The 48,988-nt window shown below is 37.5% G+C and carries 46 protein-coding genes and 2 pseudogenes; 23 read left to right on the forward strand and 25 right to left on the reverse strand.

Annotation, left to right across the window (positions count from 1 at the left end):
* The 9 genes from FJR37_RS00580 to FJR37_RS00620 form a co-directional block, all read right to left on the reverse strand.
* Nucleotides 1-1,484: IS1634 family transposase (locus FJR37_RS00580; RefSeq protein ID WP_254434476.1), on the reverse strand; the 1,484-nt coding region annotated here is incomplete at its 3' end.
* A gap of 208 nt (nucleotides 1,485-1,692) precedes the next feature.
* A complete protein-coding gene (locus FJR37_RS00585) occupies nucleotides 1,693-2,154 on the reverse strand; it encodes a DUF29 domain-containing protein (RefSeq protein ID WP_168465008.1) in 462 nt (153 codons plus the stop codon).
* Between the two features lie 32 nt (nucleotides 2,155-2,186).
* Complete coding sequence (locus tag FJR37_RS00590; protein WP_039205262.1) at nucleotides 2,187-2,366, reverse strand: hypothetical protein; 180 nt, start codon at nucleotides 2,364-2,366, stop codon at nucleotides 2,187-2,189.
* Between the two features lie 580 nt (nucleotides 2,367-2,946).
* Nucleotides 2,947-4,422: a hypothetical protein gene (locus FJR37_RS00595; protein ID WP_039205259.1), complete on the reverse strand. Its 1,476-nt coding sequence runs from the start codon at nucleotides 4,420-4,422 to the stop codon at nucleotides 2,947-2,949.
* 15 nt (nucleotides 4,423-4,437) lie between these two features.
* Nucleotides 4,438-5,151, reverse strand: a complete 714-nt coding sequence (locus FJR37_RS00600; RefSeq protein WP_052150111.1) for a hypothetical protein — start codon at nucleotides 5,149-5,151, stop codon at nucleotides 4,438-4,440.
* 18 nt (nucleotides 5,152-5,169) lie between these two features.
* Nucleotides 5,170-5,733 carry a hypothetical protein gene (locus FJR37_RS00605; protein WP_039205256.1) on the reverse strand — a complete coding sequence of 188 codons (564 nt, stop codon included), beginning with the start codon at nucleotides 5,731-5,733 and terminating at the stop codon, nucleotides 5,170-5,172.
* A 322-nt stretch (nucleotides 5,734-6,055) separates the two neighbouring features.
* Nucleotides 6,056-7,084: a serine hydrolase gene (locus tag FJR37_RS00610; protein WP_168465009.1), complete on the reverse strand. Its 1,029-nt coding sequence runs from the start codon at nucleotides 7,082-7,084 to the stop codon at nucleotides 6,056-6,058.
* Nucleotides 7,085-7,446: 362 nt separating this feature from the next.
* The gene (locus tag FJR37_RS00615; protein WP_168465010.1) at nucleotides 7,447-7,854 is read right to left on the reverse strand and encodes a DUF1636 family protein; all 408 of its coding nucleotides are present in this window, start codon (nucleotides 7,852-7,854) and stop codon (nucleotides 7,447-7,449) included.
* 398 nt (nucleotides 7,855-8,252) lie between these two features.
* On the reverse strand, nucleotides 8,253-8,438 hold the full coding sequence (locus FJR37_RS00620) for a hypothetical protein (protein ID WP_152608994.1): 186 nt from the start codon (nucleotides 8,436-8,438) through the stop codon (nucleotides 8,253-8,255).
* A gap of 397 nt (nucleotides 8,439-8,835) precedes the next feature.
* On the opposite strand from FJR37_RS00620, the gene FJR37_RS00625 reads away from it, so the two are divergent.
* Nucleotides 8,836-9,615, forward strand: a complete 780-nt coding sequence (locus FJR37_RS00625) for a hypothetical protein (RefSeq protein ID WP_039205252.1) — start codon at nucleotides 8,836-8,838, stop codon at nucleotides 9,613-9,615.
* Between the two features lie 646 nt (nucleotides 9,616-10,261).
* Here the strand turns inward: FJR37_RS00625 and FJR37_RS00630 are convergent.
* Nucleotides 10,262-10,669 (reverse strand): universal stress protein, encoded by a 408-nt coding sequence (locus tag FJR37_RS00630; protein WP_027404639.1) that lies wholly within the window; start codon nucleotides 10,667-10,669, stop codon nucleotides 10,262-10,264.
* An 88-nt stretch (nucleotides 10,670-10,757) separates the two neighbouring features.
* Here FJR37_RS00630 and pgk point away from each other — a divergent pair, with 88 nt between their 5' ends.
* Both pgk and FJR37_RS00640 read left to right on the forward strand, forming a co-directional pair.
* The gene (gene pgk, locus FJR37_RS00635) at nucleotides 10,758-11,960 is read left to right on the forward strand and encodes a phosphoglycerate kinase (protein ID WP_168465011.1); all 1,203 of its coding nucleotides are present in this window, start codon (nucleotides 10,758-10,760) and stop codon (nucleotides 11,958-11,960) included.
* Nucleotides 11,961-12,033: 73 nt separating this feature from the next.
* A complete protein-coding gene (locus FJR37_RS00640; protein WP_039205248.1) occupies nucleotides 12,034-12,618 on the forward strand; it encodes a Uma2 family endonuclease in 585 nt (194 codons plus the stop codon).
* Here FJR37_RS00640 and FJR37_RS27580 read toward each other — a convergent pair.
* The 3 genes and pseudogenes from FJR37_RS27580 to FJR37_RS00650 all read right to left on the reverse strand — a co-directional run.
* A complete protein-coding gene (locus FJR37_RS27580) occupies nucleotides 12,569-13,249 on the reverse strand; it encodes a nuclease-related domain-containing protein (RefSeq protein WP_200889032.1) in 681 nt (226 codons plus the stop codon). The genes FJR37_RS00640 and FJR37_RS27580 overlap by 50 nt on opposite strands.
* Nucleotides 13,174-13,356: a hypothetical protein gene (locus FJR37_RS26290; protein ID WP_039205246.1), complete on the reverse strand. Its 183-nt coding sequence runs from the start codon at nucleotides 13,354-13,356 to the stop codon at nucleotides 13,174-13,176. The genes FJR37_RS27580 and FJR37_RS26290 overlap by 76 nt, the downstream gene beginning before the upstream one ends.
* Nucleotides 13,357-13,584: 228 nt before the next feature.
* A pseudogene (locus FJR37_RS00650) lies at nucleotides 13,585-13,887 on the reverse strand (IS4 family transposase); the annotation flags it as partial.
* Between the two features lie 416 nt (nucleotides 13,888-14,303).
* Between FJR37_RS00650 and FJR37_RS00655 the strand changes: the two are divergent.
* The gene (locus tag FJR37_RS00655; protein WP_371416080.1) at nucleotides 14,304-15,305 is read left to right on the forward strand and encodes an RNA-guided endonuclease InsQ/TnpB family protein; all 1,002 of its coding nucleotides are present in this window, start codon (nucleotides 14,304-14,306) and stop codon (nucleotides 15,303-15,305) included.
* Between the two features lie 156 nt (nucleotides 15,306-15,461).
* The gene (locus tag FJR37_RS00660) at nucleotides 15,462-16,055 is read left to right on the forward strand and encodes a thylakoid membrane photosystem I accumulation factor (RefSeq protein WP_168465012.1); all 594 of its coding nucleotides are present in this window, start codon (nucleotides 15,462-15,464) and stop codon (nucleotides 16,053-16,055) included.
* A gap of 160 nt (nucleotides 16,056-16,215) precedes the next feature.
* Here FJR37_RS00660 and FJR37_RS00665 read toward each other — a convergent pair whose 3' ends face one another.
* Nucleotides 16,216-16,383, reverse strand: a complete 168-nt coding sequence (locus FJR37_RS00665) for a 3'-5' exonuclease (protein WP_371416081.1) — start codon at nucleotides 16,381-16,383, stop codon at nucleotides 16,216-16,218.
* A 140-nt stretch (nucleotides 16,384-16,523) separates the two neighbouring features.
* On the reverse strand, nucleotides 16,524-18,803 hold the full coding sequence (locus FJR37_RS00670) for an ATP-dependent helicase (protein WP_168465014.1): 2,280 nt from the start codon (nucleotides 18,801-18,803) through the stop codon (nucleotides 16,524-16,526).
* Nucleotides 18,804-18,951: 148 nt separating this feature from the next.
* Between FJR37_RS00670 and FJR37_RS00675 the strand changes: the two genes are divergently transcribed.
* On the forward strand, nucleotides 18,952-19,674 hold the full coding sequence (locus tag FJR37_RS00675) for a Uma2 family endonuclease (protein WP_168465015.1): 723 nt from the start codon (nucleotides 18,952-18,954) through the stop codon (nucleotides 19,672-19,674).
* A 38-nt stretch (nucleotides 19,675-19,712) separates the two neighbouring features.
* On the opposite strand, the gene FJR37_RS00680 is transcribed toward FJR37_RS00675, so the two are convergent.
* The 3 genes from FJR37_RS00680 to FJR37_RS00690 all read right to left on the reverse strand — a co-directional run bounded on the left by FJR37_RS00680 (nucleotide 19,713) and on the right by FJR37_RS00690 (nucleotide 23,767).
* A complete protein-coding gene (locus FJR37_RS00680) occupies nucleotides 19,713-21,020 on the reverse strand; it encodes a serine/threonine-protein kinase (protein WP_168465016.1) in 1,308 nt (435 codons plus the stop codon).
* A gap of 60 nt (nucleotides 21,021-21,080) precedes the next feature.
* Complete coding sequence (locus tag FJR37_RS00685; protein WP_371416082.1) at nucleotides 21,081-22,151, reverse strand: serine/threonine protein kinase; 1,071 nt, start codon at nucleotides 22,149-22,151, stop codon at nucleotides 21,081-21,083.
* 539 nt (nucleotides 22,152-22,690) lie between these two features.
* On the reverse strand, nucleotides 22,691-23,767 hold the full coding sequence (locus FJR37_RS00690; RefSeq protein WP_168465018.1) for a RuBisCO accumulation factor 1: 1,077 nt from the start codon (nucleotides 23,765-23,767) through the stop codon (nucleotides 22,691-22,693).
* A gap of 348 nt (nucleotides 23,768-24,115) precedes the next feature.
* Between FJR37_RS00690 and ubiE the strand changes: the two genes are divergently transcribed.
* Complete coding sequence (gene ubiE, locus FJR37_RS00695) at nucleotides 24,116-24,805, forward strand: bifunctional demethylmenaquinone methyltransferase/2-methoxy-6-polyprenyl-1,4-benzoquinol methylase UbiE (protein WP_168465019.1); 690 nt, start codon at nucleotides 24,116-24,118, stop codon at nucleotides 24,803-24,805.
* Between the two features lie 409 nt (nucleotides 24,806-25,214).
* On the forward strand, nucleotides 25,215-26,453 hold the full coding sequence (locus FJR37_RS00700) for a DUF445 domain-containing protein (RefSeq protein WP_053541068.1): 1,239 nt from the start codon (nucleotides 25,215-25,217) through the stop codon (nucleotides 26,451-26,453).
* A 184-nt stretch (nucleotides 26,454-26,637) separates the two neighbouring features.
* Here FJR37_RS00700 and FJR37_RS00705 read toward each other — a convergent pair whose 3' ends face one another.
* A complete protein-coding gene (locus tag FJR37_RS00705; RefSeq protein ID WP_174763370.1) occupies nucleotides 26,638-26,817 on the reverse strand; it encodes a hypothetical protein in 180 nt (59 codons plus the stop codon).
* 513 nt (nucleotides 26,818-27,330) lie between these two features.
* Here FJR37_RS00705 and FJR37_RS00710 point away from each other — a divergent pair.
* Complete coding sequence (locus tag FJR37_RS00710; RefSeq protein ID WP_168465020.1) at nucleotides 27,331-28,272, forward strand: DUF1186 domain-containing protein; 942 nt, start codon at nucleotides 27,331-27,333, stop codon at nucleotides 28,270-28,272.
* Between the two features lie 98 nt (nucleotides 28,273-28,370).
* Here the strand turns inward: FJR37_RS00710 and FJR37_RS00715 are convergent, their stop codons facing one another.
* Nucleotides 28,371-30,083: a diflavin flavoprotein gene (locus FJR37_RS00715; RefSeq protein WP_039202843.1), complete on the reverse strand. Its 1,713-nt coding sequence runs from the start codon at nucleotides 30,081-30,083 to the stop codon at nucleotides 28,371-28,373.
* Between the two features lie 264 nt (nucleotides 30,084-30,347).
* Nucleotides 30,348-32,066 carry a diflavin flavoprotein gene (locus FJR37_RS00720; RefSeq protein WP_168465021.1) on the reverse strand — a complete coding sequence of 573 codons (1,719 nt, stop codon included), beginning with the start codon at nucleotides 32,064-32,066 and terminating at the stop codon, nucleotides 30,348-30,350.
* Nucleotides 32,067-32,481: 415 nt separating this feature from the next.
* Between FJR37_RS00720 and FJR37_RS00725 the strand changes: the two genes are divergently transcribed.
* The 9 genes from FJR37_RS00725 (at nucleotide 32,482) to FJR37_RS00765 (ending at nucleotide 40,337) form a co-directional block, all read left to right on the forward strand.
* The gene (locus FJR37_RS00725) at nucleotides 32,482-32,706 is read left to right on the forward strand and encodes a hypothetical protein (protein WP_168465022.1); all 225 of its coding nucleotides are present in this window, start codon (nucleotides 32,482-32,484) and stop codon (nucleotides 32,704-32,706) included.
* 219 nt (nucleotides 32,707-32,925) lie between these two features.
* Nucleotides 32,926-34,107 carry an acyltransferase gene (locus FJR37_RS00730; protein ID WP_168465023.1) on the forward strand — a complete coding sequence of 394 codons (1,182 nt, stop codon included), beginning with the start codon at nucleotides 32,926-32,928 and terminating at the stop codon, nucleotides 34,105-34,107.
* 409 nt (nucleotides 34,108-34,516) lie between these two features.
* The gene (locus tag FJR37_RS00735; protein WP_039202830.1) at nucleotides 34,517-35,158 is read left to right on the forward strand and encodes a hypothetical protein; all 642 of its coding nucleotides are present in this window, start codon (nucleotides 34,517-34,519) and stop codon (nucleotides 35,156-35,158) included.
* A gap of 308 nt (nucleotides 35,159-35,466) precedes the next feature.
* Nucleotides 35,467-36,276 (forward strand): pentapeptide repeat-containing protein, encoded by an 810-nt coding sequence (locus FJR37_RS00740; RefSeq protein WP_168465024.1) that lies wholly within the window; start codon nucleotides 35,467-35,469, stop codon nucleotides 36,274-36,276.
* A 56-nt stretch (nucleotides 36,277-36,332) separates the two neighbouring features.
* On the forward strand, nucleotides 36,333-36,560 hold the full coding sequence (locus FJR37_RS00745) for a hypothetical protein (protein WP_096668903.1): 228 nt from the start codon (nucleotides 36,333-36,335) through the stop codon (nucleotides 36,558-36,560).
* Between the two features lie 25 nt (nucleotides 36,561-36,585).
* A complete protein-coding gene (locus tag FJR37_RS00750; RefSeq protein ID WP_168465025.1) occupies nucleotides 36,586-37,893 on the forward strand; it encodes an AAA family ATPase in 1,308 nt (435 codons plus the stop codon).
* Nucleotides 37,890-38,636, forward strand: a complete 747-nt coding sequence (locus tag FJR37_RS00755; protein WP_039202836.1) for a retron system putative HNH endonuclease — start codon at nucleotides 37,890-37,892, stop codon at nucleotides 38,634-38,636. Before FJR37_RS00750 ends, FJR37_RS00755 begins: the two co-directional genes overlap by 4 nt.
* A 430-nt stretch (nucleotides 38,637-39,066) precedes the next feature.
* Entirely contained in the window at nucleotides 39,067-39,585 is a 519-nt protein-coding gene (locus tag FJR37_RS00760; RefSeq protein ID WP_039202837.1) for a hypothetical protein, read from the forward strand.
* Between the two features lie 128 nt (nucleotides 39,586-39,713).
* Nucleotides 39,714-40,337, forward strand: a complete 624-nt coding sequence (locus tag FJR37_RS00765; protein ID WP_168465026.1) for a 4Fe-4S single cluster domain-containing protein — start codon at nucleotides 39,714-39,716, stop codon at nucleotides 40,335-40,337.
* A 128-nt stretch (nucleotides 40,338-40,465) separates the two neighbouring features.
* On the opposite strand, the gene FJR37_RS00770 is transcribed toward FJR37_RS00765, so the two are convergent.
* Both FJR37_RS00770 and FJR37_RS00775 read right to left on the reverse strand, forming a co-directional pair.
* Nucleotides 40,466-41,161: a DUF305 domain-containing protein gene (locus tag FJR37_RS00770; RefSeq protein WP_168465027.1), complete on the reverse strand. Its 696-nt coding sequence runs from the start codon at nucleotides 41,159-41,161 to the stop codon at nucleotides 40,466-40,468.
* A gap of 181 nt (nucleotides 41,162-41,342) precedes the next feature.
* On the reverse strand, nucleotides 41,343-42,194 hold the full coding sequence (locus FJR37_RS00775) for a hypothetical protein (RefSeq protein ID WP_168465028.1): 852 nt from the start codon (nucleotides 42,192-42,194) through the stop codon (nucleotides 41,343-41,345).
* An 82-nt stretch (nucleotides 42,195-42,276) separates the two neighbouring features.
* Here FJR37_RS00775 and FJR37_RS00780 point away from each other — a divergent pair, with 82 nt between their 5' ends.
* Nucleotides 42,277-43,176: a metallophosphoesterase gene (locus FJR37_RS00780; RefSeq protein ID WP_168465029.1), complete on the forward strand. Its 900-nt coding sequence runs from the start codon at nucleotides 42,277-42,279 to the stop codon at nucleotides 43,174-43,176.
* Between the two features lie 115 nt (nucleotides 43,177-43,291).
* Here the strand turns inward: FJR37_RS00780 and rpmB are convergent, their stop codons facing one another.
* The gene (gene rpmB / locus FJR37_RS00785) at nucleotides 43,292-43,528 is read right to left on the reverse strand and encodes a 50S ribosomal protein L28 (RefSeq protein WP_027402820.1); all 237 of its coding nucleotides are present in this window, start codon (nucleotides 43,526-43,528) and stop codon (nucleotides 43,292-43,294) included.
* 512 nt (nucleotides 43,529-44,040) lie between these two features.
* Between rpmB and FJR37_RS00790 the strand changes: the two genes are divergently transcribed.
* Both FJR37_RS00790 and FJR37_RS00795 read left to right on the forward strand, forming a co-directional pair.
* The gene (locus tag FJR37_RS00790) at nucleotides 44,041-44,298 is read left to right on the forward strand and encodes a BrnT family toxin (RefSeq protein ID WP_168465030.1); all 258 of its coding nucleotides are present in this window, start codon (nucleotides 44,041-44,043) and stop codon (nucleotides 44,296-44,298) included.
* Nucleotides 44,273-44,524 (forward strand): BrnA antitoxin family protein, encoded by a 252-nt coding sequence (locus FJR37_RS00795; protein ID WP_053541079.1) that lies wholly within the window; start codon nucleotides 44,273-44,275, stop codon nucleotides 44,522-44,524. The genes FJR37_RS00790 and FJR37_RS00795 overlap by 26 nt, the downstream gene beginning before the upstream one ends.
* 51 nt (nucleotides 44,525-44,575) lie before the next feature.
* Here FJR37_RS00795 and htpG read toward each other — a convergent pair whose 3' ends face one another.
* Nucleotides 44,576-46,543: a molecular chaperone HtpG gene (gene htpG, locus FJR37_RS00800; RefSeq protein ID WP_168465031.1), complete on the reverse strand. Its 1,968-nt coding sequence runs from the start codon at nucleotides 46,541-46,543 to the stop codon at nucleotides 44,576-44,578.
* A gap of 322 nt (nucleotides 46,544-46,865) precedes the next feature.
* Between htpG and FJR37_RS00805 the strand changes: the two genes are divergently transcribed.
* On the forward strand, nucleotides 46,866-48,164 hold the full coding sequence (locus FJR37_RS00805) for a P-loop NTPase fold protein (protein ID WP_168465032.1): 1,299 nt from the start codon (nucleotides 46,866-46,868) through the stop codon (nucleotides 48,162-48,164).
* Nucleotides 48,164-48,988: pseudogene (locus FJR37_RS00810) on the forward strand (tetratricopeptide repeat protein); the annotation flags it as partial. The gene FJR37_RS00805 and the pseudogene FJR37_RS00810, both read left to right, overlap by 1 nt.

Here is a 48,988-nt window from a genome sequence, read left to right on the forward strand (position 1 = left end):
AGAGCATTTCTAATATGACGTTGAGCCAAAGTATAAACCAGTAGACATAAACCCATAATCATTCCCAAAGACTCTATTCTCTCGGGACTTTTGAGGAAAATACTGTCTGCAAAAAATAATGGGTCTTTGAGAAAACCAAACCCCCTCTCACATGACTGCTGGGCTTTATATTCACTTAGCATAGAATCATTGCTTAGTTCCTGTGAATCTAAAACATTTGTCGCAATAATAAAACGTCCCGCACTCAGCAATTCTGTATTAATTTTACTTTCATCCTGGGAGACTGTAGCTGATATTTGGTAAGATATTTCTTCTGGAGAATCTTTTGTCTTAGATTTGATTTGAGTAACAATACTTACGTTAATTTGGTGATATTTGAATTGTTTTGATAATTTTGATAATGCCTTGATAGCATCTGCTTCACAAGCAAATTCTTCTTGTGATAATTTTTTCAAATCTTGCACAGCTTTTGATTCTGCTTTGATAACTTTGTGTGTGAGTTTACGCAAGTCTGATTCTCTTCTCTCTTGACTTTGTACTACTAGCCATCTCTGTTCTATTCCGGCATAATTTTCGGTTTTTGATGCTAATTTATATCCTGGTATTGCACTATCAATCAATTCTGATTCTGGTATTGTTGATATTAATGATTTTGCTGTTTTTATGCTTAATGGTACTCGACATAACCACTGTAAATCTGACATCATTTTCAGGTTTGATTCTGTATATAAGGCGCAGTCAGCTACTATGAGACTATTAACTTCTAATTGTTTGTGATATTCTACTGCTATTTTACCAAAACATGATGAGTCAGCTTGGTTTCCCGATGCTAGTTTTAAAAATATTGGGATGTCTCCATCTCCTGAACATATCATTTCTATGATAAACTGTTTTAAGTCTGGACGATGGTCACGAGAATAACCGTAGGTGATGGTTATTTCTTTTGGTGATTTTACTGCTAATTCTTCTAATTCTTGGTTATCTCCTACTTTTTGACTCTCAAATATTACTTCTGGTAAGCTAGTGTTATACTGCCCATGCACGTGCATTGATGATGAGTCTAGATGTGATGTTGATAGTGATACTCCAAATTTTTGAGCAGCTTTTAAGGCTATGATAAAAAAGATTGTATCTAAGCCTTTTATAAACAGTTTATCCATGACTCTCCCCAATTTATCGTCGTTGAGATATTCTGGTTTTACTCCTGCTCCTATTAAATGCTCACAGGCTATTGTTTCAAAATATTTGGGAAACATATATAACGGTTTGGAGACAAATCCTAACCCGTTTATTATCATGGCTTTTACCACTTGACCTGCATTTACTTTTTCGTCTTTTTCGACTCCTATTAATTCATTTATTATTTCTACTATTCCGATTGAATCTATGATTCCTGCTACTATCCCTAGATGGTCTATGTTCTCAATTTCTATTTCTTGAGGTTTTAATTTCACAACAGTTTCCTCTAATACTTCTGTTGTCATCAATTATTTCTTATTTGGTTATCAATTCATTTTTTTCTTTTGTTACCAAGTTTCACTTTATCACACCACGTCCCTTTTAATGCTACTCATTCTCATTAAGCATCTTAATTTTTGAATTGACTTTAGTTATTATGTACTACTTTAAGGGCTTTTTTGATCTGTGACAGTTTGGGGTGCGGAATGTGGGTTCAAACAACCTCTAAAAAAATTAGGGGAAATATTCATTATTAAGAATATCTTCAAGACTAAAAAGACATTGCTTTGGAAAAATCTCACCAGGTAAACCTGTCTTTTGAATTGCTTGTCTTCTAGCTTTAGTATAAACCTGTTCTAAACAACTCAGGAAATAGTTGTAAAGTGTTTTGGAGCGAAAAGAAAATTCCAATTCGTCACGGAAGTTAGAGATTTCAATTTGCCAACCTCGTTGACAGGTTTCTTTTTCAGTTTCCCAATAACAACAAAGCAGAAGATGGATTAATAACTGCTTCAAATAACTTTCTACTTTGCGTCTTTGTTCTATTCCCAATGCTTCAATCTCTTCTGCTAAATGCTGCCAATCTAAATTATTAATATCTCTGTTTTCTAGCTGTTTGAGTGTGTTTTCTATCCACAGATAATGATCTGTTTCATATAGTGTTGATTGTAGATGTGTGGAAATTGTTGTGGTCATACTTTATCCTTTGGATAACAGACACAATTATTTTAACATAATAAGTTAAATTTAGTTCCTAACAAAGTATTATTCTCAATAATTATAACAATAGAAAGGTGATTTCTACAGAGTGCTATTTCTATTCCTTCGGTCTTATCAGGGATATGAAACCCGATGTCTGCGGCGATCGCTCCCCTCGCCATAATACTGGGAAATTTTTGCTTATACATATTAATTAAAATATATTCTAATGCAATCTAATTTAAGATTATATTTTCTTGCTTATACTAAACGGAGATGATGAAAATTTTTAAGAAGATGTATTGGAAAATTTTTTTATACTTTACAAGGTCACAATTTGAGCTTTTGCCTAAAGGGGATATATGGACGTAAAAACGCAAGTTATGACCTTCTCAAGTATAGTAGGGGCAATTCATGAATTGTCCCTATTTTTTTGATTTAGTTCCAAGTTTAATCTTCTTATAATCTTATCTAAACCATTCCTAAACCAAAACGATTCATTGTATCTAATACATCATATAGATTTTTATCTATACTTTGAGATTGTTTGTAAAAAAACACTTCTGGAGATGTCTAATACTTAGGCAAAGGAAAATTTTATGGCTTTCAATAATGTTGATTGATCTATCTAACGCTTACTAAAGGCAACGCCCAAACTGTAAAACTAGGTACGACCATTGGTAATATTGGGATTGAAGGTATTTCCTACGATCCTAAACAGTTTGTTCTTGCTTAGAATTTAATTAGCTCATCTGGGTTTAGCGCAATGCGTTAAGCCCATGATGGTTATTAATTAACAGATTTCCAACCTCTGACTATATTTTCTGTAATTAGCTGCTCGGCTAGTTCTTGGGCGCGGGTGGAGGATAAAGCATAGGAAACAGATACTTTTAACGGTTCTTTGCGCTTAGAAGAAAAATCTGTCCAGTAGACTAGATAGGGTATGGTTTGCTCACCACTGTTTTCTACTACCACTAATTTACGAACCATGTCTGTACCTTTGGTGTAAACTTCCCGCCGCAGAATTTTGGTTTCGGTTGGCGCGATAGCTTGTAATTGGGGTAACTGGGGACTGTTGATAATCTGCTCTAATCTAGCACCACCATTTTGTACTTGTTTATCAAGGCGCAGTTGGGTGAAGGTAGCAAAGGTAGGACGGGGACAGGGGTATAATCCTAAAAATTGATAATCACTGCCATCCCATGCCATTAGTTGAGTGAGATTGGGGCGATTGCTTCCAGGTACAATGGTTAGCAAATCTTCACCACTCAGTTCGACAACATATTCAGGTTTGACAAATTGGATTGTTCTGCCATCACTGTCGGTCATGGTCAGGGGATTTTCCACATGGATGGCACTAAACAGATTCAGAAATTGTAACCTCTGCTCATCGCTGAGGCCAGAACCAATGCGAACTAGGGTTTGCCAGTAGGTTTTGCTGTCGTCGGTTTTGGGATAGTTCATTGCCACCAGCAAGGAAGTCACACCATACATTCCTTCAAATTCTCCGGCTACATAGCCAATTACCACCGCATCTAAGGACAGACGGGGCTTAATTTTATAGGTTTCTGCCCGTTGCAATCGCCGTATCACCATGCCCTCTTCCCCAGCAGCGATCTTTTCGGCAAATAGGCGCAAAAGTTGATCTTCCGGCACAATTGCCCCTGATGGGCGATGATATGGGGCTGTGGGGTCACTACCAAATAGTTCTCCCAATAAATTCCAAGTCTGCTCAAATTGTGATTGATTGGCGCGTAGGTCTTTGCCATCGAGCATGATCACATCTAACATAGCTAGTTTGAGTTTATCTATCGCCCCAGCATCTTCACTAAAGGAAATCCTTAACACATCCCCAATGGTGGCACGGCGGTCATGGATTTGTTCCTGTAAATACAGTTCGGCTCTAAACAATCCTTTTTGGACAGTGGATTGGCGTAAAACTCCTTCTAAGGCATCAAGGGCAGGGAAATTAATCCGCACCCGTCCAGAGGGAGCATTAAAGCAAAAGCAGACATTTTTAGAGCGTTCAAAATAAATAAAAACCCCTTCACCATCAAATTTGGTAGTTTGCAATACTAGTTCGGTGGTGCCAAATCGTTTACCCAGTTTGTTTTGAGTCAATGCGATCATTTTGCGACTAACTTGGGTTTCGTATTGACTAGCGATTTCCAGCAGAGTTAAGTCCCTAACTGCACTACCAGTAGCAATCTGATAATTACCAGTTTTGGGAACTAATTTAGAAATATCAATATAGGTGTCGAGCATAGATGCCTCCCTAGTTTATTCGTCCACGATTTTTAGTTCACGATCGCTCAACAGTAGCAATAATTTATACTTACCTTCGTTTTCACCCTGACCAATTTCACCATACAAAAATCCGCGATAGGGACTACCCTTTTCCCGAATCACCAGTGGTTGATTACCTTTAGTACCAGCCCCCACCACAGCTACTTCCTGGTTTTGATGAAGTTCTTGGGCGATATTAAATAAAAATTCCATTGTCACGCCGTCTTCATGGACGATTTGATAGGTATACCGGAACACAAAGTCCGTAAATGCTTGGGTAATAGGGAGACGTTTACCTGTTTTAATAGGAAGGTGATCGTTGAGATTGGATTTACGAATCAGATGGGGGCGGCGTTCTTTTTCTTGTCCTTGCTGATCGTAAATAATATCAACAAATTTAAAGTCAGTGACGGGTTTGAGTCCATCCAGGCGATTACTAGAATTGTAATAAGCGGTGGAAATCATCTCTGTTTCCAATATTTGTCCTGCTCCCTCCAATTTTAATTCTGGGTCAAGAGTGATAAAATCTGACGGTTGAGCCTGAAACGGATCGATCATCGCATTAATGCCATTGATCAGTTTATAAGGCGTAATTGCCCCTACCTGAGTTTTTTGCTGAATTACTGGTTTGGGACGGCGGCGTGGCAACGATTGCAAGGATAGGCGGGCGGTTTTACCTTGATGTTCTAAGTGTAGAATAGTATCCATAATTTATACTCCTGATCATTAAAACATAGAAAAATTTAGTTCATCGTCTTCTTCTTCCTCAACTTCAGCATCAAAAAAATCATAGGCGATCGTCAACCCCACAAATGCCGTCTTTTTCATTTCCCCAATTAATAAAAACGCCTGTTCAGCTTTAACTAACAGATAAGCCTCTTTGGGAATATAGGTTTTGCGGTAATTAAATTGGGTAGAATATAGTCCCGCAGGTATATTTATTTCTGCTACCGGATAGACGTCAACCACATTAAACTCTGCCAGGGTAGATAAGGGTACTGGTTCTAAGGGATTTTCAATCTCAAAAGAACTGGGTTGTAGGATGGCCATTTCCCCTTCTATTAAAGCGATCTCCTCTGTGGCTGGTGTACCTTCAGGATCAAGGCGGGCATAGGATATTTGTTGGCGTGTTAGTAATCTTCCATCCGCTAGGAGATAACCACGAGTGAGGGGTTGATGATCACATTCAGCCACAGTTTTAGAAAAACCATATAAATCTTTTTTCTCCACCCGCGAGCCAAGTTTAGCGCTGACAACTTCTCCATTTAATGCAAAAGATATATCTTTCATTGGTAAGCTGAACTTATATCAACTTTACTATTTTACAGCAATTCCCAATTATTACATAAGATTAGCTTAGGCATTACCGGCATTACCTCATCTACACTCAAGTTAAATCAAGTTGGTGGAGATACTGCGATTGTCTTCAATAATCAAACTTTAGCGACTCTCACTGGGATTCAAGCTAGTAGTTTGAATTTGACAGATCCTAAACAGTTTGTCTTTGCTTAGAATATAATTCACTCCTAGTATACACTGGGGCGTAAGTTAATGATCATCATCTTTTTAGTGATTGAAAATGATTGGTTTATTTACGCCCTGTGGTACTTGTCTATAATCTTACTTGGTTACTTACTTTTGCTTGGTCAAAATAACCATATACTACCTGAGAAACTTGACGAATAAAATCTGTTCCTCTAGGATCATTATTTGGTCTTTGCACAAAAACTCCTGCTAAATAACGCTTACCTGATGGCGTTTCAATAATACCCGCATCCCCTAATATAAACCTGAGTGTCCCTGTTTTGTGCGCTATCTTAGCACCAGAACCTAAACCAGAAGGTAATAAACTTCTATTATGACAACCATTCATAATACCTATTACTTGTAATTGACTTGTATTGGAAAGTAACTGATTATTTTCCATTAAAGCTGATAGTTTGACCAAATCTTTAGCACTGGTTTTATTAGTTCCTTTAAAATCTCCCAGGCGATTTCGCATCACAGTATTTTGCAATCCCCAACTGCGAAATTTCTGATTTAATTGAGTAATTCCACCCAAACGATCTATGATCATATTTGTGGCGGTGTTATCGCTAATAGTCATCATCCTAGTTGCAGTTTCTAAGAGACTAAACTTACTTCCTAACCGCCCATACTGCATATTTCCCGAACCACCAACAATATGTTTTTTCCCCATAACCAATGTTTCATCTAATTGAATTTTTCCAGCATCTACTTGCTGAAATAAAGCAACCAAAATTGGATATTTAATTGTACTAGCAGCCGCAAAAGATTTATCGCCATTAATGCTTAAATAATCTCCTGTGTTCAAGTCCATAAAAAAGATACCAGGAGAAAGAAACTTGTAGCGAGCCATTAATGTTTTAATAGGAGTTTGTAGTTCCGAGATTTCTCTTCCCAAAGGAAATATACCAGTGAAGTTATGAGTCTCTGTTGGACTGGTATTGCTGACAGAATCTGGAGGAATAAATTTAATTTCCGGCAATTGTACACTTGATTTATTTTGACTCCAGCTATTTGGGTTCTCAAGCTGGTTGTTATCAGGATTTGCTTTAACTGGTAGAGATAATAAAAGAGTAGCCGTGATACTAAATAAGATCAATGAATGTAGTTTCATGCAGTTGTATGAGGAGAGGATTGAATTGACTTACAAAAAAAGGGAACAGGGAACAGGGAACAGGGAACAGATAAGAAACACTCATTTGCACCAGTTTAGAGCTTCAGTCAAGAAAAAGATGTTTTTAAAAGATGCGTAGCACGAAAAAAAACAGTGTCATTATTTCAATCTCATGTTTAAAAACATGAGTTTTTTCTGTTCCCTGTTGCTTCTTCCTCTAAAAGATATTTTCTAGATAAGTAAATGAAATCAGGATTGATTGATTTAGGTGTTGTTTTTAGAGGTCATTTTGGGTTATTTTTTTTGATAAGTAATCGGATGGAATTAATGACTCAACTGATTCTTCTGTTTCCCATTCCCTATCAACTATTGTTGTTTAATTTTGCCCACTTATCTAGTGCGGGAATCTTTGCTAAAATTCCTTTTTTTAAAGGTTCTGGACGTTCTGACCAAGGCAATACACCATCATATTTTGTATAATACTGACTTGCACATTCTAGTACCGCAGATGGACTACTATCTACTGGTAAATCACCAAAGAGATAGGTTGATTTTCCTTCTGCTACAAAAGCAATCACGCAGGAATGACTGCAAGCGCTCATACATTCAACCCCCTGAATGCAGAATTGATTGTGCAATTCACTATCTTGAGCAAGTTCTTGAAGTTGTTTTAGTAGTTGTTCACCTTGACTTTCACCAACCCGCTTACCATCTTGCCACTTACTACCACAAGTAGTACAGACAAATAGATTATGTTTTTGATTGAGCATTGATTTAGAAATGTTGAGGAATAATTCGGAAACGCAGACATAAGAGTCTTTACAATATGGCTACGTAAAATGTGTAAAGAAGCATGATTAACCCCAGCCAAAGATGGACAAGATTCACTTGCTGTCATCTTTTCTATTCTTGTCAAAATATATCTAACGAAGATAGCAATAAGTCTCACCTATAAAAGCTTCCCACTTTCTTGAGTGCAGGATTGCAAATAATTAAATTGACGGTTAATAATCTCAGAACAGTACACAATTTGTAGGGTTTCTCTGGGGGTCTAAACTGATTAATTCCTATGGAAACATTCATGGTCTGAATCATTTGTACCACGCAGATGGATGTGAGTTTTTTGCTTTCGGCGGGCATTCTGACTTAGAGAATAAATCTGATACTTTTAACCGAGACATTCGCCGACATCTGAGATATCGTGAATATCCAGTATAACATCACCAACTGAGTTAGTGAAGGTGGTATCCCACATTGCCTTAGAACATAATTCTAAGGCTCTTGATTGTCTATCAACGAGTTCAGAACTACCAAGTTTTCTAAGGAAAGGTTTATTTTCTTTGTAGCCATTCAAGTCTATTCGGAACCATTACAGTTACTCAAAATATTTATTGACTTTAAATTAACTACAAAACTCTCGTATACATATATAATGTTATGAACCTATTGTCGGGAAATGTCAATAGATGCCTGAAGATTTGATGTCCTATTCTTTGCTCCTTACAGATGCGGGACAGTGCCGGATTTACACCAGAGTTTCTCCCTTGCGTTTAATGACTGTTTTCCATTAAAACCGATTCAGTTGCGAGAATACTATATTTTTTATGTCTTGTCAATAGACAAGGGAGGATAATTCTGTTTATTGTTTTGCCCAGAGGCTGAATGAAGTATCATTTTTTTATGCTGTTGAGAAGATAAAAAAGGGATTATTTACAGTAAATTGTTAATTAAACTCTTTGTGGAAATTAGATATGCAGCTTCAAGAAGCCTCTAACGTTGCCGTCATTGTTGGTGAAAATGCGGTTACTGTTGCTCAATTACCTTGTGTGTGGCAGGATATTGCTAAGGGCAGGGCAAATGTCAGATTTAGTAATCCACAAGTCTATGTAGAAATGGCGCAGTTGTTTCAATATAAACTGCAATATGGTGATGTTGATTTGTTTAATGACCGCCCCCAGTTATTTCGGCTAATACCTTCATTCTCTGAGTTATTTGGGCAACTGGCATGGGAAACTCTGGAATTCTACGGTCACGACTTTATGATTCACAACTATCCAAACTTTAAGGCAGTTTTGCATAATTGTGAGTCAAAAGGTTCTGAGGACAATAATGAGGTCAAGGTAGCTCGCATTGGTTTGGAACTTTTTGATGAGTTTGGATATGATTTACCAGCTAGTTTCTATCATGTGCATTTAGCCCCAATTTATCGAGATCATGTGTTTGAAGAACGGGCTTTAAGATTTGATCAAAGAGATATAGAACATAAGCGTTCGTGGGATGCTATTCTACACGCAGGTAAGGTATTTGCAATGCAAATGAAGGTGCAAAGTATAGCATCTAAATACGGTTTTACTTATCAACATGGCTGTGGTTGTAACTCCCATTTATCTTCTATTGATAAATCTTCTGGTGCATTTGAGTATGAATTAAGTTTGGAGAAACGTCAACGCTGGATTCGGAGTTTTATCTGGACAGCTTGGTATGAATATGCAATGTTTCCCATTGTCCCGAATACTAGTTATCTTGTCTAAGTAGGGTTTGCTGAAACAGTTATCTGTGAAGGCAGGTATACTGAAAACGGTTCATAATTTAACCAAATATGAAATCCCTCTCTCCTTTTGACCTCTCCCTAACCCTCTCCTAAGAGGAGAGGGAAAAGGAATAATATTTAATACTGGAGAGGCTTTGAACTTGTTCTTTAGACTTCTCCGGTAAAGATTGTAGAGACGTTCCATGGAACGTCTCTACAAGGGTTTCAAACGACGCACATTTAATTCTCGGAGATGTGTTTTGTATGATAAAAAAGTCCAGCTTCTAGCCGTTTTAAATATAAGTAGGTGAACACAATAAGTAATTGGACAAAAATATTTACAGTCATTACGAGCGAAGGGAAGCAATCACAACCCTTGGAATTGCTTCATTTCAATTCGTTCCATATGGCTAACGCCACGCTGCGCTAACGCAATGACATTGTGTAATTAATTCTGTCTCACTACTTAAAACCAAACTGTGTAAAGAAACGTAAAATGGCTGAAAACTTCTTTACTCTTGCGTCTTGCCTTGCTATAACGACAATTTTCAACGCTAACCTACTGATTAGAGGCAGAGCCTCATCAACTGCATTCCTAGTCAGAGACTAGGAACGAGATGTGGTAGGAATTTGAGCGTGATGTTTAATCAAGGAACAATCAAGACGGGACAGGGAGAAAGGTTAATTACCCGTGCGGTAACGCTATCAGTTGCGCCTTCATCCGTTAAGCCTATTCCTCGACAGCCCATGATAATTAAACTGGCTTCAACTTCATCAGCAACATCACAAATAGTAAAAGCTGGTTTACCTTGTCTTTCTAGTAATTCAGCTATGATTCCTTGTCCAGAAAATAAAGCCTGGGCATTTTCTAGGAGTTTGGCAACTGCTTCTGGAGATACCATAGGACTGGTAGCTGGTGCTTCTGAGTCTGGCTCTTCAACGACCGAAAGCAGAATTAAGCGACTGCCATATGTTTGCACAATATTGGCAACTATATCAGCGGCTTCTCTGGCTTCTCGACTTTGATCAATGGGAAATAGAACTGTTTTAAACATATCTCACCTCTGCGCCCCTCACTCCGGTAAAATCTTGATGGTCATATTTTGAAGACAATAACAAAAAAGTAATCAGGAGAGTTGTACTGTGTCTAAAAAAAGTTTAGCAAGTTTATCTGCGGCTGATATATCTGGAAAACGCGCTTTAGTACGAGTTGATTTTAATGTGCCTGTGGATGATCAAGGCAACATTACTGATGATACTCGGATTCGGGCGGCGCTACCAACTATCCAAGATTTGACCCAAAAGGGTGCTAAGGTCATTTTAACAAGCCATTTCGGTCGTCCCAAGGGTGTAGATGAAAAATTGCGTTTAACTCCCGTCGCTAAACGTCTTTCTGAGTTGTTAGGACAAGAAGTTATCAAAACTGATGACTGTATTGGTGATGATGTTGCTGCTAAAGTTGCAGCTTTGGACAATGGTCAAGTGCTGTTGTTGGAAAATGTCCGCTTCTACAAGGAAGAAGAAAAGAACGACCCCGAATTTGCTCAAAAATTGGCAGCAAACGCTGATTTTTATGTAAATGATGCGTTCGGTACTGCACACCGCGCCCACGCTTCCACTGAGGGTGTAACTAAGTTTTTAAGCCCTTCTGTAGCTGGTTACTTGGTTGAGAAGGAATTGCAATATTTACAAAGTGCGATTGAAGTACCTCAGCGTCCTTTGGCGGCTATTATTGGCGGTTCTAAGGTTTCTAGCAAAATCGGTGTGATTGAAACTTTGTTGGAAAAGTGCGATAAGTTGATCATCGGCGGTGGGATGATTTTCACCTTCTACAAAGCCCGTGGGTTGAGTGTTGGTAAGTCTTTGGTGGAAGAAGATAAGCTTGAATTAGCGAAGTCTTTGGAAGCTAAGGCTAAAGAACGTGGTGTGGCTTTGTTGCTACCTACAGATATTGTCTCCGCTGATAAGTTTGCTCCTGATGCTAATGCTACTACTGTCAGTATTGAAAATATCCCTGCCGATGGTATGGGTTTAGATATTGGTCCTGATTCTATCAAGGTTTTCCAAGCGGCTTTGGCTGATTGCAAGACTGTGATTTGGAATGGGCCTATGGGTGTGTTTGAGTTTGATAAATTTGCTGCGGGTACAGAAGCGATCGCTCATACTTTAGCAGAAATTGGCAAAACCGGCGCAACTACCATTATCGGTGGTGGTGACTCTGTAGCGGCTGTGGAAAAGGTCGGTTTAGCTGATAAAATGAGCCACATTTCTACCGGTGGTGGTGCGAGTTTGGAGTTGTTGGAAGGTAAGATCCTACCTGGTATTGCAGCTTTGGATGAAGCATAATTAAAAGTATGAAGGATGAAGTTTTTGGCTTTGTCCTTCATTCTCTGCAATTAACCAAATTAAGGAAAACAATATGCAAGTACAAACTCGCAAACATATTTACACCCCTGAAGAATATTTAGAATTAGAAGAAAAAGCACCTTATAAAAGTGAATATCGCAATGGAGAAATTATACCTATGACTGGTGGCACGACAAATCATAATCAAATCGCGCTTAATTTTGCATCATCTTTATTATATGTTGTTAGAGGAAAAAAATATCGTGTTTTTATTGGAGATGTGCGTTTATGGATTCCTGAATATAGAGAATATACTTATCCTGATGTGATTGTAACTGATGGGAAACCTATTTATGCAGGTAAAAATAATACTACTGTGACTAATCCTTTGTTAATTGTTGAGGTTTTATCTAAATCTACAAAAAATTATGACCAAGGTGATAAATTTACTTTTTATCGTTCTATTCCACAATTTAAAGAATATGTTTTAGTAGAACAAAATCAATATCAAGTAATGCACTATAGCAAAACTAATGAAGGAGAATGGATTTTTCGAGAATATAAATCTGAAAATGATATTGTTAAGTTGCAACATCTTGATTTTGAAATTAGTTTAATTGACATTTATCAAGATGTGAATTTTGAGGATAAAGAATAATGGCTCTTGCGTCTCTTTTATGGTGATTGAGGATTGATGATAACAAAACCCTTACGGGACAAGGGTTATAAACAATTATTTCCATATTTTCAATGAAATACCTACACAATAAGGCTTTCAATGATTTTGAACCAGGTTTTCCATAAAAATAACCGAAGAGCCGAAAATTTTTGATTTCTTCTACTAAATATTTTCCAAGAGATATATCTGTAGGATTGCTATAATGCTTATATATTTCGTTGATTCTACTGCTTAAATTATTAAGATCATACCTAAATAATGTAACTTCTTTTTCTATATATTGTGCTAATTTTCCATCTAAAGTATCAATATGAGGAAAACAAATTGCAAATCCACAAATTAACCACTTATTTTTTAAGCTAGGTATTTCATCTTTAAGGCATAAGGGTAACTGTTTTGAGTTAGCTAATTGTTTTTTATATGGGTCTTTATAGTAAATTTCATCACCAGATTTCCATTGCTGATTTGTTCCATCATAAGAAAATTCAGTTCCTCCTTTAACTTCAATAATTAAAAGACCTTTTTGAGGATGAATTAATAAAAAATCCGTTTCTCTTTCTGTTCTGCATCTATATTTATTTTTGAAAGTCCAATGTCTATCTTGAAAAATATAAAAATCATCAAATCATCATCAAGTTTAGAAAGTAGATCATATACTTTCGATTCACCATGTAAACCAGCATTACATGGACCATCTGGGGGAAACATTTTAGCCATTGTTAATATTATTCTTATCGCTAGTTTATTCAGAGTTAAATCTATTACACAACGAACCTAAATCATTAGTAAAGGAGGAAAATGGATGAAAGGCTTATAAATAGCTAAGTTGAATCTCAGTATTTCCTCTGCTTTTGATTTGGATTGCTATATTTTACCATACAGTGAGGAATTAATACTAGCTCTGGATAAATTTGTTGCGCGTACAGAAGCGATCGCTCATACTTTAGTAGAAATTCCGGGAGGTTTTTGAGAGCGATAGCCAGACCAACCACCAAGTCGGGCAATAATCCAAGTTGCCCAAGCTAAGGAATAAGGTGGATCAGGATTTTTCTGTAAGGATGTGCGCCCAGAAAGACTGGGGGCGATCGCTGACAAACATTGCTGTTCCTGACAAGAGAAAGCATATGTTGCAGATAATTCAGGTTGATCTCTTCGGGTAAGCATTTGCAAAATACGTACAGCCACGGACAAAGCCAAAATAGTTAATCGTTGAATAGCCTGAATTGATTCTAATTGAGTTGATTCAACTCCTCGCTTTCATTCTATTCCTAGTTTACATCGACTTGTGTGTACACCGTAGCCCACAGTGGTGGAATAGCGAAGCGCTCCGTAGGAATCGCAAAAACCACGGGATTATGTAATTACTTGCGCTCGTAATGACAATTTCAGGGGTCTATAACGCCTGAAACCCTTGCAGATACCACTTGTGTGTACACCGTAGCCTGCCCTAGGTTAGCGCAGCGTGCCGAAGGCTGGGAAGGGGGGTTTCAAAGCCTCTCCCCGCTTCGGGGAGAGGTTTGGAGAGGGGTTTGTTTATACATTAAAAATTTTTCAAACATCCTCTAAGAGAATTTATCCAATCTTCTACCAAAGACGTAATAGTTTTGTCTTTAGTGGCTATCCTTTATGCTATCATAAAAACAGGTCGAAAGGAAACGAAAAACATGAAAACATCTTACCAATACCGATTAAAGCCAACAAAAGAACAAGCGGAAAAAATTGATAAAATACTAGATATGCCGCGTTGTCAGTACAATTATCAACTTGCTCAACGGTTTAATTGGTATGAGGCAAATCGCTCTCCTGTTGATAGATGTTCCATTTTCGTTTGTCATTTACCAGAGTTAAAAGATAAACCTAATCGCTTTAGTCAGCAAGCATCATTAACCCAACTTAAAGAAGACCGACCTTGGTACAAAAATATTCATTCTCAAGTGTTACAAGAAGTTCCTAAAAAAGTTGAATTAGCTTTTGATAGATGGTTGAAAGGTGATAGCAACGGCAAAAAATCTGGTAGACCTAGATTTAAAGGTGTTGGGCAATACAAAACATTTACGTTTCCTCAATTCAAGCAACATCACTTTGCTAATAACAAGATTACCCTGTCTAAAATAGGAGATGTAAAGGTAATTGTTCATCATCAAATCCCCGACAGGTTTGAGATTAAAACTGTGTCTGTCACTAAAAAAGCGGACGGGTATTATGTAACTTTAAGCCTTGACGACAAAACAGTTCCAACAATTAAACCTGATTTTAATGCTAATAATATTATTGGTATTGATGTCGGATTAATTGATTTTATTGTCACCTCAGACGATGAAAGAATTGCCGCCCCTAAGTTTTTACGTAAAGCTGAACGTAAATTAAAATCTGCACAACGTCGCGTTTCTCGCAGAAACAAAAATTCTAACGGACGTAAAAAAGCGATTAAAAAACTGGGGATTCAACACAAAAAAGTATCAGATACCCGCAAAGATTTTCACTTTAAAACAGCAAACAATTTACTCAAAAAGTACGATGTTATTGCTGTAGAAAAGTTAAATATAAAAGGTTTTACTGAGGAGCGGAATGATGGGAAACTATCACGTTCCGTTTTGGAGAGCAGTGGAGGGGGCAACTCCTTCACTGACTTTAATTATCAAGAACCGTGGGACACACGGTCTTAAAGCTCAGTCAATGTCTTCATAGAAGAGTCGCGCTCGTTGCCCACACTCACCCGTTCGCGTAAGCGTGCCGCAAGCCATAGGGGAGTGTGTGGAGTATGTCACCATCAGTTCAGCACAAACTCACAAAAAATAGTAGCAAAGACAAGGTTTCTGTTAATGAATAGCATAAAGTGGCTTTTTTCACAAACTCAAATAATTACTAATTGGAAACGGTTAGTGTCGAAATGCTTGCTGCTGCTTGTTTGCCTATTCGTAATTAGTATGCAGCCAGCATTAGCAGGTATTAAAGATGACCGATATGATGGCAATATTTTTGTAATTTATGCTGGTAATGGTTCTCTCGTTCCCCCCAAAGAAACTCTAGCACAGACATTAGCAGAACATAAACCAGCAATAGTGACATTCTACACTGATGACAGTAGCGATTGCAAAAAATATGCGCCGGTTGTTTCCGAGATGCAAGCATTCTATGGTCGCGCCACAGAAATCATTCCTGTCAGCGTTGATACTCTTTTAGCGGACAATACCTATCAACCCACAGAAGCGGGATATTACTATGGAGGAAGTGTTCCTCAAGTTGTAGTTTTTGACCAGTCAGGTAAGGTAATCTTGAACAAAAAAGGTCAAGTACCTTTTGAGGAAATAGACGACAAATTGAGAGAAATATTTGACTTATTACCCCGCACTGAGTCAGTCGAGTTAAAACGACGTTCACTAAGAGAATTCAGCAGTCAGTTAGAAGACCAATAGAATAGCTTAAGTCATACCCCATACCTCGTTCCCAGTCTCTGACTGGGAATGCTGTCACAGAGGCTCTGCCTCTATTATTATGGAAGGCAGAGCCTTCTGAATTCATTCCCATACAGAGTATGGGAACGAGAAAGGAACAAGAAAGGAGAAATACATTATTTCACCGAGAAAATTGCCGTTTTAAAGCTGTAAAAACTGGACAAGGGGCTGATGTTTGTAAATTCTCCGGTTTACTCCAAGTAAAAGGTGCTTTTTGAGCCGCAGACATCCATAAGAGTCTTTTGGCTCTAGTCATGGCAACATAAAGTAAACGATATTCTTCAGCAATTTACCTCGTTCCCAGTCTCTGACTGGGAATGCTGTCACAGAGGCTCTGCCTCTATTATTATGGAAGGCAGAGCCTTCTGAAGTCATTCCCATACAGAGTATGGGAACAAGAAAGGAACAAGAAAGGAGAAATACATTATTTCACCGAGAAAATTGCCGTTTTAAAGCTGTAAAAACTGGACAAGGGGCTGATGTTTGTAAATTCTCCGGTTTGTTCCAAGTAAAAGGTGCTTTTTGAGCCGCAGACATCCATAATAGTTTTTTGGCTCTAGTCATGGCAACATAAAGTAAACGATATTCTTCGGCAATTTTCAGGTATTTTGATTCTTCCCACGCTTGCTTAATATCTGGTATGGGTTTTTTGTGAAGTCCGGCACGAATTTGGGCGCGGGCAACTTCTGATAAAGTAAAATCACCTAGAAATTGTCCTTGGGGGGGAATCCAAAATCGTCCAGGAATTAAGTTTTCATGGAGAAAAGGCAAAAATACATAATCCCAGTCTAGCCCTTTGGCTTTGTGCATGGTGATAATTGTTAATTGTCCGGGTTTGGTATATTGTGCTTCTACATTTTCTGGTTCTACAGATTCAAATCTTTCGGAATTGACAATTTCACTTAAAGTTGAGATCATTGCCCCCATAGAACTATTACCAAAAATTTGCAGATTTACCCGTTCTGCAAGTTTGTCAGCGGTTGCTAATTCGGCTTGATCATATTTTAAAGATAAGGCGAAAAAAGAAATTATTTGATAAAATGGTAGTTCTAAATAAGCCCTGAGTAGACTCCGACAAAGATGAGCCGCTTTTTGGACTATTTCTGTTTGGGGTGTGGCTAAAAGACCTGGATAGAGAAATTCTTCAGGTAAACTAGCTAGAGTGTTAATATCTTGGGTAGGAATTAATTGCCTTTCTACAAGGACTTCTAAGGTAGCTTTGAGATAATCGGGGGAATGGGGGCGATCGCAAAACTGCAATAATGATAGAATTTCTTGAGGAACATGAGAACGGCGTTCCTTTTCTCCCACATCATAAAGTTTAATTTTATGTTCTTTACATATTGGTTCTAAAGCCGCAGCTAACCATCGTCCTTGACGATTTTCTCTCACTAATATCGCTGCACAAGCTTGGGGATTTTCGCTAAATAACTCAATTACTCTTTGGGAAAGTAATTCAACTGTATGATGAATATCTCTAGGGATATGAAGTTCTAAACCCTGTCCCACAGGTTGAGGATTGCCATTTTCTTGATTAACTGGGTGAATTTTCTGATTTCTAAATGGTGCTTGTCTATGTTGAGTTTTGGCAAAATCTTGATTATTGACCCATTCTAAAGCAAAGTTAGCTGCATCAATAATTATTTGCGTACTGCGCCCAGCTTGATCCATTTCCGCTAGTCTATCTTGAATTTGACAATCTTCGCAAAATTCCCGAAAATAAATCGGGTCAGCAGGTGTAAATGTAGAATTAATGGCTTGATTAGGATCACCAACTCTGATTAAATTCAAAGCTGATTTATCTAATTTATCTGCATATTCTTGACTAGCGAGTATTTCTAATAAATCTGTTTGTAAAGGACTAGAATCTTGAGCTTCGTCTTCAAAAACAGCAAAAACTTTATTTTGTTCAATGCGGCAGGTGCTAGGATTTCGCAAAACTTTTAAAGCCCCTAATATCATATCATCGTAATCAATAAAGTCTTGTAACTGCATGATTTTTTGATATTGTTCATATAATCCAGCGGCTATTCTTAAAATGTCATATTTATTATGAGTTTGTTCACTCCACTTTAATAAATCTGCTGGCGATATTCCCGAACTTTTGGCTTCATGAATCACCGTATAAGCTAAATCTGGCAATATTTCCGTTCGCAGCACCGATTGACGACGGAGTTTTTCGGTTTCTTCTCCATCAAATTGCTTTCCTGCAAGTAAGCGTAGATAAATTTCTGGATAATTAGCAATCCATTGTTCTACTGCTGTGCGAATGAATTTATGACTTTGATTTGGTGTGATTAAAGTCGCATTTTCTAATTGTAAACCCGATAAATGAGGATGACGACTAGCAATAATTAACGCTAAACCATGCAAAGTATAAACTGCAAATCCTGTTTGTGGTAAAGATAATTTCTTTAAGTTTTCCCGAATTTTAAGTTTAATATTAGCAGTGGCAGAACGGGTAAAAGTAACAACAATTAACTGTTTATAATCCTGATTGCCTGTATTTAAATAATCCTCATATTGACGAGCAATGGCGATCGCTGCTGCTGCCGCCATCCCCGTAGATTTGCCCGCCCCAGGCACAGCAGACACAGCCAATGCTCCCCCTCTCCAATCCGCCATTTGTGTTTGTCCTGGGCGAAGCTGGGCGCGAATGGTGGCGATATTCTCTGTTAATTTAGTCAGTGGTGATTGGTCATTAGTCATTAGTTTTTATACAAGCTGTGTAATTTGATTTAAGTTAATATCCTCAATTAGAGGAGTAGGTTCATTACATCATACGGAGCGCTGGGCGATCGCTTTCCCTCCTATTATTGCTAAACTAAAATAAACCTCACACCAGCAGGAGGACATAATGACTTTTACAACTGATGTCCAGGAAAATCAAGACTTACGCCCTTACCCAGAAACCTCTCTTCCAGATCATACCCAACTCCCAGAGTCGGACGGCACGTTTGTGAAAAATTGGCAAGAACATCCCCAAAGTATTCTACTAACTGATTCTATCAACCCAGTATTACAAAAACATCATCCAGACCGACAATATATTATAGGTCAAAATAGTGCTATTTATTGGCGCATTACTGAGCCGCCAGAAATTGGCGCACTAGCTCCAGACTGGTTTTATATACCCAATGTCCCACCTTTACTAGATGGTAAAATCCGACGTTCTTATGTGCGTTGGTTAGAACATATTTCGCCATTAGTTGCTTTAGAATTTGTTTCTGGTAATGGTGCAGAAGAACGAGATAAAACTCCTTGGAAGGGTAAATTATGGATTTATGAACAGGTGACTAAACCCGCTTTTTACGGCATTTATGAAGTGAATAAAGCCAGTATAGAAGTTTATGAATTAATTGGTGGAGAATATCAGTTATTGTCAGCAAATGAAAGAGGACATTATTCAATTACACCTATGGGTGTGGAGTTAGGTTTATGGCAGGGAGAATATCAGAATGCAGAATTACCCTGGCTGCGGTGGTGGGATTTGCAAGGTAATTTGTTATTAACTGGTGAAGAAAGAGCAAATCGCTTGGCTGCACAATTACGGGCTTTGGGAGTTGAACCGGAAGCGTAATATTATTTGGATTTTGGGTTGAAAACGCGATTAGAGACTTACCGAGTAAAAAACTTGTGTACTATCCATCCTAAACCTAACCCTAGATTGGATGTGCCAGTCAAAATTAGAAAAGTATGATCCTTACTAAAGGATTTTTCTAAATGATGCGAAGCCCCAACCCCAGCCACAGCCCAAGCCACAGCCCCAGCCACAGCCCCAGCCCCAGCCCCAGCCCTAGCCCCAGCCCCAGCCACAGCCAAAGCCTCAGCCACAGCCACAGCCACAGCCACAGCCACAGCCACAGCCCCAGCCACAGCCACACCCAAAGCCAAAGCCACAGCCCCAGCCCGGGGTCTAGCCACATCCCCAACCACAACCATAGACCCCCCAAGCACAGCCCCAGCCACAGCCAAAGCCCACGACAAAAACGGAGCATTAACGGCAGTTAGAATGTAGCCCATTAGAGAAGAAAGCAATAATAATATAGTCAATGAAACCCAAGGAATCGTTCTAGCTATTTCTGTATCTGCATTAGGAATTGAAGATTTGTAGCTTAATATTTCTAGCCATGACTGCATGGACTGAGGACGGTCTTTTGCCTCCAAAGCCATACCATTGAGAATTGCTCTATTTAATCCGTCACTGATACTAGAAATAATCTCTCGCGGTGGAATTAGCGGCTCATTATCAAGTTTACGAGCTAAAGAATTTGTGGGATTTTGACCAGTTATACCATAATAAAGACTGGCAGCCAGACAGTAAATATCTACCCTTGGATCTCTACTTCCTTTATATCTCTGTTCATAAGGAGCAAATCTCTCGTGGGCTGCCTTATCCGTCGAACTTTGAGTTGCAGGAATTATTTGTTTAGCAATACCAAAATCAATTAAAACAGCCTTACCATTACTTCGCAGCATAATGTTTCCAGGGTGGGCATCTCTGTGTACTAAACCTGCTTGATGCACTACCATTAGAGCTTGCCCTATTTGGCGAATATAAGTTACAATCTCTGCTGCTGGTAATGCTCCCCTACGCTTGACAGCCTGAAACAAATTTTCCCCTGGTACAAATTCCATGACTAGACAATGGGTATTACCTTCCTGAAATAGTTCAATTACCCCGACAATATGAGGGTGAGGATCTTGAGATAAACGTGCTAGTGTCTGCCCTTCTGCAATAAATCTTTCTATATACTTGTCATACTCTGGATCATGGTTCAGATATTCATTAGGTGTCTTGATGACAACTGGCCGATTGAGGTTCACCTGTAATGCCTTGTAAGTAATGCCAAATCCTCCTTGTCCGAGAATCTGCTCAATTACATATTTACCACCCTGCAATTCCTGTCCTATTCCCCAGGTCATGAATACCTCTGATTTAAATATTTATTTTCATCCCACCACCTGAGAAAAGTTTACATGATTCTACGGTTTATTGGTAGCCGTAGGACTGGGAGATTGTGATGGTGTACTGGTAGGTGGAGATGGTTTAAAAATAGGAATCCAGCCAACTATACCTGAGAGTAATGTCCCAATAGCAGCAATTCCAGCTATAACCAATGTCCAGAACTGGATGTTTTTATCCCAACTCCAATCAAGTATAGGCTTTGGTTTTTTTTCAGTTCCACCTAAAGAGTCAAGCCATTTTTTTACTGATTGCGATCGCTCTTGGGGATTTAGTTTCATCCCTGTTAAAATTTCTTGGTTAATGCGATCGCTAATTTTGGGATTAATTTCTTTTGGTTCTTGTAAATGAATATTATCCAGTTTACGTTTGAGAGCATCTACAGGAATTTTTCCAGTCAAAAGCACATAAAGAGTTGCAGCCAAAGAATAAATATCACTGGCTTGAGTTGGTTTAGTGCCTTTAACGTAAAGCTCAGGAGGTGTAAATCCAGGGGCATTTTCTTCGGCTCGTCGCGTGGTTAATTCATGGTCAAAATCTAGAGCCAAATCAAAATCAATGAGTACAGCTTCAGGTTTTCCCCCACGCAAAATAATATTTTCTGGTTGCACATCTCCATGAATCAAGTTATTGTCATGTACAACTGTCAAAGCTTCCCCAATTTGCCGAATGTAAACTAATGCTTCTTGTTCAGGAAGTTGTAGTTGGTCACGTTCAGCTAAGTTTAATCCGGCCACATATTCCATTACCAAACAGGAAGACTCTGCTTCTTTAAAAGGTTCGGAAAATTTAACAATATGTTGATGCTGACAGCGCGTAAGTTTGACTGCTTCTTGCAAAAACATCGTTTCTAGCCGTTCCCGATCTGATTGATTCAGGGATGTGAGTAAATTAATATCTAAGGTTTTGATAATTTGGCGATCATTGTTTTTATTTCTCACCAAATAAGTAATCCCAAAGCGTCCTCGTCTCAATTCTTTTTCAATGGTGTATTTTCCACCTTGCAACTGATCACCTGCTACCCAAGCCATTTTTGCAACTCCCCAAATACTTGGATTAATTTTCGCACAAAAAGCTTGTGTAGTCTCTATCTAGCTTCAGTTTTCACCCAAAATCACGAAACTCCTTCCCATGCCATATTCTGGCTCTTGCGTCTCTTTTATGGTGATTGAGGATTGATGATAACAAAACCCTTACGGGACAAGGGTTATAAACAATTATTTCCATATTTTCAATGAAATGCCTACACAATATGGCTTTCAATGATTTTGAACCAGGTTTTCCATAAAAATAACCGAAGAACCCATATTCTTAATATAAGAATCACATCTTCAATGCGTAATTCATCAACTTTCAACAGAAAATAATCCCTTGGTCTTCTATGAAACCTGCTTATATAATAAAAATATCTTAACTACTTGATTGTACGGGTAGGGGTTTAGCACTGCTAAACCCTTACACATCTACGCAAAACTGTTAAATTAATTTCTTCTTTCTGACTCGGTGACTTCTAGAGACTTCCAAATAAAAAAATGTCCCAAAACTGATGCAAAAATTCTCTCTCTGTGTACTCTGTGCCTCTGTGGTTCGTTTCTTGGGATAATTTATTTCTTGGAAGTCTCCTATTGCATTACTCGTCAATCTGCCAAGCATCTTTGGTATATTCTTCATCCAATACTTTCTTAGGACGAACCAAAACAATCATTTTTCCTAACAAGGGAATTGCTGGTGCAGTTTCAAACCATTGAAAGTCAATACTATCGCCGTTTTCAAACACAAAGTAATTGGAAATATCCCATTCTCGTTGAGCGCGATCTATGACGATCATGATCGGTTCAACTTTGTTTTGATGGGGGTTGGGGAAAATATCGCTATTACCAATGACAACTACAGGATCTTCTGCATTTAGTAGCACTTTCCAGCCCGGTAAGGCTACCCAAGCTTGTTCTCCGGCAAATTTAACAATCCGAAATGGTTGAATTTCGGTAATAAATGGTACAGCTTTTAATTCCTGTGATGTTAATGGTAACTCGCCTACAACCGGTAAAATCCGGGGTAAATCTTCATCAATTTCTAGACGATAAAATGGTAAAATCGGCGGCGCTACTTTAGCCGTAACGCTAAAATCCATTAACAGTTGTTCTAGTTGTTTTCTGGCTGTTTCGGAGTGAGCAAAGCGTAAGCCCTTGGCAATTAAGCGCGATCGCTCGGATAAGTCAGATTTTTGTTTAGCATATTTCCAGGATTGATAGGCGATCGCATCTCCTGGATGTTTACTAAAACCTTCGGGTAAAGTAGGAAACCAAGAATAGTCTTTCACTGCTTTGGCTATATCCCTGACTACATCGGCATCAAGTTTGTATTGATATGTCAAATCCGCAGTCGTGGCTCGGTCTTCTTGGGTTAATCCACGCAATTCATATAAGACATCACTACTCTTGGTGCTATAATATGCCAATGTTGCCGATGATGAGCCACATTTTTCCATAGAATTATAAACCTGAGAGCCAACAATTACCTGATTTTGTTGAATTGGTTCAAATCCAGTGGCTTCAAAGATGTCTTGGGGATTGTAACCATTTTTTTGCAGGTAGGCGATCGCCTGTCCCCATTCCACCCAAGTCCCCTGTTTTTGTCTCAGCTTAACTAATAATTCTGTGGCTGTTCCTTGGTCAGGATTTGGCAAATTGGGCTGTATTTCGGTCATAATTAAAGGATGCGTCTTAAAAAGTTAATACTGTGTGATGAGCGTGAAGAAATATAAACCTGGAAAACTATCTTCTTCTCTTATGTGTATTTTGACTTATTACTCATGAAAATAGTCAGAAAAAATAAGTGAGATATATAGTTGTAGAATTAGTGTATCAAAGAAATTTGCATCTCACTTGAGTTTTCAGCGCTATTCTTAACATCATACAGATAGAAAATATAACAAAATAGCAGCTAACACGGATATATTTATGGATAAACCCAATTTTGAATCTAACCAAGTTCGCCGTCAACGCCCAACCCCTGAAAGTGCCAAAAAACTTAATGTTCCCTATTCCCTCAACAAATGAGTAACGAAGTCCGCGCTATATTTAATCGTATTGCTCCTGTTTATGACCAACTTAACGATCAGTTAAGCTTGGGACAACACCGCATTTGGAAAGAAATGACAGTCAAATGGAGCGCAGCTAAACCTGGTGATACTGGCTTAGATTTGTGTTGTGGTAGTGGGGATTTAACCTTTCGGTTAGCACGTCATGTAGGGAAAATAGGCAAAGTTTATGGAGTAGATTTTTCTGCTAACTTACTAAATACTGCTCAAGAACGCTGCAAAAATTACTATCCCCAACCTCCTATTAATTGGATAGAAGCAGATGTATTAAATTTACCTTTTGATGATAGTTATTTTGACACAGCCACGATGGGGTATGGATTAAGAAATGTTAAAGATATTCCCGGTAGTCTCAAAGAAATACACCGTGTTCTCAAACCAGGTGCGAAAGCCGCAATTTTAGACTTTCATCGTCCCGACAATCAACAGTACCGCGCTGTGCAACAGTGGTACTTGGATAATCTGGTAGTTCCCATAGCTACTAATCTAGGCTTAAAAGACGAATATGCTTATATTAGCCCTAGTTTAGACCGATTTCCCACTGGGAAGGAGCAAATAAAGTTAGCTATTGAAGCCGGTTTTATGAATGCCACACATTACCCCATTGCTAACGGTATGATGGGAGTATTAGTAGTAAGAAATTAAAAATTAAGGTTCTACCGCTCCCCTTATGGAGAAGAATATTAATTTAATTTTTGTAGGTTGGGTTGAACGAAGTGAAACCCAACATTGGCGGTAAGATAGTAAGAGTTGTTGGGTAACATACGTCAACCCAACCTAAGTAGGTGAACAGAAAAATTTAAAGGTATGTGAAGAAAAGTAAAATCACTCAAAACTCTCTTCCTGTTCCCAGTTAAGAGTTCCCTGTTCCCTTGCCCCAACGACAATTTTTAACGCCCACCTACTTACTACAATAAATGTTGTTTTACGTAAAGGGAGCGGTAGAGCCAAAATTAATAATTCAATAAAACTTCCACCCTTACCCATTACCCATTACCCATTACCCATTACCCATTACCCATTACCCATTACCCATTACCTAATCCAAAAGCCTGTGGATTTGTCTAGAATTCTATTATATATATCTCCCCCCATTCTGGGTGGATTAATTGGCTATTATACCAACGACATAGCCATAAAAATGTTATTTCGTCCCTATAAAGCCGTTTATATTTTTGGACGAAAAGTACCGTTTACTCCTGGTTTAATTCCTAGTAATCAGGAACGGTTAGGACAGAATATTGCGAATGCGATTATGAAATCGCTACTGACTCCAGAAGAAATGCAAAATCTGGCGCGGAAACTCCTACAACCTGAACGATTACAAGGTGGAATTCTCTGGTTATTACGTCTGGTAGTTGATCAAGTTAAAGGTGATAAAAACCCTCGTAGCACTAAAATTTTAGCTGGTATTTTACGGGATTTATTAGGTGAATCTTTACCGCGTCTCTTGAAGGTTCTGGCGAGAAAAGAAACATTTTTAGAAACCCAAGTTAACCAAATATTTGACAAAGTATTACTAGAATTTCAACTCAGTGATGAACAATCTATCCGGTTAGCTGATTGGTTACTAGAGGTGGTTTTACCTTCAGATAGATTACGACAAGTTATTATTGATTTTTTAACAGATCGGACAATTCAAACTATTGATGAAAGCTTTCGAGAAAAAACCAGTGGTACTTATTGGGTAGTGGCGAATTTGTTTGGGTTGAAAAATACTTTAACTCGATTACGGACATTTTGCTTAGATGAGAAGGAAGCAACTAACAAGCGATTGCAAGAATTAATCAAAGATTTAAAAATGCGCGATCGCATTAAAGAATTATTACAAAATTTATCTTTACAAAATCTCCCAGTTGGTACAGTGCGTCAACTGCGAAAAACTATTAGAGATAATGTCCGTCAATATCTGCAAAATAGTGGTAGTAATTTACTGAAAGAATTAACAGAATCGGCTGACTGGGAAAGGATTTCTATTGTATTACTAAATCGCTTAAGTAGTTCAAGCGTTGTTAACACCTCCTTAGAAGTTGTTGCACGGGATTTAGCATTAATTTTAGAAAAGTATCTGGAAAAAGACTTAGAAGTTATTGTATCTCAAGCAATTCCTATTTTATCTATAGATCAGGTAATTGTAGAACGAGTCAAAGGTACATCACCTGCTGAGTTAGAAGATGCAATTGAGGGAATTGTCAGAAATGAATTACAAGCAATTGTCACTTTGGGTGGTGTTTTAGGTTTTGTTGTTGGTTTGTTACAAGTAGGATTTTTATTTTTGAGTCAATCTATGTAAGTAGGTGGGCGTTAAAAATTGTCGTTGGGGCAAGGGAACTCTTAACTGGGAACAGGAAGAGAGTTTTGAGTGATTTTACTTTTCTTCACATACCTTTAAATTTTTCTGTTCACCTACTTAATGGGTAATTGGTAATGGGTAATTGGTAATTGGTAATGGGTAATTTCTACTGACAACTGACAAATCAAGATTGTTGTTTACCCTTAGAGGCACATTTTTTTCTCCACCATTGTTCTAAAAGTTGAATTCGCCAAAGCATAGCAAAACGTTGGAGATTCCAGATTACTTGAATATGATAGCTAAATAATGGCTGGTTTAAATATTGCCACAGAGGAAAGTTAATTTTTGTATGTTTGGGATTCATGGGGGGAAAAATATACTATATAATCAACCACTTCAGAAGTATCTGGCAATCTAAGTAGTGAGACAAAATTAATTACACAATGTCATTGCGTAAGCGTTGCGTGGCATTAGCCATATGGAACGAAGTGAAATGAAGCAATCGCAAGGGTTGTGATTGCTTCCCTTCCCTCGCAATGACTGTAAATATTTTTGTCCAATTACTTAGTTAATAAATTTCGATTACTAATACCTTCATAATTTGAGATTAAACTAGTATTTCACAATTGTCTTTGTGGAAATTACGGAAGTTAAAAAATTTAACTTTTGTAAGAGTTAAAAAAATATCAGCAAATCCTGAATTTCTTGCTGGTCAATAGGTTATTCCGTGTTTTCTATTTTGAGGGGGTAACTATAGCTACATTATTTTATTTATAATAAATCAAGCAAAAATGGTATACTAAATGGTACACTACGTACTTTATGCTTCTCGCGGAGGCATAAGCACGGCCTTTTTTTAGTCAACCCAATATTTGATATGCAGTTAGAAGAAATTTTATCGGAACTAGAAAACAATACTGGAGTATTTCCTCGTCCAGCTGTGGAGAGAGCTATTGAAGAACAGGAAGCCATTACTCCTTTGTTGTTAGCAACTTTGGAAGAATGCAAAAATAATCTGGAAGAATTATTTGAAGAAGAAGCATATATTTTACATCTTTATGCTCTATATTTATTAGCACAATTTAGAGAAGCTAAAGCTTATCCGCTAATTATTGACTTTTTTTCAATTCCGGGGGATATCACAGTAGATTTTTCTGGAGATGTAGTCACTGAAGACTTAGCAAGAATTCTGGCTTGTGTTTGTCATGGAAATATTGAGCCAATTAAGCAACTAATAGAAAATCAAGAAGCTAATGAATATGTTAGAGATGCTGCTTTACAATCATTAGTTGTTCTCGTTGTTCAAGGAATTCTTCCTAGAGAGCAGGTTATTCAATATTATGATGAACTTTTTTCAACTAAATTTGCAAATGAACCTGCTGATTCCTTGGTTTGGACTCATTTAGTAATTAATAGTACGGATATTTGTCCTATTGAATTAAAGGAACATATTGACAAACTTTATGAACAGGATGTAATTGATAGGTGGTTTATAAGTCAAAAGAATGTACATGATGCTATTGAAATGGGTGTAGAAGCTGCCTTGGCTAAACTGCAAAAGAATCAACGTTATTCTTGGATTGATGATACTGTATCAGAAATGGAATGTTGGGCTTGTTTTCGAGCTAATACAAATAATAAAAGGGATATGTCGTCGCTATTAGAAAACTTTAAGTCATCAAATAAAAACTATGTTTCCCCCATTGCTTTAGAAAGAATTGATGGTTTCTCAAGAACAAATATAGATAAAGCTAAAGCTGATAAAAAGAAAAAAATGCAGAAAGAATCTCGACGGAAAAATCGTTCTAAGAAAAAATAATTTCCCAAAGGAGTATTTGGGAGATTTAAAATACAAGAACCCCACCCCCAACCCCCTCCCCGCAAGCGAGGAGGGGGCTATAATGTATCCTTATATCTTTAATAGTATGAGCCTGTTTTCCGGTGGTTAATAGCAGTCATAGCATCCGGCTTGAGTAATTTACCGTTGTCAACAGTTGCATAGATTACCCAATGATCACCGCATTCTAGGCGCTGTTGTACCAAACATTCTAGATATGCACAAGCTTCTGTTAAAATAGTACAACCATTATCGGCTTCCGCTGTGGGGAAGTTAGCAAATCTGTCTTCTCCAGGTTTAAAACTTTTGCGGAAATGTTTCATGTATTCCAGATGAACACCTTCAGGAAGGATATTCAAGACAAATTTACCACCAGGATATAATAGTGATTCGACTGCTCGCTCTTTGGCGATCGCTACAGTAATTCCCGGTGGATTAAAAGTAGCCTGAGATACCCAAGCACCCATCATCCCTGTCGAAAATTCTCCCTGCTTGGCGGCAATGACACAGACAGAACCAATAATCCGGCCGACGGCTTGTTCTGTGGGGGTTGCAGATTGTTGAGGAACACGCACTTTCTTAGCTTTTCGCAAACTTTGAGCAAAGTCTGTACCGACTTCTTCGCAATATTTGAGAGTGACTTCATCTGGTTTAAATTTGACTTTCAAGGTATCAAAACCGAAACGATAGCCAGCGTCTCGGAGTTTGCATTCTACCAAGTCTAAAGCTTCACCACTCCAACCGTAAGAACCAAATACCCCCGCCGGTTTGGTATTATCACCGCTAGAGAGAACAATTCCTAATGCGGTATGAATGGGAGTAGGTGCGTGTCCACCAATGGTAGGAGTACCAATGATAAAACCATCTGCTTGTTCGAAGCTGGTACGGATTTCGTCAGCGGTCGCAAATTCACAGTTGACAGATTTAACTGCAACGCCACCTTTGGTTAATCCTAACGCCATTGCTTGTGCTAAGGTGGCAGTGTTGCCATAAGCGGAAGCGTAGAGAAGTGCTACGGATATTTCTCGATCTTTTTGAGCGCGACTCCACTCACCGTAAGATTTGGTTAGTTCAATTAAACTGGTGCGTACCAAGGGTCCATGACCGACAGCATACATTCTCACCTGTAAATCGGAGATTTTCTCCAAAGCTGATTCCACATGAGTTGCATGAGGAGCCATGAGGCAATTAAAGTAATAACGTTGGTCTTCTTTGAAAGTTTCCCAATGATCATCAAATACTTCTTCACCACAGATGTGAGCGCCAAATAGCTTATCTGTAAAAAGAATTTGGGTTTGTTGGTCGTAAGTACAAAGTGCTTCAGGCCAGCGGGGACTAGGAGTAGGTAAGAATTTCAAGACATGACCTTTACCTAAATCTAGGGTTTCTTTCCCCCGCATGACGAGAACTTTGATATCTTGGTCGGTGAAAGCAGCACGTAAATTATTAGCAGCGGGAAGGGAACAAACAAAGGTAATTTGTGGTGCGATCGCTAAAATTGCTTTTAAAGTGGGAATACGATTGGGGTTAAAATGTCCCAAAATTACATAATCCAACTTTTGGACATTGATAGTTTTCTGTAATGCTTCCAGATAAATTTCTGTAAATCCTTCGGCTGGAGCGTCTGTTAATGCAGTTTTATCGGCTTCTATTAAATAGCTATTAGAAGTAGTTCCCCGTTCTAGAGCATATTCAATTTCAAACCGCAACCGGGACTTACTGCGCGATCGCATTACTTTTGTGTTGGTAGCAATTGGTAGTATTTGTACGTCCCTTGGTCTAGAATCGCTCATGGATACTTGTTGGGTCGAAAAAACTTGAGAAACCCAATTTTTAGCTGATTCAACAGCGTTAGAAAATGAATCTGGAAGTGTCATAGTTATTATGAAAGATGGGTAAATAAATATCTGTGTATTGGAAAATAGGAGGTAGGGGCGCAGGGCCTGCGCCCAGTCAGGAGTCAGGAAAAAGAAGGAAGATAGGAAAGAAGAAGGAAATTTTACTCTTACTTCCACTGACCACTGACCACTGACCACTGACTAATGACTAATGACTAATTAATAGTAATTTCCTACTTTGCGATGACGAACTGCGGTAATTCCATCGGGTTTAGAAACTTTGCCATCTTCAACTGTGCAGTATAAAATCCAGTGATCACTACATTCCATGTTGCTGATTACTTCACATTCCATGTATGCGAGTGCGTCGGTAAGAATGGGTGAACCGTTTTTAGCAGTTTGGATTTTTACGTCTGCAAATCTATCAGCACCGGGATTTAAACGTTTGAGAAAATGCTTTTTCAGGTCTTGATAGTTGCCTTCTTCTAGAACATTGAGAACAAAGCGATCGCCTACTTGCATTAAGTCATCTAAAGCGCGATCTTTAGCTACAGCAATGGTAAAACCCAAAGGCTGTAAACTGGCTTGTGTCACCCAAGAAGCGATCATTGCGCCGCTAACATCACCTTTTTTAGCAGTGACAATATACAAACCATTGCTAATTCTTCCCAACGCTTTTTCCATGTTCACGTCGAGAGATTTGATTTGTTTAATATTGCGTTCCCGCACTAACAATTGTCCCAAAGCATTGCCTGCTTCTGTAAATTGTTTATAGGTGGAATCTGTGGGAGTTTCTTTAATCCGAATAGCTGGGAAAGCTTCCTTAATACCTAAATCAATAAATTTGCGTCTGAGAGTATCAATCGGTTCATCATCGCCACCATAGGACTCAAATAAACCCACAACTTGCTTATTTTTAGCAACGGCTAATAAAGAACTAATTGCGGCTTGTGCTTTAATTGCACTAGTAGAAGGCATCCCTACAATTAAACCAGATGCTCTGCCGGCTAATTCTTGAATTTCTTGGCTTTCTGCGGTGTTGAGATCCAATACTTCCACACCAACACCAGCTTTTTGCAAACCATCACCAATTGAGTGTGCCAAGCGATCGCTATGTCCATAACCAGAGACATAAAACAAACCCACAGTCGTTTCTGTTTTTGCTTGTTTTTGACTCCAATTGTGATAACATTCTCGGAGAATATCGAGGTTATGATGTAGTAATGGTCCGTGTCCATTAGCAATAATTTTGATTTCCCCAAGTTCACCCATTCTCTTCATTGCATTTAGCAAAGAACGAGCATTTGGACCCATTAAACAATCATAATAAAAGCGAAAATCAGCTTCAATAGCTTCTAAATCTTCGTCGAAAGTGCGATCATCACAGTAGTGCATTCCGAACGCATCACAAGTGTAGAGAACTTGGGTTTGGCGATCAAAGCTAAAAATAGTATCTGGCCAGTGTAAATTTGGCGCACTGACAAATTCCATTTCGTGATCTTTACCAATTTTTACGCGATCGCCACTTTTGACAATTCGCTTAGAAAAAGGTTCATGTACCAAACCTTCTAAAAATTGCAAAGCCACTTTAGAAGCTAAAACAGTGGCTCTAGGAGCTAACTGTAAAATATCTTCTACTAAGCCACTATGATCAGGTTCAGTATGGCTAACAATTATATAATCAATCGTTTTAGGATTAACTAAACCCTTAAGAGTCTCTAAATAAAGTTCACGAAACTTCTGGTGAGAAGTATCAATTAAAACTGTTTGTTCACCTCTAATTAAATATGAATTATAGGTTGTACCATTTTGTAAACCAAATTCAATATCAAAACGATCCCGATCCCAGTCTAGAGAACGAATCGCAGTGGTATTAGGGGCAATTTCTACAGTTTGTATAGTTAATCGGTTCTGAACGTTCTCTGATATCACTACCATGATTTCACAATAGAAAATAAACAATCATTTCTTCTGCCCCCATTCTCGCTATTATTCTTATTTAAAGCTGTAATGAAAAATATATTTCGGAAAATTAAAGTTGTAAGCACAGATACAGTTTTTACTTTAATTTAGATTAAATTGGAATACGAAATCACAAACTACAGCAATAATCAATACCCTATTTTTCGTAAGTATTATTTATACTTATGTCCTATTGATAGAGTATCCTGGCTGTAACCGTACTAATCATAAAACTAAGTTTACTTTTAAATCTTCATAATTTATGTTTAAAATTTACGATTACTTGATATTTATTTTGTAGCTTTATTTTAAAATAAGAGAGAGACATTATTTATGTCACTAAAAAGGTATTTTGTACGAAGAGTACATAAGTAAAATTTATTGACATACTATGATTACAACAGCGGTATATTTAAAAATTGGCTCAAAGGAAGCCGTTACAGTAATCAGGGAAGTATTTATTAATTCCAAATATAAAAAAGTATTTGCTCTGATTTTTGAACAAGTACATATAGCGGATTACCAAATTTGGTTACAAATCAATCAGCATCTTTTGTATAGCCATCTACAACAATTAAATAACCTCTATTTAAGAGGCATTTTGAGAACTTTATAGCTTAGGTAAAAATCTCTAAAACCCTCTTTTTTTATTGTTATTTAGCTTCTTGATCATTCATATTTCGTGACTTTTGTGTAAGTCCTAAACTTGTTGTAGGTTTTGCAAATACTTGAAAAACTTTATATTGTATTTCTTCTTAATAATTTATAATTTGCAATCCCAAAATGCAAATAGAGAAGAAATGTCCGTACAAAAATAGCATAGGAGATTAGTTGAATGACTAAAATTATCGAAGAATCCACCAAAAAGAGACTTCATCTTCCTTATTTAGACGGATTGAGGGGATTAGCGTCTTTATATATTGTCCTCGTACATATTGAACCATCAATTGAAGGACAATTGCCTATACTGTGGTCATTATTTGGAGAAATCATGAAATATGGTGCATTTAGTGTTGTCATTTTCATTGTTCTTTCTGGTTATGTTTTGATGCTGCCAGTAGCGCGTTCTGAAAATGGTCAGTTATCAGGAAGTTTCATAAATTATATTAAGAAGCGATCGCGGCGAATTTTACCACCCTACTATATAATACTGTTTATCTGTTTACTATTAACAGCAATTATCTTGGGTTTAGAAAAATTTACGGATTTTCAATGGAATACAGAAGCAGGACTAGGAGCATTTTCTCCCAGATTTTCTTTGATGGATGTCTTGCTTAAACTACTCCTAGTTCATAATCTTGATAGCAACTCATATCTAACTATTAACCCACCCATGTGGACTGTCGCCACAGAATGGCAAATATACTTTTTATTTCCGTTATTATTGTTACCTATATGGCGAAGGTTGGGATTATTTGGGATTGTCATTATTACCTTTTTAATTGGTTTAACTCCTCTATATTTGTTGAATGGATTATTTGAATCAGCCAATCCTTGGTTCTTATGTATATTTTGTTTAGGAATGGCAGCAGCAGATATTGGATTTTCCCAAAAACCCAAGTTAGTAGCTATCAGAAATTCTTTACCTTGGGGTTGGTTGGCTATTATCTTTACCTGTCTTGCTGTCATCACTGAATGGCGACGGCTAGGACTGCATATATGGATTAATCAAACTTTCGCCGGTTTAGCATTTGCTTGCCTATTTATTTCCTTAACCAAGTCAATAATAGAGGACAAAAAACCATCTTTAATCCTACGGATCTTACAACATCCTTTAGCGATCGCACTGGGAACATTTTCCTATAGTCTCTATCTTACTCATGGACCAGTTTTAGTTTTTGTGCGTTACTTCCTGTTTTACCTACCAATCTCACCAGATATGTTTGCAGCAGGATGTTATTTAATAGGTACGGTGATGTCACTCATTATTGCTTACTGGTTTTACTTATTCTTTGAGCGGCCATTTATGTCTAATTTTTTGAAAAAGCGAAAAATCAAAGATGCCGTGATCTCATAAAAGTCTTAGACATAAAGACCCCATGAAAAATCTAGCAGCGGTCAGTAGTAAAACCATTTTTGTGCATCTAAAATATCTAAGAGACTTCCAAATAAAAAAATGTCCCAAAACTGATGCAGAAATTCTCTCTCTGTGTACTCTGTGCCTCTGTGGTTCGTTTCTTAGGATAATTTATTTCTTGGAAGTCTCTAAACCAGAAGATTTTGGCTTTAAGGCTTACTTATTTCATATTAATACTTATAAATAAAACATCCTCCAGCCGAAGAATTAATCATCACTAATTACCAAACTAGTCCACTTTAACGGTAAACTCATATATTGCAGATCCCCGACTTCTTTGAGAAGTCGGGGATCTAAATCCAGGATCTAAATCCAAAATGTTTACCCTCATGACTGGAGAATTAAGACTTTGGGTATAGAATTACGCAGTTTCGTATTTCTAGACAATCTGCAACCTCAACACGCCGCATACATGGGAACAGTAGCCCAGGGTTTCTTACCATTACCGGGGGATACATCCCTATGGATTGAAATTTCCCCTGGTATCGAAATCAACAAGATTACCGACGTAGCCCTGAAATCCGCTTCCGTTCGTCCTGGAGTGCAAGTAGTAGAACGTCTATATGGACTATTAGAAGTGCATTCTGGCTCTCAAGGGGAAACACGAGCCGCTGGAGATGCGATTTTGGCATTTTTAGGCGTAAAAAAAGAGGAATGTATTAAACCTCGCGTAGTTTCTAGCCAAATTATCCGCAATATTGACGCTTACCAAACCCAACTTATTAACCGTACCCGACGAGGACAACTGCTACTAGCAGGACAAACCCTCTATGTATTGGAAGTTGAACCAGCCGCTTATGCAGCACTAGCAGCTAATGAAGCAGAAAAAGCAGCGCAAATTAACATCCTCGAAGTTCAAGCTGTCGGTAGTTTTGGCAGACTTTATTTAGGTGGCTCAGAACAGGATATTTTAGCAGGAGCAGCGGGCGCTTTAGCCGCAATTGAAAACTCACCTGGAAGGGAAAATTCCCAAGGTAAGCGTAACGAATAAGGAACAAGATTGACGCAACTAACATATTAGTAGGGTGCGTCAAATGTTAAAAGTCTGTTTATTCTTACCCCATAATCGAGTCTGACGCACCTTAGAGGATGTTTTAAAAGTGGTATCCCGTAATTTTCATCACATTGTTACCCCCTTTCCCCTTGTAAAGGGAAACAAGAAAAATCTGCTTCCCTCCCCTTCACAAGGGGAGGGTTAGGGAGGGGTAAAAGATTTGATACAGCAATCATGACTTTTCAAACACCCTCTTACAAGAAATATTAAGTGTGAAACTTGCGTAAGTCCTAAAGGAGCAAAAAATGGCAAATCAACAACATCTCAATGTATTACGTTCAGGAGCAGTTACTTGGATAGAATGGAGAAACAAAAATCCCCAAATTGAAATTGATATTAGCGGTGCAAATCTACTGGGAGAAAACCTCCGAGGAGCAAATCTCCAAGGAGTAAATTTGAATAAAGTAAATTTAGCTCATGCTTTATTAGTGCGAACTAATTTTAGTCATGCTAATCTCAGTAATGCTATTTTTTATCAAGCCAAGTTAATAGAAGCTAACTTGAGTCAAGCTAATTTGAGTATTGCTAATTTGAGTGGGGCAATTTTAAGCCAGGCTAATTTAAGTTTTGGCAACTTTATTGGTGCTGATTTCAGTGGTGCAAATCTGGAAAATACTATGATTACAGATGCTAATTTAATTGGTACAGATTTCCAAAATGCTAATCTAAAAAATGCTGATTTAGCCGCAGCCCAACTTATTCGCAGTAATTTAAGTTTTGCAAATTTGATGGCAGTTAATTTAATTACTGCTAACTTGAGTGAAGCAAATTTATATGAAGCAGAATTAATGACTGCTCAACTTTATCAAGCCAACCTACATAAAGCTAATTTAACAAAAGCTCATTTAGGAAACGCATTTTTATCTAAAGCAAATTTGAGTGAAGCAAATTTAACAGAAGCTGATTTAAGTTGGGCAAATTTAAAAGGTGCAAACTTAGCAGGAGCAAATTTAAAAGGTGCAAATCTTAGAGGTGCAAATTTTCAGGGAGCAAATTTGAAAGGGACGATTTTAGAGAATAAGTTAGAATTATTAACACCAAAGAAATGCAATTAACGGTAACGAGGTAATATGTTAAAATAAAATCAACTGTAACACACCAGATTGATAATATGAATGCTCATAAAATCGAAACGTCCTTAACTGAAGATGGAACTTTGGTATTAAAAGGTTTACCTTTCCATGCTGGTGATGTTGTGGAAGTGATTATTTTACAACCTCAAACTGCACAACATCAAATTAAATCTCTAGAAACACAAAATACCAATCTTTATCCTTTACGTGGCAAAGTGATCCGTTATGATGATCCTACCGAACCTGTAGCTTTAGACGAAGATTAGTAATTTTATCAAGAAAAATAAATCCATGCACATTCAAAAAGTCATTATCAAAAACTTCCGCTGCTTCGAGCATTTGGAAGTTAATTTAGATCCCGATATCAATATTTTTGTTGGCAATAATGGATCAGGTAAAAGTGCGTTATTAGATGGTATTGCTGCGGCAATGTATCCGTATGTAGTTCAAATTCAACAAATTGTAGGCAAAAAATATCGAGAAGCTTCACCTGTTTTTCAAAGAGATTTGCCAGTCCAAAAAAAGGATAATGAACGAAGAAATCAGGCAGAGTTCACTGTATCAACTACAGGTTTTCCAGATTGGACAATTGTTTATAAAAAACCACCTGCTGACAATGACAACGAAAGGATAAATGTAAGTGTCTCATCTTCGTCTATTTCACAAGAAGGAACAAAGCAGCTTTATTCTGCAATGCGCTCTAGAATAGATGAATTGTCTGTCCTAGCTTATTATCAAGGCAATCGCCATTTAAACGATATTGCCTATGTTAAAAATATTTCACACCAATCTCTTAATAGGTTTAATTCACTAAATCATGCCCTTGACGCAACAAGTAGTTTCACTGATATGGCTAATTGGTTTTTTGTGCGTGAGTTTCAAGAATTGAGAGAGGCAAAAGAGAAGGGAAATATTAATCTTGAACTTCCTGATTTAAAGCGAGTACGAAATGCTATTTCTAGTATTATTGCACCAAATACTCATGTTTATTTCTCACAGATTGTATCTGCAAAACTGATGGTTGAGTGGACAATGGAAACAGGAGAGAAAAGAGAACTTTTATTAAGTCAATTAAGTGCAGGTTATCGTAATATGTTAGCCTTGGTAATGGACTTTGCGCGACGGTTAGCACAAGCAAATCCAGATATGGAAAACCCGTTAGCAGCAGAAGCAATTTTGATGATTGATGAGTTAGATTTGCATTTACATCCAACTTGGCAACAAAAGATTATTCCTGATTTAAAAAAGGTATTTCCCAACACTCAAATTATCGCCACTACTCACAGTCCCGAAGTTGTGACAACAGTTAAACAAAATCAGGTGAAGATATTAGAAGATTATCAAATCAAGGAATGTCCATCACCTACCAAGGGGATGAAAAGTTCAGATATTGTCAGATATGTTTTAGGATTGAGTGATTTAAGACCAGACACAGAAGAATCAAGAACACTGACACGACTTTTTGAAGCAATTGATAATGGTCAATTAGAAGAAGCAAAACGCCTTAAAAAAGAATTACAACACTGGGAATCTTTTGATCCAGATATGACTAGAGCAGATATGCAAATCCGCAAACTGGAACGGAGGAATGCGGTGTGAAAAAAGTGCTGAAATCCCCAGAACCAGAGGAACTTAAAAACTATAAAGAGCGATTTTCTTCTCAATTTAAACGATGGAATGATTTAAAAAAGAATAAAGAAACTTTAAATGCAATTCGTAAAACTTTAGCATCTGATCAAAAAGGACTTTGTGCTTATTGTGAAATGTCTATTCATGAAAACAATCGCTCTGTTGAGCATTTTATCCCCTGTAGAGAATCAACAAAAGAAAATAATCATGATCTAGATTGGCAAAATATGTTAGGTATCTGTCGTCCTCCAGGTGGAGTAGAAGATGATCATGAGCAAAATTCAAAATTACTGAAATATTCCCGTTGCTGTGGTCACAAAAAAGATGGTTTTATACCTGATAGTAGATTATTAAATCCTCTCAATTTACCAACATTACGTCTATTTAAATTCAGTAGTAAAGATGGTGAAATTAGACCTGATGAAAAAGCTTGTGAAGATTCTGGTATTCCTATAGAAAATGTTCAATTTACTATTGATACCCTGGAACTTAATGTTCAAAGATTAAAGAATCTACGATTAGCTGTAATTGACGAAATAGAAAAAGAACTTGATGATGAGACAATTGATATAAATGATTTAGAAGAGAAAATTGCAGCCGAATATTTTGGTAATGGTACAGACAATTGGCCTCCGTTTTTCACAACTCTTCGCTGGGTTTTAGGTGCAGGTGCAGAACGACATCTTATTAATATTTCTTATTCAGAAAAATAAGATCCCCGACTTCTTAGAGAAGTCGGGGATCTGACTCCTGCGACGAGATGTCAAAAATATGTTAATTGAGCAACGTTTGATTAAACAAAATAAAATCTGCCCTTTCATCTATCTAAAGAAATAGATTTTAATTTGTAATTAATCTAAAATTAACCTATTGATAAAAAGGTGCTTTTTTTTGAACAAAGTTACAATTTTGGAAAAAAGTCTGATAGATTATAGCCATAGTGTGGCGTATCCCTGCGAACTGCTTGCAGCAGCGCTTCGCTATCGCCGGAGGCATCAGCCATAACCCAACATTATCAGGGATTTTGTTGGGTTTCGCTGTCGCTCAACCCAACCTACATTTCCTTGACCGACAAGTATTGCGTCTCATCTGCGAGAATCTTATCAACTCGATTCCCTCTTATTAGTTTAGTTGGTGCATATTATGGATATCTTATTTGTTCACGGTGAAGAAAGTCAAAACATCATCGGATGTTATGGAAATACAGAAGGAATTGCGGCTGTGGTTGTCACAGTATTTCCAGACAATAGTAAATATGAAATTATTGATTCCGTTTTCCGTCGTCGTCTAGGACTGAAGCCAACTGCTGATGATTTAATAGGACTGGCTAACACCCATAAAGTTAAATATATTATCGGCAATAAACTCATGGAAAACGTTTACAGTGGGGGAACATTAGAAAAAAATTATGAGTTTCCTATTGAAATTCAATGGGAAACCAATGAAATTAATGTTGAGAAATTACTATTTCTCACCGAATGTTATCTCAATGAAGGTAGGTTAAATTTAGCTGCTGATGTCGAAAACGTCATCGAAAAAGAATTACGGTCTTTCGACTTGCAAAAATGCCGGGATCATGGTCAAGCCAGCCACAGGATATTTGCATTCTTTCATGCGATCGCAGCCGCGCGTTCATTCATCCCCTCCTGGTCAAAAGCTTAAAAAAACCTAAAGGTTGACTGCACAAAATAATCAAACTTTAAAAAGCTTATATTTTCTTTCTCCACACTTGTTCCGAGTCTCGCTATATTAGCAAGTAATAGGAAAAGTTGAAAAGGAGTTGAGAAAAGATGGAAACTAAGCCCATGAACCCATCTCTAGCACTCGCGGACATCCCCCCCGGTTATCTGAATATTATGGGTTATGTTGACCAATCAGAAGTTAATGGACCCGGTTGTCGGGCTGTTGTCTGGGTACAAGGTTGTAACCGTGAGTGTTCTGGTTGCTTTAATCCCGACTCTTGGGCATTTGAGATTAATGATTTAGTTGCTATTGATGCCCTTGCTGAAAGTATTCTCAAAAATCCCCAGAATACGGGTGTAACTTTTTCCGGTGGTGAACCATTTTGGCAAGCACCTGCATTAACAATTTTAGCCAGAAAGTTAAAAGCAGCGGGTTTAAATATCATGTCTTTTACTGGTTTCACTCTTCAACAATTACAATCTGATTCCGCCCCTCCTGGTGCAAAAGAATTATTGGCAGAATTAGATATTTTGATTGATGGTCCTTTTGTGAAATCTCTAGCAATTAATTCTCCTGATTCTCCCGTTTCTTCTAGTAATCAAAAAGTCAATATCTTTAATCCAGAATTTGCAGATAAAATTACTTGGGCTAGTGATCAAATTGAAGTCCACATTCTCAAAGATGGTAATCGTATTGTTACAGGTTATCAAGGTTTATTGGAATTAAGCTAATTTTAGGGAGGCTGAAAAATCAAAGTATTTTCGGTTTTCAGTCTCTCAAATTTGGAACTGCTAAAATTCTTCATACGACCAGCCGTAACGGTTATAAATCAAGCGCAATATAAGGGTTTCACAATGGTTTATACAGGCTTTGACTTATACCAACTTTGATACCATTGCTGCATTTGGTTAATTTCTGCCGTTTGAGTTTTAATGATAGACTTAGCCAAATTACGGATTTCTGGTTTGGCAGTTTTTTTAACAATCATCTGTGACATTTTGACAGCCATGCGATGATGAGGAATCATTTGACGAATAAATTCTTTATCAAAATCTGGTGCATTTTTTAATGTTTCTAAATCCATATTCATGCAGTGCATTTTACCATTCATCGGCATTTCCATCCTGTCTGGTGGATTCATCTGTTGACACATATTCCCATGACCTGCCATCATTCCTTGATCAGTCATAGTCATTATAGGTACTTCTTTACCGTACCATGTCTTATACCAGGTTCTCATCTGTTCAATTTCGCGGGTTTGGTCTTTTTTAATAGCAACTGCTAGGGTCTTAATTTCTGGATGTTGTGCGCGAGTTGATGCGATATCAGCCATTTCTACTGCTTGCTGATGGTGCGGAATCATCATTTCGATGAAATGCTGATCTGTTTGCATCATCATCCCTTTTTTGGGGGGATTAGCTTGTTTAGATGAATGATGAGAATTGTGTTCAGAATTGGGACTCTGTGCTTGTGTGTTACTGATAATTAATAATCCACTCATAGCACTACTGCTTACTAACCCAATCAAACCATAAATCAAATTTTTGCTTTTCATAACTTGTTTTTCCTTGAAAATATGAAGATCTAATAGTAAAAGTTATCAGACCTAACTGTTGCAAATATTTGGAATCAGTTATGTGTTTAACTATAATTATAGCTTTTCATGGGAATATGAAATCAAGATGAAATGTTTTGTGATATTAACATTTCTTAACAAAGCAAAGGTCTATCAAATTTTAACGTTTAAAAATTATCATTTTATTACCCACCACTGGACTACGGGCAATTATTTTCTCTTGAAAATCAACAACTTCTAAATGGATAAAATTCAGTTCTTGGGAACGTTGTAATATATCCGCTGCTAGTTTGTCCTGTTGAGATTTTTCCAGGTTATACCAAATATCACTAATTTTCACAGTTAAATCACTAGTACGGAAGTTAGCTTGAAGAGGTTTTATGAGTTGAGAAATAATATTTTTATCCTGCGTATTTTTAACAGCAATGGTAATATCTGAAAACTGATTTTCAATTGCTGCTAGTAAAGCTTGTTCAGGTGTTAATTCAACAACTGGAGTCGGGGTAGTTTCAGTTTCTATAACCGGAGTTGGTATGACTTCCGGTTCAACAACTGGGGTGGGGGTTGGTATGACTTCAGGTTCTATAACTGGGGTGGGAGTTGGTATGACTTCAGGTTCTATAACTGATTTTAGTGGGATAACCTCTTCTACCGGGGGAACAGTTGCGACTTCCACAGATTTAGGAATAAACATAAATGTAGTTATTCCTATTGTCACCACAAAAATTACTGCAAAAATCCCTGTCAGCACCGTATCTGATACATTGTTAGATATATTTGATGGTAAAAATAAGCGGAATGTCCTTAAAAATCCATCCCAACGCGATAAAAAATTAGTTTTTTTCTGAGTATCAGCGGGTGTTTCTGTCTCCAGTTTAACTACTGTAGTTTCTAAAACACCAATCGTTCCCCGCAAAACTTGGATAATTGCCGTTTTCCAAATTGGTTGATTTTTTTGATAGAGTGTAGGTGCGGGTTCACTTCTTGGTTTTCTACGTTTTTCTCCTGACATGGAACTTTTACCCAAATTAGTAAATCAAAAACAGAGAAAACATATTTTGACTATAATCAATTACTGTGCCATTTAATGAATTATGAATATTAACCGCCGTCAATTTTTGTTTTTAAGTGGAATTAGCACCATAGCATCTGGATTTTTGAGTGGGAAATTGTCAAGTTCAAATTCTCTCATAGAATCAGCAACAGCAGCTAAACCAGTCAAAAAAGATTTATTATTGCGCTTTGTCTCCGTTGCTGATACAGGAACTGGGACTAAAGGACAATATGCTGTAGCAAATGCTATGAATTTTTATCATCAGCAAAATCCTTATAATTTGGTAGTTTTAGCTGGTGATAACATCTACAATAATGGGGAAATTGAGAAAATAAATGAAGTTTTTGAACGTCCCTATCAACCTTTACTAAAAAATGGTGTCAAGTTTCATGCTTGTTTAGGCAATCATGATATTCGCACTGATAATGGTGTTCCCCAAGTTAAATATCCTGGTTTTAATATGCAGGGACGTTATTACACATTTAGTCAAAATAAAGTTCAGTTTTTTGCGTTAGATACTAATGGTAATGCTGATTGGAAAAATCAATTAATTTGGTTAGATAAAGAATTAAGTCTGAGTAAAGCACCTTGGAAAGTTGTCTTTGGTCATCATCCGATTTATTCGTCTGGTCATTATGGAAATAATACAAGTTTTATTAAAACCTTTACTCCTCTATTTAAAAAATACAATGTTCAACTTTATATCAATGGTCATGAACATAATTATGAACGAACTCGCGCTATTAATGGAACTACCTATTTAATCTGTGGTGCTGGTGCTGGTAATCGTCCAGTTGGTCGTTCTCAATGGACAGAATATTCAACCAGTGATTTGAGTTTTGCTGCTTATGATGTGTATGCAGATAGAATGGAAGTGAGCGCTATTGGTACTAATAATCGCGTTTTTGATCAGGGTATAATTAAATTAAATAGTGTTTAATGAAAGGAGTCAGGAGTCAGGAGTCAGGAGTTAGAAAGAAGAATAGTTAATATCACAGGAATTTATCTATTCCCTGTTCCCTGTTCCCTGTTCCCTATCCCCTGTTCCCTACTATTTAGTAATGGTTGAGGTTGATTCCTGCTTCTTTTGCCATTGCGTCTAAACCTTTAAATTCTAAGGTTTTGATGGCTTTGGTGGAGAGTTTCAATTTTACCCAACGGTTACCAGCAGCCCACCAAACCCGCTTGGTTTGCAGATTAACGTGCTGTAGACGCTTGGTGTGACGGTTAGAGTGGGAAACGGAACAAGCGTTATTGGCTTTTTTACCAGTTAGTTCACAACGACGGGACATAATAAATATCTCCTAGAGTTCTATTTTAAGACAACCTTCCCATTATATCTCAACAAGTTCGGGAAAAAGAATAATTATCTAGTATCTGGGGAATTATGGCAAGCATTACCGACCTTTTGAGAAAATCTTAGAGGATGTTTGAAAAGTGGTATTCCGTAATTTTCATCACATTGCTACCCCCCTTAGTCCCCCTTAGTCCCCCCTTGTAAAGGGGGGAAACAATAAAAATCCAGTTCCCTCCCCTTTACAAGGGGAGGGTTAGGGTGGGGTAAAAAATATTTGATACATCAACCATAACTTTTCAAACACCCTCTTAATCTTGACTTTTGATTACTTGTGTTATTCTTGTGTATATACAAAATGTATTTATAAAGTAAATGGAATTTGAATGGGACGAACATAAAAATCAACACAATCACAAAAAACATGGACTTAGGAATGTGAATTAAATAAGGTGCAAAAGTAGGGTGTGTTAGCGACAGCGTAACGCACCATTCCAGGTTACATCAGAATTGCAGGTTATTAAATTTGCGTTCCTTAGCTTTGAGGAAGCACAAGAAATTTTTCAGGGAATCGTTTTTACGTCAATTGATGAACGATTTGACTATGATGAAGAAATTAGAGAAATTACTATTGGTGCAATACAAGGAATTATTGTTGTTACCGTAGTCCATACCGAAAGAAACGGTAAAATCCGTCTAATTTCAGCCCGAAAAGCCACCCCTAAAGAAAGGAGACAATACTATGAATATCTCGCCGCAACGTCTTGAAGAAATCCAAAATATCCCAGATTCTGCTATTGATACTTCTGATATTCCCGAATTAGATGATAACTTTTGGCAAACCGCTAAAATGGTGAAACCTATTACTAAAAAAGCTATTTCCATTCGCTTAGATAGTGACGTTTTAGAATGGTTTAAACACCAGGGAAAAGGCTATCAATCAATGATTAATACTGTGCTGCGTTCTTATATTAACCATCAAGAAAATCTCTAAAAAAATAAAGTGTTACAACCGACTTCTCCGAGAAGTCGGTTATCTGGCTGTTTACTTGCTGGCTTGTTCTGTTAGCTTGGTGAGTACGTCATTGGAACGTTCTACAAAGGATTTCATCCCATCTGCATCAAAGCCTTTTTGAGATATCAGTGCCAAATCATAAACGTGCTGACACATCATATTTACTAATTGGCTGGATGGTGATTCACCGTCACCCTGAATAATACTACCTTGACTGAGATTAACCAAGTTTTGAATTAACGGGTGAGCAGTATTTACTAGTAAAATGTGTTCTTCGGGAAATTCGACGGTTTGCTGCTGCATCATAGCACTCATTTCTCGCATCCGGCGGAGAAATTCGGGTAATAATACCATTGCAGGTGGTGTGCCTTGAGGATCATCTGATTTCAAGGACTCGGTACGGATGTTGAGTTTTGGCTTATTGAGGGCTTTCTCAAATAGTTCTTTAATGACTTCTCCTTTGGTTTTGTTGGTGGTGGGGTCAACAATTTCGCTGGTTTTGTCATCGAGGAGGGTGTTATCGAGGTCAGAGTCTACGCGGGTAAATTTAACATCCCGATATTCTTGTTCTAGGAAGTTGATGAAGTGGGTATCAATGAAGGAGTCCATATAGAGGACTTCTAAACCTTGATTTTTGTGCAGTTCGATGTATGTGGATTGAGTAGCGGCATCGGTGCTGTAGAATACTTTATTTTCGTGACGTTCTTTGTTACGTTCTAAGTATTCCTTGAGGGTGGTGTAGGGGATGCTAGTACCATTTGTGGGGGTAACATCTTGCCACGCATCACCGTCAGCAGATTGGACTTCAACGGCTGCGGTGTCGGCTACAGAGGCTTCTAATTTGGCTGTGCTGCGGAAGATGATGATGTCTTCGACTTGTTTTTTGAATTTATCATCGTTGAGAACACCAAATTTCACGAATGTTCCCAAGTCTTTCCAGGCTGTTACGTATTGTTCGCGGTCGTCGCGGTATAATTCTTTGAGTCTGTCGCCGACTTTTTTGGCGATGTAATCTCCTATTCTCTTGATAGTGCGATCGCCTTGCAATGCACTTCGAGAAACGTTCAAAGGTATATCAGTGCTATCAATCACGCCCCGCATAGGCATTAAAAACTGGGGAATAATTTCCTCACAGTTATCACTGACAAACACCTGATTGCAGAATAACTTAATTTGTCCCTTGGTTACATCCACATCAGGACGCATTTTCGGAAAGTACAAAATCCCGTTAATCACAAAGGGATAATCTGTATTCAAATGCACCCACAGCAAGGGTTCTTCTTGGAAAGGATACAAATAGCGGTAAAACTCTAAATAATCTTCATCTTTAAGATTACTGGGAGATTCACGCCATGCAGCTTGTTGTTTATTTAAAACTTCCCCATCCATTTTAATGGGAACTGACATGAAATCGCAGTAAGTCTTGACAAGATTCTTAATTCGTGCTGGTTCGAGAAACTCCTCTTCTTCTCCTTCCAATGTGAGAATAATTGTAGTTCCACGAGTGGTGCGAGGAGATTCATCTAAAACAAATTTAGGTGAACCATCACAAGTCCAACGCACAGCTTGTGCGCCTTCTTGATAGGAAAGAGTATCAATCTCTACTTGCTTCGCTACCATGAAGGAGGAGTAGAAACCTAAACCGAAATGACCGATAATCGGTTGATCTGCTTTACCTTCATACTTGTGGATAAATTCTTCAGCACTAGAGAAAGCAACTTGGTTAATATATTTTTTGACTTCCTCTGCTGTCATCCCAATGCCATTATCAGCAATTGAGAGGGTTTTGTTGTCTTTATCAATGCTAATTGTAATTTCTGGTTCGCCAATTTCCCCATTATATTCACCAGCACGGGACACCATATTTAATTTTTGGATAGCGTCTACCGCGTTGGATACCAGTTCCCGCAAGAAGATTTGATGGTCTGAGTAGAGAGACTTCTTGATAATTGGGAAAATATTATCGGTATGAATACTGATATTGCCTTGTTCTAACATAGTTATCCGTCGGTTTTACTTGCAGATATATTTTATGAAAATCATTTTTCCGTGATTTTATCGCTTTTGGGGTAAGGAATACCTCTTCATTATGATTCGGATTACACTACCATCATGCTAGACTGGGGACTGAAGACTAAAGACAGTGATAAAGCCCAACTGCGTAATATAGTGAATTTTAGCATTAATGTGAGGGTATTAGCAGTATTATCCGATTTGTGGAATAAGAATTATCTATTACACACTCCTATTGATTTTAGATAGATAAAATTGATATAACTGACATAACATAAAAACTGTCAACATATAAGGAGCATAAACAATGACAACTGATCGGATTGAGGCGTTTCAAAAAGCATTTCGTAATCTGCAATTGCAACCTTTGGTGACAACAGAAGAAACCGCAGATTTTCGAGTTCCTTATGGTGATGATTTCATTGCAGAATTAGAACAGAGAGTTTTGGATGGTAATGATTATACCAATCAACTAATTTTTGCAGGACATCGCGGTTGTGGTAAGTCTACATTGTTGGCAGAATTTGCCAGAGAATTTGATGATAATTATCTGACAATTTTCTTTTCTATATCTGATTTAATTGAAGCTACAGCTATCAATCATATTAATATTCTTTTTGCTATTGCTGTCCAAATTATGGATAAAGCGGAGGAGCAAAAAATTGAGATTGATGCTAACAAAAAACAAAGATTTTTTAATTGGTTTCAAGAACGGACAGAAATTGAAGAAAGTAAAATTGGGGCTGAATTAGAAGCAGGTTTTGATTTTTGGAGTTTTCTGAAAAGTAAGTTAAAGGCTGAAGCAAGTATCCGCGAAGTTATAGAAACTAAATTTAAACGTGATTTTCGAGATTTAATAGATACTCTCAATCTGATTGCTACAGAAGTCTCTTTAGCTTGTAAAAAAGAGATTGTGGTAATTATTGATGATTTAGATAAACTAGATTTAGCAGCTATTGAAAGTATATTTCTCAAAAATATTAAAGCACTATTACAACCTAATTTCTTTGTTATTTATACAATTCCTATTGCCACAATTCGTGATGGTGTTTTAAAAAGACATATCGAAGATGAAACGAGTAATCCGATTTTTGTAATGCCTGTTTTAAAAGTTTATCCTAAAGGTGAAAGTCATAAAAACGAAGCTCAACCTGTAACTGCAACAATAGCTAAATTACAGGAGATTTTGCGGAAACGAATTGATAGCAATTTATTAGCAGATGATATTTTGCTGGAGATTGCTTTATCTAGTGGTGGTGTCATTCGGGAATTGGTTCGCATTGCTCAAAAATGTTGTAGTTTAGTATTAGTAGAGTTAAGAAAAAAAGCCAGAAAGCTAGAACCGATTGATGATGTGCAAATTGATGCGACAATTTTGCAGCAAGCACTTGATATTTTGCGAAATGATATGACAATTACTTTGAGCAAAACTGACCGGGAGATTTTACAACAAACATATACGAATTATCGCCCTGATGATCCTAAACAGCAAGAATTTCTTGATTTGCTCCACAATGTTTATGTGATTGAATATAAAAATGCTGAGAGTTGGTATGATCTTCATCCTCTTGTAATTCAACAGTTAAAGTTAGAAGAATTAATTTAATGAACACCTTAACCAATGAATCCATTATCAACGCAAATGAACAGACTTATATGAGTTTGTTAGTTTCAATTGAAGCTGGCATTGGGATGTTACAGATTTTCATTGCTGTGTGTGATGCAGATCGTCAGCGTGAAAATATTATAGCTAATTATGAAAAGGAATTAGCATATACTGACAATATTTATCGAGTTTATCTTGATAGTCAAGAACCTAGTTTAAAGCAAGCCATTACACAACAAGTTACATTAAAAGAAAATGCCATAGCCACAGTATTAGGTGCAGAAAAATTAGGATCATTCAATCAAGATGAATTGTTGAAAAAGTTTTTTGGTTATTTGCAATGGACGCGAGAAGCATTGCGAGAACTAAAAATGCCGATTATTTTATGGATACCATCACGCATTTATGCTCAAATTGCCAAGCAAGCACCTGATTTCTGGAGTTGGCGTAATGGTGTATTTCATTTTCAGCCTGAACCGTCTTTAGTTACAAATGAGTTATTAATCAATCGCAATTCTGAGGTAATTCTAGATAATCAAGCAAGTTCGATTTTTTCACCAGAACAATTAGAAACATCTTTAGCAGAAGCGATTAACCAATGGGGAGAAAATAGTAGCAAACTAGAAACTCTCTATAGCCAGTTAGCTAACTTATATTCTGAACGAGTGCAATCAGGAAAATCGGCAGATAGAGAACAAGAATTAACACTAGCAGAACAATATTTTAATAGAGCAATAGTTTTACAAACTCAATTTCAACAACAAGATGCTCTTGCAAATAGTCTGAATAATTTGGCAGCATTGTATGAATCTCAAGGACGTTAT

The organism is Aphanizomenon sp. UHCC 0183, from assembly GCF_009712065.1.
GTDB classification, from domain to species: Bacteria; Cyanobacteriota; Cyanobacteriia; order Cyanobacteriales; family Nostocaceae; genus Dolichospermum; species Dolichospermum heterosporum.

What these genes read in the sequence shown, in the direction of transcription:
- FJR37_RS00625 (WP_039205252.1), top strand. Translation starts at nt 8,836, where the DNA reads ATGCAGCTTCAAGAAGCCTCTAACGTTGCCGTCATTGTTGGTGAAAAT.
- FJR37_RS00720 (WP_168465021.1), bottom strand. Translation starts at nt 32,066, where the DNA reads ATGGTAGTGATATCAGAGAACGTTCAGAACCGATTAACTATACAAACT.
- FJR37_RS00740 (WP_168465024.1), top strand. Translation starts at nt 35,467, where the DNA reads ATGGCAAATCAACAACATCTCAATGTATTACGTTCAGGAGCAGTTACT.
- FJR37_RS00595 (WP_039205259.1), bottom strand. Translation starts at nt 4,422, where the DNA reads ATGCTCGACACCTATATTGATATTTCTAAATTAGTTCCCAAAACTGGT.
- FJR37_RS00670 (WP_168465014.1), bottom strand. Translation starts at nt 18,803, where the DNA reads ATGACTAATGACCAATCACCACTGACTAAATTAACAGAGAATATCGCC.
- FJR37_RS00690 (WP_168465018.1), bottom strand. Translation starts at nt 23,767, where the DNA reads ATGACCGAAATACAGCCCAATTTGCCAAATCCTGACCAAGGAACAGCC.
- FJR37_RS00610 (WP_168465009.1), bottom strand. Translation starts at nt 7,084, where the DNA reads ATGAAACTACATTCATTGATCTTATTTAGTATCACGGCTACTCTTTTA.
- FJR37_RS00780 (WP_168465029.1), top strand. Translation starts at nt 42,277, where the DNA reads ATGAATATTAACCGCCGTCAATTTTTGTTTTTAAGTGGAATTAGCACC.
- FJR37_RS00760 (WP_039202837.1), top strand. Translation starts at nt 39,067, where the DNA reads ATGGATATCTTATTTGTTCACGGTGAAGAAAGTCAAAACATCATCGGA.
- FJR37_RS26290 (WP_039205246.1), bottom strand. Translation starts at nt 13,356, where the DNA reads ATGGCTAAAATGTTTCCCCCAGATGGTCCATGTAATGCTGGTTTACAT.
- FJR37_RS00655 (WP_371416080.1), top strand. Translation starts at nt 14,304, where the DNA reads ATGAAAACATCTTACCAATACCGATTAAAGCCAACAAAAGAACAAGCG.
- FJR37_RS00770 (WP_168465027.1), bottom strand. Translation starts at nt 41,161, where the DNA reads ATGAAAAGCAAAAATTTGATTTATGGTTTGATTGGGTTAGTAAGCAGT.
- FJR37_RS00750 (WP_168465025.1), top strand. Translation starts at nt 36,586, where the DNA reads ATGCACATTCAAAAAGTCATTATCAAAAACTTCCGCTGCTTCGAGCAT.
- ubiE (WP_168465019.1), top strand. Translation starts at nt 24,116, where the DNA reads ATGAGTAACGAAGTCCGCGCTATATTTAATCGTATTGCTCCTGTTTAT.
- FJR37_RS00730 (WP_168465023.1), top strand. Translation starts at nt 32,926, where the DNA reads ATGACTAAAATTATCGAAGAATCCACCAAAAAGAGACTTCATCTTCCT.
- FJR37_RS00615 (WP_168465010.1), bottom strand. Translation starts at nt 7,854, where the DNA reads ATGCTCAATCAAAAACATAATCTATTTGTCTGTACTACTTGTGGTAGT.
- FJR37_RS00585 (WP_168465008.1), bottom strand. Translation starts at nt 2,154, where the DNA reads ATGACCACAACAATTTCCACACATCTACAATCAACACTATATGAAACA.
- FJR37_RS00640 (WP_039205248.1), top strand. Translation starts at nt 12,034, where the DNA reads ATGCAAGTACAAACTCGCAAACATATTTACACCCCTGAAGAATATTTA.
- FJR37_RS00805 (WP_168465032.1), top strand. Translation starts at nt 46,866, where the DNA reads ATGACAACTGATCGGATTGAGGCGTTTCAAAAAGCATTTCGTAATCTG.
- FJR37_RS00660 (WP_168465012.1), top strand. Translation starts at nt 15,462, where the DNA reads ATGAATAGCATAAAGTGGCTTTTTTCACAAACTCAAATAATTACTAAT.
- FJR37_RS00590 (WP_039205262.1), bottom strand. Translation starts at nt 2,366, where the DNA reads ATGTATAAGCAAAAATTTCCCAGTATTATGGCGAGGGGAGCGATCGCC.
- FJR37_RS00605 (WP_039205256.1), bottom strand. Translation starts at nt 5,733, where the DNA reads ATGAAAGATATATCTTTTGCATTAAATGGAGAAGTTGTCAGCGCTAAA.
- FJR37_RS00680 (WP_168465016.1), bottom strand. Translation starts at nt 21,020, where the DNA reads ATGACCTGGGGAATAGGACAGGAATTGCAGGGTGGTAAATATGTAATT.
- FJR37_RS00795 (WP_053541079.1), top strand. Translation starts at nt 44,273, where the DNA reads ATGAATATCTCGCCGCAACGTCTTGAAGAAATCCAAAATATCCCAGAT.
- FJR37_RS00630 (WP_027404639.1), bottom strand. Translation starts at nt 10,669, where the DNA reads ATGTTTAAAACAGTTCTATTTCCCATTGATCAAAGTCGAGAAGCCAGA.
- FJR37_RS00715 (WP_039202843.1), bottom strand. Translation starts at nt 30,083, where the DNA reads ATGAGCGATTCTAGACCAAGGGACGTACAAATACTACCAATTGCTACC.
- htpG (WP_168465031.1), bottom strand. Translation starts at nt 46,543, where the DNA reads ATGTTAGAACAAGGCAATATCAGTATTCATACCGATAATATTTTCCCA.
- FJR37_RS00765 (WP_168465026.1), top strand. Translation starts at nt 39,714, where the DNA reads ATGGAAACTAAGCCCATGAACCCATCTCTAGCACTCGCGGACATCCCC.
- FJR37_RS00675 (WP_168465015.1), top strand. Translation starts at nt 18,952, where the DNA reads ATGACTTTTACAACTGATGTCCAGGAAAATCAAGACTTACGCCCTTAC.
- FJR37_RS00775 (WP_168465028.1), bottom strand. Translation starts at nt 42,194, where the DNA reads ATGTCAGGAGAAAAACGTAGAAAACCAAGAAGTGAACCCGCACCTACA.
- FJR37_RS00705 (WP_174763370.1), bottom strand. Translation starts at nt 26,817, where the DNA reads ATGAATCCCAAACATACAAAAATTAACTTTCCTCTGTGGCAATATTTA.
- FJR37_RS00745 (WP_096668903.1), top strand. Translation starts at nt 36,333, where the DNA reads ATGAATGCTCATAAAATCGAAACGTCCTTAACTGAAGATGGAACTTTG.
- FJR37_RS00725 (WP_168465022.1), top strand. Translation starts at nt 32,482, where the DNA reads ATGATTACAACAGCGGTATATTTAAAAATTGGCTCAAAGGAAGCCGTT.
- FJR37_RS00710 (WP_168465020.1), top strand. Translation starts at nt 27,331, where the DNA reads ATGCAGTTAGAAGAAATTTTATCGGAACTAGAAAACAATACTGGAGTA.
- FJR37_RS00600 (WP_052150111.1), bottom strand. Translation starts at nt 5,151, where the DNA reads ATGGATACTATTCTACACTTAGAACATCAAGGTAAAACCGCCCGCCTA.
- rpmB (WP_027402820.1), bottom strand. Translation starts at nt 43,528, where the DNA reads ATGTCCCGTCGTTGTGAACTAACTGGTAAAAAAGCCAATAACGCTTGT.